Origin of the sequence: Desulfatiglans anilini DSM 4660, from assembly GCF_000422285.1 — a bacterium.
Lineage (GTDB): Bacteria > Desulfobacterota > DSM-4660 > Desulfatiglandales > Desulfatiglandaceae > Desulfatiglans > Desulfatiglans anilini.
The window spans coordinates 1-57,471 of the sequence record NZ_AULM01000018.1 but is presented as its reverse complement, the minus strand read 5'-3'; the positions used below and the strand labels follow the sequence as shown (position 1 = coordinate 57,471).

Here is a 57,471-nt window from a genome sequence, read left to right as displayed (position 1 = left end):
ACGGGGAGGGCCGGCAAATAGGCGTCCTCATCGTCCTGAACGATGTGACCCGGCTGCGTCAACTGGAGAATGTGCGCCGGGATTTCGTCGCCAATGTCTCCCATGAGCTCAGAACCCCCTTGACGGCGATCAAGGGATTCGTGGAAACCCTGAAGGAAGGCGCCCTCACGGAGCCGGAAAACGCACAGAGGTTCCTCGGGATTATCGAGAAGCACGTGGCCCGCCTCGAAGCCATCATCAAGGACCTGCTGAGCCTGTCGCGGATCGAAAAAGAGACGGAAAGCGGGGAGGTTCGTCTGACCAGAGGGCGGCTGCTCGACGTCATTCAGACGGCGGTGCAGGTCTGTGCAGAACCCGCCCGGCTGAAGGACATCCGGTTGGACATCCGCTGCCCGGCGGATCTCGAGGTCGGCATGGACCCCCTGAGGCTCGAGCAGGCCATCGTCAACCTCCTGGACAATGCCATCAAGTACAGCGACCCGGGCAAAGAGGTGCGGATCGAGGGCCACACAACACCCGAGGGCGCCGAACTCCGAATCAGCGACCAAGGCTACGGCATCCCGAAGGAACACCTCTCGCGCATCTTCGAGCGCTTCTACCGCGTCGACAAGGCACGCAGCAGGCAGGAGGGGGGGACGGGACTGGGCCTGGCCATCGTGAAGCACATCGTCCAGGCCCACGGCGGCCGATTGGAGGTCGAAAGCACGTTGGGCAAAGGCAGCACCTTCAACATCGTCCTCAAAGAACCCCCGCCCGCCCGCGCCGGGTGACTTGCGGAGGCGCCCCGGAGCTCCCCCGGACCCACCCCCATCCGGGGATCAACCGATGATCTCATAGCTGGAGGCATCCTGCACCCATGGATTTGGAACGGAAGACCATTCTGTTCGTCTGTACGCACAACTCCGCCCGATCGCAAATGGCCGAGGCGCTCGTCAACCATCTCTACGGCGACCGCTATCAGGCCTTCAGCGCCGGCACCGAACCGACAGAGGTCCACCCGATCGCCCGCCGGGCGATGTCAGAGCTCGGGATGGATCTCAGCCGGCAGCAGTCGAAATCGATCGACCGTTTCCTGGGCCGGGATTTCGACTGGGTCGTCACCCTTTGCGACCATGCGCGCGAGTCGTGCCCGGTCTTCCCGGCCGGATACAAGCGGGTCCACATGGGCTTCAGGGACCCGGCCGCCGCCCAAGGGGATGACGAGGAAACGCTCGAGGCCTTCCGAACGGTGCGGGACGAGATCAAGGAATGGTTCGAAAAGACGGTCCTGCGGACGGATGAATGATCGGCGGCAGCCGGATCCCCGTCATTACAAAAGCCTGTCGAGGATCTCGAAAAACCGCGCCGCATCGGCTTCGTCGTTGTAGAAATGGGGTGAGAGGCGGATCAGGCCGCCCCGCTCCGAGACGAGCACACGCTCTTTCAGCATGGCCTTGAAGAGGAGCAGCGCCTCCCCGCGCGGGCGGAAGGTCAGGATGCCCGAACGCTCGGCGGGAGACATCGGCGTCACGGTTTCGAGGCCCCTTTCCGAAAGCCCCGCGGCCAGAAGATCGTTCAGCTGGAAAATGCGGCGCCGGACCGTGTCGATCCCCGCCTCCAGGAGGAGCTCGACGGCAGCGCCCAGTGCGTAGATGCCGGAGACATTCGGCGTACCGGGTTCGAGTTTGGCGGCGCCGGACTTGAGTTGGTAACGGATGTTGAAAAAATCCTCTTCATTCTCGACGCTCCTCCAGCCGATCTGCGTCGGGTGGAGCCGGCGGAGCGTCTCCCGGTCCACATAGAGCATCCCGCATCCCAGGGGACCCAGGAGCCACTTGTGCCCCCCCGCCGCGAGGAAATGAATCCCTGATGACCGCACATCGATCGGCAGCACCCCGAGGCTCTGGATCGCATCGACGCAGAAAAGGAGGCCCTCCTCCCGGCAAAGCCCGCCGAGGGCCTGCAAGTCGGAGGCGCCACCGGTCAAAAAATCCACCGAACTGACCGCCAGAAGCCGCGCCCCTTTCCTGAGCGCCCTGCGGACATCGCCCGGGTCCACGATCCCCTCTCGGCGCTCCACGAAGATCACCTGGACCCCCTTTCTCTCGAGATCGAGCCAGGGGTAGATGTTGGACGGGAAGTCAGGGCGTGACACCAGGACCGCGTCGCCCGGCCGCCAGTCGATCCCTCCCGCGACCGCGCTCAGCCCCTCGGATGTGTTGCCGACAAAGGCGATTTCCTGATACTCCGCGCCGATCAGCCGCGCCAGGAGCCCGCGGACCTCGCCGATCCGCTTCATCCACTCCGGGAACATGACAATCCCGTGGTGCACCCTGTCTTCGTTCAGACGGGCCAGCTCCGCCGCCACGCGCCGCGGCATCGGCGAGACGGCTGCGTGGTTCAGGTAGGTATAGGAGCGGGTGACCGGAAATTCTTCTCTGATCGTCATCTGATCTCTCATATCGATTCCCCTTCGTCCCGATCGAGCACCGGACGTGAGATCGCGGCCGAGGCCGGATTGGACACAGCCATTCGCATCTGGTATGCTGCCAGGGTTGACGGACCTTTGAAAAACGCCCATCTGCTGCACTGGGCTCATCCCGCGCCACGGCGGCGCACCTGTGTGTGCGCCTCATTCCGAGGCGTTCCGCAAGCCCTGCATCCGGCCATTTTTCCGCCGCTTGTACACAAGGGATTTTTCAACAGGCTGCTAAAGGTCCCGATGAAATGGAAACCCTCAGGGTAGAGGCGCCCCGTTCCCAATCAACCACAATCGGTCCTGATCCGCAAGGGCTCTTTCCCTGCGGCGCCGGCGCCTTGCGCGCCGTAGCCACGCGGGATCCGGCCGTGATGCGGGCAGAGGAGGCCGGATGAACCCCATCTTCGAACGGCTTGCGGAAAACCCGCGGATCTTCCGCCGGCTCTTGAACCTGTGGTTTCCCTATCTCGGCGCCGGGATACACGTCGAAAGGATCCGTCCGGACTGGCGCCGGATCGACGTACGCATGCGGCTGCGCTGGTACAACCGCAACTATATGGGGACCCACTTCGGGGGGAGCCTCTTTGCCATGACCGATCCGTTCTTTGTCCTCATGCTGATCAAGAACCTCGGCAAGGGCTACTGGGTGTGGGACATCGATGCCCGGGTGCGCTTCATCGCACCGGGCCGCGGGACCGTCCGCGCCCGTTTCGCGCTTTCGGAGGCGGTCGTCGAACAGACCCGGCTCGCAGCCGCCGGCGGAGAGAAGGTCCTGCAGACGTTTACGGCCCGGGTGTTCGACGAAAAGGGCGACTGTGTAGCCGAGGTCGAAAAAACCATTTATATCCGCCGGAAAAAGCACCGATCACGCTGAGCCGCTCAGGGGCGAGGCGCTCCTCGTAAACATCTGCCATTTGTTCAAATAGGGGATAGCACCTCAAGGGGAATCGAGCACCCTGCAGACGGGCTCCCTCCGGAATGCCGGCCGGACTGTATTTCCAGGGCCTGATCGGACGGTCATCCAACCGGCCGCCTGAGGTCCCGGGTGTCGCGTGAAAAGCAGTACAACAGGGTGACAGCCGTCAGACACCCGCTGCAGAGCAGGAGCGCCGCGCTGAAGGCGGCCGGCCCTTGCGAATCCCCGGGAAAGATCCTCTGCATGAAGGCCCCGAGGCCATGCAGAAACGCCGCCGGGCCGATCATGGTGAAAAAGTTGATGCCCGTCATGGCCATGCCCGCCATCTCGGACGGCATCCGCTCCTTGATATGGGTGTACATGAGCTGACCCGAGGCCCGGAACATCCCGAGGGTCGTGATCAGCAGGGCCAACCAGACGAAGGCCATACCGGCGGGCAGGATGGCGAGGATTCCGGTCATCGCCGCAAAGGTCACCAAGCCGAGCACGATGATCCATTTGCGCGTGCGGACGAGACGGTCCGAAACTCCCCCCCAGAACGGGCTGCCCAGGATCATGCCGACGTTCAGGAGAAAAATCAGGTTGCCCGTCTGCACCGGCGTGAGGCGCATCACCTCCATCAGATACGGACCCGCCCAAAGGGTCTGGAAGGAGGCGAAGATGCCGTACCCGACGAAGCTCCCCATCGATATGATCCAGTAGTCGCGGTTTTTCAGCAGCACGGCAAGACGGGCGATGGAATGCCCGCCCCCGCCCGCTGCACCCTTTTCAGCCCTGTCTTTCCCCTCATTCGGGGCGTCCCGGACGACGGCGTACAGGCCGGCGACAAGGACCAGGTTCACCGCAGCCACCGTCAGAAAGGCCCAGCGCCACCCCACGAGATCGACCAGAAGGACCAGGGGGGTCGTGGCCGCCATGTTGCCGATCGTCCCGATAGCGAAAACGATCCCCGATAGGGTGGCGAAGTAGACGGGGCTGAACCAGCTTGTCATGAGCTTGAGCGTCCCCATCAGGTTGCAGGCCATCCCGATCCCCAGGAGAAGACGCCCGAACACCCCCATCGAAAGGGAATGCGCCGAGGCGAAGACCACCGCCCCGACGACCCCTGCAATGGAGAGCCCGGTCATCATCCTGCGGGCGCCGACCCGGTCGAGGAAGATGCTGATAGGGATCTGCGTCAGGGCGAAGGCATAGAAAAACGCCGCCGAAAGGAAGCCGAGCTCGGCCGTGTCGAGACCTAGATCGGCCGTCAAATCCGGTGCGATGACCGCATTGGTCGCCCGATAGAATTGGGACAGAAAAAAGTTGGCCGCTGTGATGGCGAATATCGCCCAGCGGCGCTGCTGGTCGTTTAAAGTCGGCAAAGCGTGCGAGCCCTCCCTTACGGTTATTCCGGCCACCCGGGAGCATATATCCAACCGGAGCCGATTTGCAATGATCATCCGGGAGGCCGCATGCCCAGGCATGAATTTTCCCAAACATCTGCAAGAATACCGTATAATTTTAGTGGTATTTTCGAATAACCGCGGTTTTTTCCCTTCGGATCCGGCGCCACGCCCCGAGGGTCCCGAAAACGGGGACCCCGGCCGCAGCGGAAGAAGGCCGTAGCGGACGGCCTCGGTCGTGGGCGGAACAGGGCAGGCTTCCGGGCCTGTAAGCGCCCCGTCGACAGGGGTCGCTCTTTCATCAATCGCCGCGAGCGATGGCTTCGAGACGGAGTGAAGCCCGTGAAGAACACCTTTCCAGAATCCCCAGACAGAACGGCCGAAATGCACAGGCCGGATGTCTCCGTCGAAAACACCCTTCGCTCTTCCGAGGCCTTCGCAGCGCCGAATCGGAAGGATTACATCCAAACGCAGAAGGCCTCGCACGGCCGAAAGATCTTCGGGGTCTTCCCCGGCCACTACCCGCGCGAACTCCTCTGGGCCTTCGACATCCTGCCCGTCGAGATATGGGATCCGCCGATCGAAACCAGCCGGGCGGACGCGCATCTGCAGTCCTACATCTGCCCGGTCGCAAAGCGCGGGCTCGAACTGATCCTCGACAGCCGCGCGCGGGGCCTCGACGGCGTCCTTTTCCCGCACCTCTGCGATACGCTCCAGAACCTGGCATCTCTCACCGCCCATTACCTCCAGCCGGATCTTCCGGTCTACTTCTTCTACACGCCCAAATCGACGTGCCCGGCCCCGTCCTGGAAGTATTACATCCAACAGACCAGGGGGCTGGCCGAACGGCTCGCCGAGCGCTTCGGCCCCCTCGACCCGGCGCAGTGGGCGGCGCGTTCGGCGCAGGCGCTCGAGCTGGACCGGGCGCTCGAGGCGCTCTACGCCCTCAGGGCAGGCGGCCGTCTCGTCTGCTCGAACGCGGCGTTCTACAGCTTCATCCGCCAGGCCGAATACCTGCATCCGGACGATTTCCTTCCGCGGATCGAGCGCTTCCGGGCGGTCTGCGAAGGGAAGGCCACGGGCGGCAAAAGGGTGCTCCTGAGCGGCATCCTTCCGAACCCGCCGGAGACCCTCGAAGCCCTGGACGACCTCGGGGTCCGGGTGGCGGATGACGACCTCCTCGATGCCGGCCGCCGCATACCGGCCCACGCGCCCCGCTCGGCCGACCCCTGGGAGCGCGCGGCCGAGCGCTTCTTCGCCCTCCCCCCCTGCAGCACGGGCTCGTCCCCTCTGAAGGCGCGCCTCGAGCGGCTGGCCGCCATGGTCCGGTCGGCCTCGGCCGGCGGCGTCATTTTCTGGACCGTCAAATTCTGCGAACCGGAGGCCTTCGATCTGCCGGAGCTCCGTTCGGGCCTCAAGCGCCTCGGCATTCCCTCGCTCGTGATCGAAAGCGCCCTCGACGAAGGGCTGACCGGCCAGACGGCCACGCGGCTCGAGGCCTTTCTGGAGATGCTTCCCTGAATGGAGAGACCATGACCCTTCTGCCTGCCATCCGATACCGCTTCATGAAGGACATCGGCGCACCGGCCGCCATGCGCTTCGCAAAAATGGGGAAGAAACGGCCTGCGCGCCCGCCCGACCCCCTGTTCGCACCCCCCTTGGCTGCCACCCGGCGCCTCAAGGAGCTCATCAGCCGCCATTATTTTCTCTCCCGGTACACCCGGGGGGCGATGCCCGTCGCCTGGGTCACGAGCGGCGCGCCGGTCGAGATCCTGCGCCCTTTCGGCTATTACACCCTCTACCCCGAAAACCACAGCGCCCTGTGCGGCGCCCAGAAGGTCGGCGGGCGCATGTGCGCCCATGCCGAAGAGCACGGCTACAGCCCCGATCTCTGCTCCTACGCGCGCATCGACCTCGGGCACGCGCTCACCGGAAACACCCCCGTCGGGCGGCTCCCCCGGCCGGACCTTCTCTTCGCTTCGAACAACATCTGCCAGACCGTGCTTTACTGGTACAAGATCCTGGCGGCGCGTTACGGCATCCCGCTCATTCTTTTCGACACCCCTTATCGCTTCGCGGACGCGGAGGGCGGGCCGGACCTCGAATACATGGTGGGGCAGATGGAGGCCATCATCCAGCAGCTCGAGGGCATCAGCGGACGGCGCTTCGACCGGGAGGCCTTTTCGCGGACCATCGACCTCGCAAAAGAAACCTCGCTTCTCTGGGGGCGGGTGCTCGCCACGATGAAGGCCCGACCGGCCCCCATGACCATCTTCGACGCCTTCGCCCACATGCTGCCGATCGTGTCCCTCCGCGGCCTGGAATCGGCCCGGGGCTACTACCGCCTGCTCCTGGAAGAACTCGAGGAGCGCGCAGAGCGGGGCGTTGGCGCCATCCGCGAGGAGCGCAAGCGCCTCATGTGGGACAATATCGCCATCTGGCCCCGGATGCGGGAGCACGCGAATCTCTTCGCCTCGCACGGGATGGCCTTCGTCACCGCCACCTACACGAACGCCTGGGCGGAGACCACCCCCCTGCTCGACCCGGGACGCCCCCTGGAGTCCTTGGCGAAGGCTTACAGCTGTGTTATCCTGAATCATCATCTAGAGCACCGGCTGAAGCTCATGGAGCGTCTGATCCGCGAATACCGGGTCGACGGGCTGGTGATCCACTCGGCCCGGAGTTGCAAGCCGTACTCCGTCGGCCAGTACGATATCAAACGCCTCCTCCTCGAACGCCTATCGATCCCCTCGGTGGTCATCGAGGCCGACATCGCCGATGAGCGGGCATACGCCGAGGAGCAGACCCGCACGCGCCTCGAGGCCTTTTTCGAGGCGCTCGAAGAGGAATAAAGGAAAGAACGATGCACTATGCCGCCGGCATCGACGTCGGATCCCTCAGCACAGAGGCCGTCATTCTGGACTCAGAGGCCCGCATCGTCGGGGAAAGCATCCTGGAGACCGGATTCCACAGCACCCGGGCGGCCGAAAAAGCCTTCGAAGCCGCCCTCGCCCATGCCGGCCTGCCGGCTGAGGCCATCGAGACCGCCGTGGCGACGGGCTACGGGAGGATATCGGTCCCCTTTGCCGCCAAACGCATCACGGAGATCTCCTGCCATGCCCTGGGGGCGTGGCGTCTTTTTCCGGACACAGGGACCGTGATCGACATCGGCGGGCAGGACTCGAAGGTGATTCAGGTGGGGACAGAGGGGAGGGTCCTCGATTTCACCATGAACGACAAGTGTGCAGCCGGAACCGGCCGCTTCCTGGACGTAATGGCCGCCAAGCTGGAGGTCCCGCTCGAGGACCTCGGACGCCTCTCCCTCGAGGCGCGCGGTGAAGCCACAATCAGCAGTGTGTGCACCGTCTTCGCGGAGAGCGAGGTGGTCTCGCTCGTAGCGCGGAACCACCCCAGGGAGGAGATCATCCGCGGCATCCACCGCTCCATCGTGCACCGCGTCGTCAGCATGGTAAGGGTCGTCGGCGTCCAGGGCCAGGTCACGATGACCGGGGGCGTGGCCCTCAACCAAGGGGTGGTCGCCCTGCTTTCGGAGGAACTGGGCCGCCCCGTCCGGGTGCCCGCCGAACCGCGCACCGTGGGGGCCTTCGGGGCCGCTCTGCACGCCCTCAAAGGCGGCGCCTGAGGCGGCCCGGGGTCCTATCGCCCCTGCGGGCCGGAACCGAGTTCACTCCCACTCGATGGTCGCCGGGGGCTTGGAGGAGATGTCGTAGACGACGCGGTTCACCCCCTTGACGCTGTTGATGACCCGATTGGAGATGCGGCCCATCACCTGATAGGGGATCCGCGACCAGTCGGCGGTCATGGCATCCAGGCTGTCCACGACGCGCACGGCGATCACATGCTCGTAGGTGCGCTCATCCCCCATCACGCCGACGGTCCGGACGGGCAGCAGCACGGCGAAGGACTGCCACACCTTTTCATAAAGCCCGGCGTTGCGGATCTCTTCGATCACGATCGCGTCGGCCGCGCGCACAATCTCCAACCGTTCGCGGGTCACCTCGCCGAGGATCCGCACGGCAAGGCCCGGGCCGGGGAAAGGCTGGCGCATGACCATCTCCCGGGGGAGGCCGAGTTCGACCCCCACCTGGCGCCCCTCGTCCTTGAACAGTTCGCGCAGGGGCTCGATCAACTCGAGATTCATCTGTTCAGGCAGCCCCCCCACGTTGTGATGGCTCTTGATCGTCGCCGAAGGCCCTTTGAAGGAGACGCTCTCGATCACGTCGGGGTACAGGGTTCCCTGGGCGAGATAGCGCGCGTCGCCCAACTCCTTGGCCTTCTGCTCGAAGACGGCGATGAACTCCCGGCCGATGATCTTGCGCTTCCGCTCGGGGTCGGTGACCCCCTCCAGACAGGCAAGGAAGTGGTCCGAGGCATCCACCAGATGGATGTCCATCCCGTAGTGCTCGCCGAAAAGCTCCATCACCTCCCGGGCCTCGTTGAGGCGCAGAAGACCGTTGTCCACGAAGATGCAGCTCAGCTGCGGCCCGATGGCCTTGTGGAGCAGGACGGCCGTCACCGAGGAGTCGACCCCCCCGGACAGTCCGCAGATGACCCGGTCGTCTTGGATCCGTTCACGCAGGCTGCGGATGGTCCGGCGCGCAAAGGACGCCATGGTCCAGGTGGGTTCGCACCCGCAGATCGTGTAGAGGAAATTCTTGAGGAGCCGGGTGCCGTCCGGGGTGTGGACCACCTCCGGGTGGAACTGCACCCCGAAGATGCGCCGGGAGGGGTCCGCCATCGCCGCCACCGGGCTGTTGCGGCTCCCGGCCAGTGCGGTGAACCCGGCGGGCATGGCCTCGATCCGGTCCCCGTGGCTCATCCAGACCATCATCCGGCCTTCCTGTTCACCGAGCCCGTGAAACAAGTCCGTGTCGTCCTGGATATCGATCGTCGCATGGCCGTATTCCCGATCCTCGGCCCGCGTCACCTGGCCCCCGAGCAGGAAGGTGATGGACTGCATCCCATAGCAGATGCCCAGGATCGGTACGCGCATCTCCAGGATCTCACGCCGCAGCATCGGCGCATCGGCGTCATAGATGCTCGCAGGCCCCCCCGAAAGGATGATCCCCTTCGGGGCATACGCCTCGATCTTTTCAAGCGCCAGGTTGAAAGGGTGAATTTCGCAGTAGACCTGCGCCTCCCGTACGCGGCGCGCGATGAGCTGGGTGTACTGCGACCCGAAGTCCAGGATCAGGATCTTTTGCTTGTAAAGTTGACTGCTCATGAATCCATCCGTCTCCGTCTGTTCCGCAAGGGTCTTGACCCGTTCGGGCCCCGGCGGGTTTCAGGGCCCTCCATCGCCTACTCGATCCGGTAATTGGGCGCCTCTTTGATGATGATGACATCATGGACATGGCTCTCTCTCAAGCCCGCCGGGGTGATCTGGACAAACTCCGCACGCTCCTGGAGGGTCCGGATGTCGGGGCACCCGAGGTAGCCCATCCCGGCCCTCAGTCCACCGACCAGCTGATAGATCGTGTCGGCCAATGGCCCACGATACGGGACCCGGCCGACGATCCCTTCCGGGACCAGCTTCTTGTCGGATTCGGCCTTTTCCTGGAAATAGCGGTCTTTGCTCCCCTCCTTCATGGCCTCGAGGGATCCCATGCCGCGATAGACCTTGTAGCTCCGGCCCTGATAAAGGATCGTCTCGCCGGGGCTCTCCTCCGTCCCGGCGAAGAGGCTCCCGATCATGACCGAATCGGCGCCGCCTGCCAGGGCCTTGGTCAAATCCCCGGAAAACTTGATGCCGCCGTCCCCGATGAGCGGCACACCGGCCTTGCGGCAGGCCTCGGAGCAATCCATGATGGCCGTCATCTGTGGAACGCCGACCCCGGCAACGACCCGGGTCGTGCAGATCGAACCCGGCCCGACTCCGACCTTGACCGCGTCCGCGCCCGCATCGATCAGGGCCCGCGCGCCGTCGGCCGTCGCGATATTGCCGGCCAGCAACTCCAGATCTCCGTAGCGCTTCTTGATCATCGCGACCGCCTCGATCACCATGGCCGAGTGCCCGTGCGCGGTGTCCACCACCAGCACGTCCACATTGGCCCCGATGAGTGCAGCCACCCGCTCCATCATGTCGCCCCCGATGCCGACGGCCGCCCCGACCCGTAGCCGCCCGAGCGTATCCTTGCAGGAATTGGGGTACTTCTTGATCTTCTCGATGTCTTTGATCGTGATCAGGCCTCTGAGCTTCCCCTCCTCGTCCACGACCAGCAGTTTCTCGATGCGGCGGGCATGCAGGATGGCCTTCGATTCCTCCAGCGTGATCCCCATCCGGGCCGTGGCGAGATTGTCTTTCGTCATGACGGCCTGGACTTCCTGGTCGAGGTTGGTCTCGAAGCGCAGGTCACGGTTGGTGATGATGCCGACCAGGTTGCCGTCCTTGACGACCGGTACCCCGGAAATCCGGTACTTTTCCATGATGGCGACGACATCGTGAAGCCGGCTCTCCGGCTCGATGGTGATTGGATCGATGATCATCCCGCTTTCGGACTTCTTGACCTGTTCGACCTCCAGGACCTGCCGCTCGATCGGCATATTCTTGTGGATGAACCCGAGGCCCCCCTGCCTGGCCATCGTGATGGCGGTGTCCGCCTCGGTCACCGTATCCATCGCCGCGCTCACGATCGGGATATTCAGGGCGATATTCCGCGAAAGCCGGGTCGTGACATCCACCTCCGCAGGCAGAACCTTGGACTGGGCCGGCACGAGAATGAGGTCATCGAATGTGTAACCGAATGCAATGTCCTTATGATGCATGTTTTTCCCCCTTCAACTGATCCATCAGAATCCCTTCGAGCAAATCGGACAGACTGACCGTCATAACCGAGGCGTCGAGGTGCTCCATCACCTGCATGATGCAAAGCGTCCCCGCCAGGATGACCGGGGCGCGTCCGGCGTCCAGGCCGGTCATGCGCGCCCTCTCGGAGACCTTCAGACGCCTCATCTCTTCGAACAACGCCGTGAGCGCGGGCTTTTCGACACGCAGTCCGTTGACCGTCGAGGCATCGATCCGCTCGACCGGCAGGCCGTGCAGCATCGCAGCCAGGGTCACGGCGGTCCCCCCCGTTCCGGCAAGCCGCGGGGAGGCGCCGCGGGCGGGCTTGAGAATCGGTTCGGTAGCCCGGTCAACCGCGCGCCGCAGCATCTCGATCTCGTGCTCGAGAGGCGGGTCGGCAGCGAAATGCGCCTCGGTCAGCACCGCTGCACCGATTGGAACCGAAAAAACCTCCGTACCCGCCTCCCCGCCGATCATGAACTCGGTGCTGCCGCCGCCGAGGTCAAAAACAACAAAGGGCCCCTTTCCCATGCCAAGGGCCCATAACACCCCGCTCGCCGTGAAGCGGGCCTCTTCTTCCCCCGAAAGCAGCCGGAGGCGGAAACCCGTCGCGCCGGCCAGCCGCCGCAGGAAATCCTGCCCGTTGGACGCCTCTCTCAGAACGCCGGTGCCGATCACGACAAACCGCTCGACGCCTGAGGCGCCGGCCCGGTCCCGAAAACCCCTGAGCGCGGCCACGGCCCTGTCGAGGGCTTCGCCGCTCAGCCTTCCGCCGTTCGATCGCATCCCCTCGGCAAGGCGCACATACACGCGGTCCCGAAGCGTCTCACGCAGCACTCCGGGCGCCGCCCCCCAACCCCCCACCAGCATACGGGCGGTGTGGGTCCCGAGTTCGATGACGGCCAACCTTCCGCTCATGAACAAACGGCCAAACGATCCTGCAACCTCGCCGGCGCAAGGGCTCGATGCCTTTCGTGAAGGCCGCTTATCGTGTAAAATTCGAATCGCATTTTTTCACGTATTTTAACATGCTTCTTTGGCGTTGAACACCGGGAAGTTTCAGCATGTGAGGGTTCCCCCATCACGGCGGAGTTTCTCCCTTAAAAACGGCGATTTCCCAACGATAGGCAGAAAATCAAGCGGTTGCGCGGAGGCGTACGCATAGTACGCCGCACAAGCAAGCGCGCAGATTGACGCCGAGATTGGGCAAAAACACAATTTCCGGCTGGAAATTAGCAAACACGCTGCCTATTTGCAAGAAACAAAACCCTCCCTCTCTCGCCCGGGCCCCTGGTCTCATTCGGTGACGGCCCCCCGGCACCCGGGGACGCTGGCACCGGCTCCCGCGAAATTCGCGCCGATCAAGCATCGGCGGGATTTCCGCACCTCCACCAAACCCAAAAACTGCTTGACAAAACGCGACCATTTCCGCTAGAAATGCCCCTGTGAAATTTCCGATGGTTTTGTAAGTATTTACAAGCCTGATGAAACCCCAATGCGATCACAAGGCTGTGCCTTTATGTATCTTGACCTTTCACAGGGTGCTGTCAGTCGACCGGTTTTGCCGTGTTCGGCTCACAGCCCGCCGTCGGATGAACCATTCCGGATGGCGACCCCGTCGCTCGCTGTGCGGCGGAGGCGCCCCCTCCCTTATTATTCCTGTCTCGCAATCCAGGGAGATCCGGTCCTGCGCCGGTGCTGTTGCCGGTAAGAGCGGAAGCGGATGCGCCCGATCTGCCGGGGAGGGAGATTTTTGCAGTCAGGAAGAGGCGCATCGGGGACAGCGGACTATGGCTGCAGGCGGAACGCGGATGTCTAAAGGATTTGTATCGTTTTCACTCCATGGCGGTGCAGGATTTCGCCGCCCACGGGGTGCGTTATCGACAATGAAAGCGATTCCTGTGTTCGTCACGAGAAAAATGATTTCCGGGCAGAACTCCGTTTTTGATCCGGAAATGACCATTTTCTGTCAATATCAAGGAAATCGAACCGTTGCGCGGAGGCGATCTGCAAGCCGCCGCACAAGCAAGCGTGCAGATTGACGCAGAGACCGGCAAAGAAATCCATTCCCGGATGGGGACGTTTGTTGGGAGAGGCGGAGAATTTTACCCCTGGAACCACTCGCTTGATGAAGGGATACTGGTATGGGATCCAAATCTGAGAAAATGATCGCTTACTGCCTTGCAGCGGTACTGCTGGTCGTCGGTGTCGTTTCCTACGTCGCATCGGCGCACCAGAAACCGGATGAACTCGTGAGGATCATGCTGCAGAACAGCGCCGGCGGCGTTCTCTTCACCCACATGAACCACGCCTCGGAAGATGAATACGGGATCGCCTGCACCGACTGCCATCATGCCTGGGATGAAGACCCGGAGACCTCCCCGGGCCGTTGCAGCGAATGCCACGAGCCTGAGAGTGAGGATCCCATGAAGTCGTCCGATGCGTTTCACATGTTGTGCCAAGGGTGCCATGAGGACGGGGGCAGCGGCCCTGTTGAATGTGGTGAATGCCATGTGTTTCAGTAGCGATTCGAGCTGCGGGCACTGCGAACCCTTGCTGCCCGTCGATTGGGTGAGGAGGTGTTTATGTTGAAGAGATCCTTTCTCAGCCTGACAAAGCCCAGGCTGAAATCCCCGGTTTTGTGGACCGAGGCGTCCACCGCGCCGCTGGAGATGCCCACCCCGCAGACCGGAACTTTCTTTTTCCCGCAGCAGGGCCCCCTCAAGGATACCCTCGGCCTGCGCCCTGGAGACACCATCAGGACGGGGCAAAAACTCTCATCGATCCTTGACGACAAGCGTTTTCTGGTTTCCCCGCTCACGGGGGCGATCCGTGCGATCGACGAATACACCGGATACATGGGCCAAAAATACACCTCGTTCGCGGTGGACATCAAACCGGAAGACGAATGGGACCCCGGTTTCGGCGAAAAGGTCGACCGGGGCGATTTCGAGGGCGCCGTAGCCCATTTGAGCAATCTCCCGGGGGGCGATATCTTTGAACCCCTCGCTGCCGTCAATGACCGGACGGCGACGATTCTCATCAGCGCCCTCGAGAATGACCTGTTCGTCGCAAACAACCGCCATGCCTTGACCGGCGCTGCCGATGCCCTTAAAAACGGCATTGCACAGCTCAAGGGGGCGGCGCCCTCCGCCAGGGTTCTCCTTGCAGCCCCCTCCGATCTCGGCGGCGCGGCGAACCGCGCCGGGGCAGAGGTCCACCTGATCGATCCGATTTACCCGGAGACGCTCAAGCCCCTGCTTATACGAAGACTCCTCGGCAAGACCGGCGGGGGCGAGCGGGCAGGGTCGGGCGCCGTCTTCGTCACGGCTGATGCCGTGGCCCTCTTGGGGGAGGCGTTCAGCCTGAAGCGCATCCCGGTTTACAAGGTCTTCAGCGTCTTCGATAAGACCATGAGACCTCATCAAGTCAAGGCCCGGGTCGGCGCACCGATCCGCAATGTCCTCGAGGTGCTTCAACTCTCGACGGAACACGGAGACAGGCTGATCAGCGGCGGTCTGATGCGGGGGCAGGCGCTTTTTTCCGAGGATTTTCCAATCCTCCTGAGCACAACCGGTCTTCTCCTGCAGGACAAACTGCAGGTCAAGAGTGCAGATGACACGCATTGTGTGAACTGCGGGGAATGTGTTCGTGTCTGCCCTGCAAGAATACCAGTGAACATGCTGGTCCGTTTTCTCGAAAACAGACTCTACGATGAGGCCGAACGGGACTGGGACCTCTTCTCCTGCATCGAGTGCGGCCTTTGCAGCTATGTCTGCATCGCTCATATCCCGCTCTTTCACTACATCATGCTCGGCAAATACGAGATTGCCCAGATGAGGGGCGAGGAGGAAGCCCATGCTTAACCAGAAACTCTTAGTCGGCTCGCATGCCCCCTTCTGGCACAACGGCAGCAGCCTCTCCAACAAGAATGCCAACATCTTGCTGGCTGCCTTGCCTGCGGTCGCCATGGGCGTTTACCAGTACGGGATCCCCGCCCTGGCCGTGCTGGCGCTGAGCGTCGCCTCAGCTATGATCTGGGAGTGGCTCTTCAACCTCGCAGCCCGCCGCCCTGTGAGTATCGGAGATCTGGATGCCGCCGTGATCGGGATGATCCTCGGCATGTTGTTGCCTGCCGGGGTCACGTGGTGGGTTGTCATCGTCGGGTCATTCGCGGCCGTTGTCATCGGTAAAATGATCTTTGGCGGCGTAGGCTGCAACCCCCTCAATCCGCCCCTGGTCGGGTTGGCCATCCTGATGCTCTCCTGGAAATCCCTGGTCGAATTCAACGCCGCCCTGGTTGACTACAATCTCGGTTTCAACATGATCTATCCCCTGAGCGCCGTCAAATTCCTTGGGGCGGGCGCCGCTGCGGACTACGATGTCACGGGGTTTCTCATGGCAGGCCAATCCGGTGCGATCGGGGCCACATTCGGCCTCGGGTTGATCATCGGAGGCATCTATCTGATCCTGCGCGGATTCATCCGCTGGGAAATCGCTGTTTCGTTCCTCGTGGGCGTTTTCCTGGCGGCCCTTTTGTTCAACCTGAGCGACGCGGAGAAGTACGCCCCGCCCCTCTTCCACCTGCTTACCGGCTACACGCTGATCGGGGCCTTCTTCCTTGCGACCGAAGATTCCTCATCTCCAATCAATTTCGTACCCATGCTCATATACGGCCTGGCCGGCGGTGTCATGACCGTCCTGATCCGCAACATCGGGGCCTTCGTCGACGGAGTGGTCTTCGCCGTTCTCCTCTTGAATGCCGCAAACCCGCTGCTCGACAAGATCAGACCCAAAGCGATGGGGAGGGATATTCAAAATGCGTGAAATGCTGAGGCTTTTCCTTTCGGTTGTGATATTCAGCGCCCTTGCCGGCGGCCTCCTGACCGCCTTGCAGAACAGCACCAAAGACCGGATCGAGTACCAGCAACTGCTGTTCGTCAAGGGACCGGCCATCATGGAGATCCTCGACGGTTGCACCAACGATCCCCTCATCGACCGCTTCAAACTCCAGGACGGCGAAACGGAAAGAAGCTTCTTTATCGGCAAGTTCGATGGGAAGCCTGACACGGTCGCCTTCGAAACCTACGGCGGCGGCTTCGGCGGCGACATCGGCGTGATGGTGGCCGTCAATGTTGAAACCGACAAGATCGTCGGCATCGGGGTGACCACTCACAGTGAAACGCCCGGTATCGGCTCACGGGCAAAAACCGACAAGGCCTTCAGCCGGCAGTTCCAGGGTCTGGACATCGCCCAGACCTTCAAGGTCAAGTCTGACGGCGGGAAGGTGGACGCCATCAGCGGTGCAACCGTCTCGTCCAAAGGCGTTGCAACCGCTGTCGATGCGGCTGGTCAAATCTATCAGCGTTTGAAATCCGAAATCGTGAAGAAGATGCAGGCGTAAGCCGGGGAGACTAGGCAAATGGCAAAAACAGTTGTCCAGGAATTTACCAAAGGGCTTTGGGCTGAGATTCCGCCCTTCCGGCTGGTCCTCGGCCTTTGTCCCACACTGGCTGTAACCAAGTCCGTAGACGGCGGCATCGGCATGGGCATCGCCACGACCTTCGTGCTCGTGTGCTCCAATATCCTCGTGTCCCTTCTTCGAAACGTCATCCCGAAGCAGGTTCGAATCGCCTGTTTTATCGTCGTTATCGCCACCTTCGTCACCGTCGTCGAGTTGCTCATGCAGGCTTTCACTTATCCCCTGTTCCTGCAGTTGGGCATCTTTATCCCCCTGATCGTGGTGAACTGCATCGTTCTCGGTCGTGCAGAGGCCTTTGCCTTCAAAAACAAGCTCCTCCCTTCTCTCGCCGACGGACTCGGGATCGGTATCGGCTTTACCCTTTCCCTCGCCGCCCTCGCTGCTCTCAGGGAGATACTCGGGAACGGGACCTTTTACAATATCCCGCTTTTCGGCCCCTCTTTCCAGCCCTTCACCTTTATGGTGCAAGCTCCCGGGGCCTTTGTGTGCCTCGGCCTCATGCTTGCGGGAATGAACATGCTGGGCAAAAAATAGGAACCGCGGCGCATTCTTCCCGCGGCGTTAGGAGAGACTCATATGGGCGACTACATCCTGCTGGCGATCAGCTGCATTTTTGTGAACAACATCCTGCTGGCGCAGTACCTGGGCAACTGCCCCTTTCTGGGGACATCCAAGAAGATGGAGACCGCCGTCGGCATGGCCATGGCCGTTATCTTCGTCCTTGTCATGGCTGGCGCCATCACCTGGGTGGTCGAATACTTCCTTTTGAGACCCTACGGCTTCGGATTTCTGAGGACCATCGCTTTCATCCTGGTGATTGCCTCCCTGGTCCAATTCGTCGAGATGTTCCTGAGGAAAAGCATCCCTGCCCTTTACGCCGGGCTCGGCATCTTTCTGCCCTTGATCACGACAAACTGCGCCGTGATGGGTGCCTGTCTCATCAACATCAAAGAGGAATACACCTTCATGCAGACGCTGGTGTCTTCCTTCTCCTACGCGGCGGGTTTCGGCCTGGCCCTCGTCCTTTTTGCGGGGCTGCGTGAACGAATCCTGCTCGCCCGCGTTCCCCGGCCCCTGCAAGACACCTCGATCGGGCTCGTGACAGCCGGACTTCTGTCCCTGGCTTTTCTGGCCTTCAAGGGGATGGTTTAGGTCGGTTCTTATCATCGTCGGCCCCAGGAGCACGACTTCGGTCTTGGAGCCATCACGCCTGCTCGAGCAATTCGATCCGGGGGGTTCCCGTGGATCCGCGAGCAGGCTTTAGAGGAGGCATGTTATGCTTGGCGGTCTATTACTCTTGGGCGGATTGGGCTTGCTCTGCGGCGCCGGCCTTGCCGCTGCATCCAAGATTTTTTACGTCTACGTAGACCCGAAGGTCGAGGCTGTCAGTGAAGCCCTGCCCGGCGCGAACTGCGGCGGCTGCGGCTACCCGGGATGCGGTGCGAACGCTGCTGCCATCGTTGCGGGTGAATCGTCGCCCAGTTCCTGCGTCGCCGGCGGTGAGGAGCTGGCCCAGGAGATCGCCCGGATCCTCGGCGTCTCCGTGACCGCCCGCGAACCGGACCTGGCCAAGCCCGGGTGCACCTACGGGTGGGACAAGGCCGATCTCAAATATCTTTACGACGGCATCCAGGACTGCCGGGCCGCGGTTCTCCTGAACGGAGGTTCGAAGATCTGCCCGGTCGGCTGCCTCGGTCTCGGCACCTGCGTCCGGGCCTGTCCCTTCAACGCCCTCTCCATGGGCGAAGACAATCTTCCCGTCGTCGACCTGACGCGCTGCACGGGGTGCGGAACCTGCGAGCGCGTATGCCCCAAAGGGATCATCACGCTCAGTTCCAACACCCGCCGAATCCTCCACGAATACATCACCGATGAATGCACGGCCCCGTGCCAACGCGCCTGCCCGGCCGGCATCGATATTCCGGTCTATATCCGTCAGATCCGCGACGGGGAATACCTCGAAGCGGTCCGGACCATCAAGAGGACCAATCCTTTCCCTGCGGTCTGCGGGCGGATCTGCGTGCATCCCTGTGAATTCGAATGCCGGAGGAATCTGGTCGACGAACCGGTGGCCATCAACCACCTCAAGCGCTTTGCCTCCGATTACGAGAGACGTTCCGGTGAAAGGGTCCATGTGCCAAGGGCGCCCGAAACCGGCCATCGCATTGCGGTCATCGGCGGCGGAGCCGAAGGCCTGACAGCGGCCTATCTCATCAACCGCCTCGGACACGACGCCGCCGTTTTCGAATCGAAAGATGTGCTCGGCGGTCTCTTGAGGATCGGTCTGCCCGAGAACCGCCTCCCGAGAGACGTCCTGGACTGGGAAATCGACGGCATCCTCGACGCCGGGATTGCGGCCCATACGGGGGAACGCCTAGGCTCCGACTTTACCGTTTCCTCCCTCATGGCGGAGGGGTATGAAGCCGTCGTCATCGCCACCGGCGGATGGGACACCCAGTTGACGGAGCGCCGCCCGGAAGCGCCGCTCACGCCTCTTCCGGGCGTACGGCTCCTGATCGATCTGGCGCTGCGTGCCCAAGCCGGGGAGCCGTTCCAATGCGGCAATCGCGTCATGATCCTCGGCGGGGGCCGCGCCGCGATACAGATGGCCCTCACATGCAAAGAACAGGGGACCGACGAGGTCTATCTCGTGGTCCGCACCACCCAGGAGAACACCCATTACCCGGCTGATCTGCTGAACAAGGCCCGGGAGCAGGGTGTCAGGTTCTATCATGGGAGCGCGCTGACTCGCATGATCGGTGAGGGAGACCGTCTGACGCAGGCCGAGATCACCCCGAACATGGACGGCGCCGAGGGCGTCAGCGAGCCCATCATGCTTCAGATCGACACGATCATCGTCGGTGCCGGCCGTTTCCCGGAACTGATATACGTCAAGCAGCCCTCCGAGGGAGAGGCCTCAACGAGCGCATCCACCGCGGTCAAGTGGGAAACCCTTTTCCCTTACGCCAGTCCGTTTGCGAAGGAAGACATCGGCATATTCCGGCCCGGGGAAGTGACGAGCGACTACAAGGCCGTTGTAGAGGCCATCGGCGCTGGGCGGCGCGCTGCTTCATCCCTTCACCACTTCCTGAATGCCGAGCAGGTCATCGCCCCTGCCCATATGATCCGCCAGGATACGCGGGTGCTGAGCCTCGACCAGTTGGAACCCGTAAGTTCAGCCCCGCGTGAGAGGATGCCCGAGAGACCGCCCCAGGAACTCGTGAACGATCCGTCGGCTGAAATCGCCCTCGGTTACAGCGAGGAGCAGGCGCGGACGGAGGCCGGCCGCTGTCTGCAGTGCGGGCTTATCTGTTATCGGCGGGAGGCGTCACTGGGCAGTCGATAGCCGGCTGGCCAGGCAGGATACGGGTCATTTTGGGGAGGAACCGCCCTTTTGCCTTCGCGGCTCGATCGTAGCGCTTGAGGCCGATGAAGGCCGCAGTCAACGCAATGATCCCTCCAAGGATCGAGGCTGGAGTGGGCTCGGCGCCCAGCGCTTCTGCCCAGGTCTGCCCCACATAGGCCCCAGCTATCATCGCCAGGATCGGACCGCAGTAAACCAGCACTGACAGCCGCAACAGCGATCCTGTGGGCATGCTGACCTCCACGCGGTCCCCTACCTTGGCCTTCAGTGTATTGTCGATTTCGACGAGCAGATCTTCATTCGAATCGCTGTAGCACATGTGCCGCGAACCGCAGCTTGCGCAAGCCGGGCTCCGCTGCATCCGGATATGGGCCTGCGCATCCGAAACCTGCTCGACGACCCCTTGTTCAATCGCCATAACTTACCCGTTCATGGTCTGTCCGGAAATGCCTGACGTTGGACATTCCATGCCATCTTTACAGACGTTATCGACCATCTGCGAATTTAGAGTTTGGAGTTTTCCAGGATAACCCAATTGTTTCAAAATACGGATCTCGAGCTTCGTATGGTTCCTTCCATGAGTGAGCTTGAGGATTTGGATTTCATATTCCTTGCCTTTTTATTATAATATAAGCTTTATTGGCAGTTCCTCCAGAAGCATCACCATGAAACTTACTGAAAGATTATATATATTTTTTGAAACAAAATTCAATGTCCAATACAAATCCAGTCTGCATAGACTATCGGGAATTCAAATCAGGACCTTGAACTGTAGAACAGCGTCTGTCCGGAAGTAAAACTTTGCAAAGGCAATAGCTTCCAGGCCGGAAACGAGGATTCTTAGCTGGTATCCATCCGGAAATGATTTCCCGGTAGAACCCAGTTTCCAATCCGGAAATGAGGATTTTTGGCCAATAACTAGGATAGAGCTTGGCCCCTCAGTGCGCCGCCTGCGGCGTGGAACCCAAAAAAACAGATTTTTAAGTCAGAAAAATGAATTTTTCCGAAGGCACATCGAATCGTTCCGAAAATATATCGCCGTCTTCCGTATTTCCGATCCCCGCCGACGAGATCTTCGCCCGCATCCGGAAAATCCAGGCCAAACTCGCTGGTGCCCATCTCGACGGACTGCTTGTGGTGCAAAGAGCCGATCTGTTCTACTTCACAGGCACCGCCCAAAACGGCGTGCTCTTCGTCCCCGTCGGGGGAGACCCCCTCCTCATGGTCAAACGCTACCTGCCGCGCGCCAGGCAGGAATCAGCCATCCGCCGGATCGTGCCGCTGCCTTCGGTCAAGAACATTCCGGACCTCATTGCCGCCCACACGCAGCCCTACCCTGCCAAGATGGGCATGGAACTCGACGTCATGCCCGTCAACGAGTTCCGCTTCTACCGGGGATTGCTCGGCTGCAGGGAATGCCTGGACGCCTCGCCGTTGATCCTCGAAACCCGCATGATCAAATCGGCCTGGGAGATGGACCGGATAAGCGATGCGGCCGACCTCTCCTATCGATGCTTCCAATTCATGCAGGCCCATCTGCGCCCCGGCCTGTCGGAGATCGCTTTTGCCAGCATGGTCGAGGGCTATGCGCGGGAACTCGGGCACGCTGGCAAACTCCGGGTCCGCGACTATCAGACGGAGGGGTATTCCTGGCACATCCTCAGCGGGCCGAACGGCGGCAAGTTGGGCCTGCTCGACTCCCCCATGAGCGGCGAAGGCTCTTCGCCCGCCTTTCCCTGCGGGGCCGGCCCCCGGAAGATTCAGCCGCACGATCCGATCATGGCCGATCTGAGCTACGTCCTGAACGGTTACCATTTCGACGAAACACGCATGCTCGTCCTGGGCGACATGCCTTACAAGGCGCGCGAGGCGTACAAGGCGATCACGGAGGTCCATGACTGCGTCCTCGATGCCGTTCGCCCCGGTGTCAGCATGAATGAGCTTTTCGACTGCGCCAGCCGGAAGGCCTCCGCGCTCGGTTATGAAGACGCCTTTCTCGGACCGCCCGGCGAAAAGGTGCGTTTCATCGGCCACGGGATCGGAGTCGAACTGATCGAGCCGCCCATCATCGCCCTTGGCAAACAAGAGGTCCTGCAGGAGGGCATGGTATTCGCGCTGGAGCCCAAACTCAACTTCCAGGATGCCTTCGCCGCGGGCATCGAGAGCGTCTTCCAGGTCACCGCCGAAGGCCACCGTCTGATGAGCCGGACACCGCGCGATATTCTCACCTGTCCCCTCTAGCGGCCAAGCAGGCGCCGGACAACAATCGGAGCCCGGCCGGACCCCGTTCTTCCGATGCAAGGCCCCGAACCACTCAGGCATGCCACCCGCTTGGCAGGCCCTGCGGGGCTCACCGGTCAGCCCTCACCGGCCGTCCTCTTCACTTGAACCGGAGGGGTTTGTCGGGGCCAGGAGGTCCTGCCCACAGCCGAGCGCCCTCAGGCGGATCCCGCCCCATTCCTCGGGCGGGTTCATAAGGGCTTCGATCTCCCGCAGGTCAAGCAGGCGGAAGCGCTTGAGCGCGGGCTCGGAGACCTTCGTCAAAACGGTGTCGATGGTCGGGTCCGCCTCCACCCCCAAGCCCGCCGAGACGCGGTTCAGATGGCATGCCTCGCAGGGCCGGCCGACCGGCCCGACCGTGTGCGGGACGTAGGGCATGAACGCCCATCCTCTGCCCGACCCGTCCCCTCTTCGTGGAATGACACTGTCAAGCTGCACATTCCCGCTTCGATCCACATAACTCACCAGGTACTGATGGCGCGGCCGCATCACGCAGATGCGCCCCTCGTGATCCACGCCCAGGGGCAGCCATTCCCATCGTCTGAAACGCCACCCCGTCAACCAGATCCCAGGGCGGACCCGCCCGCTCAGCCGGTCGAGGGATTCCGGATGAGTCGTTCCGCCCCGCTGTGCGAGGTGGGCCTCCAGCACGTCCTGCAGATCCGGATCTCCCTGTGCCGTCAGCCTGCGCCAGTCCTCTCCGGAAAGGAGATCCAGCCGAACCACGCTCAAGCCGTAGTCCTGAAAAGACCACTGCGCATGGCACGCACTGCAACGCACCCGCCGGTGCCCCGAAACTTCGTGGGCAGGCACCGTTCGGTCGAACAGGGGAAGATTTCGTCTGCCGCCTCCTCCCTTGCTGTTGAAGACGCTGCGTTTATCCGGTTCCGCCGTTCCTTGGTTTTCATGGGCAGGAGTCGCTCGATCCTCCTTCTCATGAATGCCCCCCGAAACCTCGAACCGCTTTACGCCCGCTGGGATGTCACCCCGGGTTGCGGCCTTCTCCCAGCCGCCGTGGCAGTCCTCACACCCGCGGCCGGGAGACACCCTTTGAGAGGCATAGACTCCGCCGTCGCCCATGACTTCCCCGCTCCCGTGACAATCCACACAGAGCATCCCTCTTTCGGCATGCACATCCTTCGCAAGTTGATGATATCCCGGCTCGGCAGGATTCACCGCCAACGGCTCGCCAAAGCCATGCGGCCGGTAGACCCGGCTCAGATCCCGCTCGAAAAGCCCCTCGTAATCCGCCCCTGTATGATTGCGTCGATGACAGCGCAGACACCTCTCGTTTGGGATCGGGCGCTCGAAGACGTGTCTGGCTGCATATCCTGTACGACCGCGGTCCAGGACAGGGTCATTTCCTTTGTACCGTCCGGAGGCGTCATGAGGGACATGGCACGCGGCGCAGCCCGTTCCGCGGTGCAGGCCGTAGCCCGAAGGCCCCTGTGTGCCGATATGACAGCCGAGGCAGCGCCGGCGCAGAAAATCATCTACCAGAACGGACTGGTCATCGCCTCCGGCGTACCCGCCCTCCTGCGGCTCGGGGATCGGCCGGAGGCCCCCTCCCATGCCGTAAACCGGCGGTTCGGCGGCACTCTGCGCGCCCCAGAGAAAGCGGGTCTGGTTGATGATCCCGGCGAGGGTCCCGTGCAGCGATTGCCGCAGCCGCGCGATCTCCTCCCGGTGGCATCCCCCGCAGGAAGCATCGGCATGGGACGGGTCGGACGGATTGCGGATCACGGCCTCGTGGGAGGCAAGCGGGGCGGCCGCACGGTCCTCCGCATGCAGATGGCAAACGCCGCACTCGAAGTCGTGGCGCTCGTCGAGCCGTTCGATCCCGGAATGGCATTCAAGGCAGCGGCGAAAGCCGTCCGGGGCGCCGACGGCCCCCTTGGCCGCAGCGGGGATGCAGAAAACCACCGCCACAGCCAGCCGCAGAACCAAAGCTACCTGCATGCTCGGCCCCCCGGAGCCCCGCCTCTGCACGGCAGCCCTTCCTCCCGGCCGAAGCGCTCCTTCGACTGCTTGAAATCGCCGTAAATCGGGTCCTCGTAGGTCCGATGGCAGCCTAAACAAAGGCCGACCGCGAGGATGCGCTCCAGTTCCACGCCGTTGAAAGGCCGCGTGCCGCCCCGATAGGGTGCGGCATCCGCGCCCCCAAGGGTCGTAAACCCGTCGAGCGGGAGCGGGGCTGTCAAAGAGCCCGGACCGCCGCCGGATATCGCCCTGAAGGCCCATCGCCCCTCCCGCCGGTAGATCACCCCCTCCCCCAGGCCCAGGGCCTTCGGGTCCGCGTGGCACGCAATGCAGTCGCGCGCCGCCGCGGCGGTCGTATGCGGATCGAAGCCGCTCAGACTCAGGCTCCGCAAATACCCGGCCTCTTCCCCTTCCGCACGCGGACCGAACAAGGCGAACACCTGGCACGGCGTTGCGGGGTAGATGCGTCCGGAATCCTTCACGACTCCGAGAGTCGGTTTGGAGAACCGCATGTAGGACCGGCTCTCGTACCAACCGCCGTCGCTCTCCTTCCCCGTCAGCCAATCCCTCTGGCGTTCGGAGGGGATGTATTCGAGGTGGCAGCCGTAGCACTGCGGCATCCAGGCGCTGTGGCAGGCCTGGCAGGAGAGCCTTTCGTGGCCCTTCAGCGTGTGGTAGGCCTTCCTGTCTTCAAAGGCCTTCATCTCCACCGGCACGCCATCCATCTTGCGATACAGGACCTGCCGCCCGTCCCCGGCCTGGAGGTTATAAAGCGGGCTCCCCCGCGCGGTCAGCCCGATGCGCCGCCCCTCGAACGAAGGCACCCGGCGGTTCAAATCGAGGAGCCGCCGCGCCAGGTCATCCGAGGCGGCGCCATCGATCAGGTTCGGGCGATGGCAGTCCCGGCAGGAGATGTCCACCTGGTCCCGCATCCGGTCGTAGATCTTTCCGTCCCCCATCAGCCCCGCCGCGGTGTGGCAGTCGATGCAGACCATCCCTGCCTTGCTCAGATGAATGTCCGGAGCCGTCTCCATGAAGTACCGCCCGCCGGACAGGGTGCGGCTGCCGAGGCGCCCCCCTTGGTGCGGGGTGCCGTAGCCCTCCGACTCGAATCGTCCGGCGTAGGACAATCCGATCCGAGCTGAACGGTTGTGGCACTTGATGCAGTTCTCGCTCGGAATCCGCGTGGTGATGGAAGGGTGCTCATACTTACCCTCCGCCGATTCGAGGCGGACCCTCGCGGCATCCCGGACATGGCAGTCGCTGCAGCCGCCGCCCCGCAGCCCGGCTTCACCCGGCCGGTCCCATTTCGGCTTCCAGAGATGACAGCCGGCGCACATCTTCCGGTAGTGGTCGACTGCCAGATTCGGGGCGGCGCCGGCCTCCATCAGGTCCGGAACAGAAAGGCCGTCCACAGGATTGCCGAGCATCGCACTCGTCGGCAGGGCCGGCACGGCTTCGCCCGTCTTCAGCCAGTGGGATTGAATGGTCTTCAGGATCCCCCGGTTCGTAGCCATCAGGCTGTTCTGCACCCTGAGGGCGATGTCCCCATGGCATTTCTCCCTTCCGCAGGTCTTCGGGACCACCGAAAGATCGCCGGGATTCCGCACCATGGTGAAGTGGGCCCGGTCTTTGTCAAGCGCATAGGGATTGCCGAGATGGCAGACCGCACATCCAAAAGCGGCCGGTGGGTGGGAGGGGTCCGGATCCGTCACTTCGCCGTGGCAGCTCATGCAGCCGTCAGGCCCTGTGACGCGGCTCGCTTCCTTCGCAAAGCCTTTCCAGATGATGATCGCAAACAGGGTTAAAACGAGGGGCGTCCAGGCGGTGCGCCAAAGACGGCTGCCGCCTTGGAGGGGCCGGGCCGGTGCGCGGGAGCTGCCGCCGGCCGCGTTGGACGGGTCATTCATGTGCTGAGGATTTTGATGATCAGACGAAGCTCCTCCTGAAGCTCGGCGAGGAAGCCCTCGTCAAGGGCCTTCGGAGGGCGGGGGCCCTCGACCAGCCGCTTGCGGGCCCCTTCTATGGTGAGCTTGTCTTCGTAGAGCAGCTTCTTGATCTCGAGCAGGACCTCGAGATCCTTTCTTTGATAGGTCCTTTGTCTGGAGTCGGCCCGCCGGGGCCGAAGCTGCGGGAATTCACCCTCCCAATAGCGCAGGACGTGAGGCTCCACACCGATGATACGACTGGCTTCGCCGATGCGAAAATAGCGCTTATCATCAGGGATCAGCTCCATCCCGCTAGCCCTCCTTGAGTCTTCCCCCCGTCCCCTGGCCGATGGCCGCAATCACCTTTTCGTGCAAGGCATTCACGGCGGCGCCGTCCAGCGTCTTCTTACCGGAGCGGTAGCAGACCCTGACAGCCAGGGCCTTCTTGCCGGGCGGCATCTTCTCCCCCTCGTACAGGTCGAAGATCCTGACGGACTCGACCCATTTTCCCCCGGATGCGCGAATGATGTCAAGCACCCGTGCACTCTCCACATCGGAGTCGAAGATCATCGAGATGTCCCGGTAGACAGCCGGGAACTTGGCGAGCGGCTGAAAGAGCCGGCGGCGGTCCGCCTGCCTCGCAAGGGCCTCCGCATCCAGATCGAAGCAATAGGCCACTTCACGTTCGATGTCCAGCGCCGCCATGGCGCGTTTGTCCACCTTGCCAACGACCCCAAGCCTGTCTTCGCCGCAGGTGACGACAGCGCAGACCCGGGGGTCGAACCCTGGAAAGGCATCATCCGCACGGTCGAAGCGGCAGGACCCCAGCCCGAACCCGCGCAAAAACGCCTCCAGCACGCCCTTGATGTCATAAAAATCGACGGGCGTCTCCTCGCCGTACCAGGTCTTTTCGTGGAGCGGCCCCGTCATGACGGCAGCCAACCGCAGACGCTCGAGCGGCAGAGGCTCGCCTTCCCTGGCGGTAAAGACCTTGCCCCACTCAAAGAGCCGGAGCCCTCTTTCCTGCTGAAAGACATTGGTTTGAACGGCGCCCAGCAGCCCGGGGATCAGGGAGGTCCTCAAAACCGACTGCTCGGTTGTCAGGGGGTTGAGAAGCGGAACAAAGGCCCTGAGCGGGCTGTCTGCCGAAGCGCCCAGCAGGTCGGCCGAGGTCGGCGCCACAAAACTGTAGGTGATGACTTCGCTGAAGCCGAGCCCGATCATGATGCGGCGCACCTCGGCCCCCAGAGGCATCTCCGGGGCATCGCGCTCCGCGGAGGGGCGGACATGGGGAACGGTCACCGGGATCCGGTCATAGCCGTCGGCGCGCGCCACCTCCTCCATCAGGTCGACCTCCCTTGAGATATCCACGCGGAAGGCCGGCGGCAGCACACGCAAACGGTCACCGTCCATCGTCTCGACCCGCATCTCCAGGTTCCGGAGATAACGTGCCATACTCTCGCCCGACAGCGCCGAGCCTAAAAACCGGTTGGTCCGTTCCACCCGCAGCACGATCTCGGGGGCCTGGTAAGGCCGGGGGTAGACGTCCAGGGATCCGGATGCCATTTCGCCTCCGCCGAGGTCTTTCATGAGCCCCAGGGCACGCCAGAGCGCATCGGGGGCGCCTTCGATATCCGTCCCCCGCTCGAAGCGGTAAGATGCCTCGGTCGACAGCCCCAGGAACTTGGACCCGCGCCGGATGGTGACCGGATCGAAGCAGGCGCTTTCGATGAGGACGTCCTGCGTCTCGGAGACGATTTCAGAATTCAGTCCGCCCATGATGCCCGCGATGGCCACCGGCCCGTCTCCGTCGCAGATCATCAGCGTCTCCCCGCTCAGCGTGCGGGATTCGCCGTCGAGCGTAACGAAGCGCTCCCCCTCCAGGCTTCGCCGGACGACGATGCGGCGGCCGCCGAGCCTGTGGTAATCGAAGGCGTGCAGGGGCTGCCCCATCTCGAGCAGAACATAATTGGTCACATCGACGACGTTGTTGATGGCGCGCATTCCGCAAAGCAACAGCCGATAGCGCATCCAGAAAGGCGACTTGCAGACAGCCACCCCCCGGATCATCCCGGCGACGTACCGTGGGCAGCCTATCGCGTCCTGCACCTCAACCTGCGCCAGGGACTCGATCCCCGGGCCTTTGCCGCCTGCACGCAGCACGGGTTTCCGAACCGTAGTCCCCAGGGCGGCCGCGATCTCGCGGGCGATTCCAATGATGCAGGCGCAGTCCGGACGATTCGGCGTGATGCTGATATCCAGAACATGATCGACGATCGGCACGACATCGATCAACCGGCTGCCAGGCTTACAGGGATCCAGTTCCATGATCCCGGTGTGGTCTTCCGTCAGGCCCAGTTCGTCCTCGGCCAGCAGCACGCCCTCCGACAGTTCGCCGCGGATCTTGCCCGCCTTGATCTTCATACCGCCCGGCAGTCGAACACCCGGCAAGGCCACGGGCGCAAACACGCCCTCGGCTGCATTCGGGGCGCCACAGACGATGTGCAGCTCACGGCCCCCCACGTCCACCCGGCAAAGGGAGAGCCGGTCCGCTCCTGGATGCGGCCAGACGGCAAGGATGCGCCCGACGACGATTTCGTCCAGTCCTGCGCCGTGGGGCTCCAATCCCTCGACCTCCAGGCCGACCATCGTCAGGATTTGGGCCAGCTCTTCGGGGCTCTGAGAGATATCAACGTATTCTTTCAACCAGTTCAGGCTTGCTTTCATTGAATTGACCGATCGTTTCCATGCCTGGGATCTAAGGTAGGACAGGATGGACAGGAAATCAGAACTGCCGCAGAAAACGCGTGTCGTTCCTGAAAAACAGCTGAATGTCGTCTATGCCGTATTTGAGCATCGCGATCCGCTCGATGCCCATTCCGAATGCGAAGCCGCTGTAAACCTCCGGGTCATAGCCGACAAAACCGTACACGTTTGGATCCACCATGCCCGACCCCAGGATCTCCAGCCATCCGGTTTGGGAACACGTGCGGCATCCGGCCCCGCCGCAGATCACGCAGCGGATGTCCACCTCGGCGCTCGGCTCGGTGAAGGGGAAAAAGCTCGGCCGGAAACGCAGCCCGGTGCCGGAGCCGAACATCTGGTGGACAAAGGTGGTCAGCGTGCCCTTCAGGTCCCCGAACGTGACGTCCCGGTCCACGAGCAGGCCTTCCACCTGATGGAACATCGGGGTATGGGTCACATCCGAATCCCGCCGGTACACCTTCCCCGGAGCGATGACGCTGACGGGCGGCGCCTGGCTTTCCATGACCCTGACCTGCATCGGAGAGGTATGGGTCCTCAACACGACGTTGTCGGTCACGTAGAAGGTATCCTGCATGTCCCGCGCCGGGTGGTCCCTGGGGATGTTGAGGGCCTCGAAATTGTAGTAATCGAGCTCCACATTCGGGCCCTTGACCACCCGATATCCCATGCGCGCAAAGATCTGGCAGACCTCTTCGACCACCAGGCTGATGGGGTGATAATGGCCGCACGGCGGCTCCCTTCCCGGCAGGGTGACATCCACGAAACGCTCCGACCCGCCGGCCGACGCTGCAATCGCCTCACGCTTTTCTTCGTAGGCCTGCGTGATACGCTGCTTCAGCTCGTTGGCCAGTTTACCCAGCAAGGGCCGCTCCTCGGGCGCGACCGCACCGAGCCCCTTCATGAGCGCCGTGATCAGGCCCTTTTTACCTAAATAGGCGATCCTGAAGGCCTCGAGGGCCCCTGCATCGGCCGCGCGTGCAAGCGCCTCGCGGGCCTCCTTTTCCAGGACTGGAAGTTTTTCTCTCATCGTGCATCCGGGGGATCGGTTCTCTTATTGAATGGCACCGACCAGGCGCGTGAACCCGGCGGGGTCGTTGACCGCCATGTCGGCAAGCACCTTTCGATCCAGCTCTATCCCGGCCTTCTGCAACCCGCCCATGAGCCGGCTGTAAGAAATACCGTTCTGCCGCGCCGCCGCATTGATCCGCACGATCCAGAGCGAGCGGAACTCCCGTTTCCTGACCTTGCGATCCCTGTATGCATAGGCGCGCGCCCGGTTGACAGCGGCCTTGGCCGTCCGCAGCTGTCTGGACGCCCCGCCGCGGTAGCCTTTTGCGGCCTTGAGGAGCTTGTTTCTTCGTTGTCTGGCCTTGAAGCCTCTTTTTACCCTTGGCATCGTTAACCTCGTTTTCTAAAAAGCAACTTTCCGCCTTCGGCATTTCCGGCAGCTCTCCATGCGCCTTTTATGGACCTCCTCAAAAAAAGGAGGCGGCCGACGAGCCGCCAAACGCCTTAGAGATAAGGCAGAAGCCTCTGCAATTGTTTACGGTTGGTGGCGTCGACCAATGCGGATTTGCGCAGGTTCCTTTTCCGCTTCGTGCTCTTCTTCGTCAGAATATGGCTCGCATAAGCCCTGTTTCTGGCCAGCTTGCCCGTTCCCGTGGTCTTGAAACGCTTGGCAGCGCCACGGTTGGTTTTTATCTTCGGCATTCCGTCATCCTCCATCAAAACATATTGGGTAAAATCACATCTAACGCCGCCTGTCCCGCGGAACCGCCGCGGCCTGGGGCGGAAGCCCCGCGCCGCTCCGGCTTGCAGGCGTGTTCACCGGCCCCGGGAGCGGGCACGAAAATCACTTTGCCCCGCAAAGCTCCTGCTCGGGCTTTCGGGCCAATGACTGAAGAAAAAAGTGCTTCCGGATCGAAACCGCATTCAGGTCCACTCGGAAGCGGGTGCCGCGCCCCAGCATCCAGTCATGTTTGAAACAAGGCTTCAGCCCTGAGACAAATAGAGAACAGCCCCCCCCAGGGTCCCCTCGACCGTCGGACCGGTAAAGGCACCCACTGAGGCCCAGATCGGGCCGCAGGCCCTGTCCGGATGAAGCTACTTTGGAGCGATCACCAGGCACATCCGGTTGCGCGCCTCCCGCTTCGGCTCCTCCTCTACGGTCCCGAACTCGGCGACCGCCTCAGCCACCCGCTTCAGAACCTCGACGCCCGCATCGATGTAGGCCATCTCCCGCCCCCGGAAGGTTACGGTGACCTTGACACGGTTCTTCTTCTCAAGAAACTTGATCAGGTTCTTGACCTTGACATCCAGATCGTGCTCTTCCGTATTGGGCCTGACCTTGATTTCCTTGACCTGAAGGCCACGACTCTTCTTCCGCGTCTCCTGGACCTTCTTGCTGGTCTGATACTTGAACTTCCCGTAGTCCATGATCCGGCACACGGGCGGATCCGAATTGGGTGCCACTTCCACCAGGTCCAGACCTTCTTCCTTGGCCGTTCTGAGCGCGTCCCGCACGGGCAGAATGCCTAACTGGGTGCCGTCGGAAGAAATCAACCTGACGCTCTTGGCAAAGATCCGGTCATTCACCCTTACCTCATCAGCTTGTTTACTTATGGCCGCTACCCCCTTCTTCGAGTTTCATCCTGTACACGTCGAACGAGATCTTCCACCTTCATGAACGGAAGATTCTCACCACTGCGAAGGCGGGGCGTCACCCCTTCCTCTTCGCATTCCTTGTCCCCTATGATCAGCATATAGGGGATCTTTTCCATCTGGGCTTCTCTGATCTTGAAGCCCAGTTTCTCGTTCCTGAAATCCCCTTTCGCACGCACCCCGGCGGCGTTCAAACCGCTGAGGACAGCCTCCGCATAGGGGGTGTTCCTGTCGGTCACTGTCAATACGACGGCCTGAACCGGAGCAAGCCACACCGGGAATGCGCCGGCGTAGTGTTCGATCAGAATACCGATGAACCGTTCGATGGCGCCGAGAATCACACGATGGATCATCACCGGACGCTTGCGCTGTCCATCCTGATCGATATAAACCAAATCGAACCTTTCAGGCAATGTAAAATCACACTGGATCGTGGCACACTGCCATTTTCTTCCCAGGGCGTCCTTCAGTTTGACATCGATCTTGGGGCCGTAAAAGGCGCCGTCCCCCTCGTTGATCTCATATGGCAGGCCGTTGTCGTCCATGGCCCGCTTGAGGGCGTTCGTCGCCAATTCCCAATCCTCGTCGCTGCCGATGGATTTTTCAGGCCGCGTGCTGATTTCGAGCTCGTATTCGAACCCGAAGATCCCCATCACATCCTTGACGAAAGCCAGGACCCCTTTGATCTCGTCATTCAGTTGATCCGGCATGCAGATGATGTGCGCGTCGTCCTGGGTGAACTCCCTCACCCGCAGGAGTCCGTGCAGCACGCCGGAGCGTTCGTGGCGATGGACGCACCCCAGCTCGAAATAACGCTTCGGCAGTTCGCGGTAGCTTCGAATGCGGGACCGGTAGATGAGCATGTGAGAGAGGCAGTTCATGGGCTTGATCCCATAGGACTGTTCATCCACCGTCGTAAAATACATGTTTTCCCGATAGTTATCGAAGTGCCCGGACTTCTGCCACAGTTCGGTCTTCAGGATCTCCGGCCCTTTGACCATCTCGTACCCGCGCTTCAGGTGCTCCTTGATCTCGAAATCCTCGAGGAGATAGCGAAGCATCATACCCCTCGGATGCCAGACGACGAGCCCTGCCCCGATCTCCTCATAGGTGTTGAACAGTCCGAGCTGCGGTCCAAGCTTGACATGATTGCGTTTCCGGGCCTCTTCGACCCGGCGCAGATACTCCTTGAGCGCCTTGGGGTCGGCGAACGCGGTTCCGTAGATCCGGCTCAACATGGCGCGTTTTTCGTCCCCACGCCAATAAGCCCCGGCCACTTTGATCAACTTGAAGGCCTTGATCATCCCCGTCGAAGGGATATGCGGCCCGCGGCACAGATCCGTGAAATCCCCCTGGGTGTAAAGGGACACACGCTCTTCGCCCAGATCTTCGATCAGTTCGACCTTGTAGGCCTCCCCTTCTCCTCCGAAGAGCCGAATCGCCTCTTCAGCCGACGTCTCCTTGCGCGAAAACGGGAGATCCTCCCGGATGATCTCCTTCATCCGCTCTTCGATGGCCGGCAGGTCCTCTTCCTTGAAGGGCCGCTCGTAATCGAAATCATAGTAGAAACCATCTTCGATCGCGGGCCCGATCGTCACTTTCACGCCGGGGAAAAGGCTCCGCACCGCCATGGCCATCACGTGCGCCGCACTGTGCCGAAGGATGTCGAGACCTTCCTCTGAATTCAGATAGACGGGCGCCACGTCCTCCGCCGAGCCGACGGGGCAGGAAACGTCCCGCAGCACTCCGTCGACCCTGACCGCAACGATCCGCTCCGGGGACTTCACCCCCGAGGCTCGCAGAACCTCTATCGCCGTCCGTCCTTCCTGTTTTTCGGGCGCCTCATCAGCCGGTTTGGATACACTTTCCATACGGTGGCTCATCTGTTCCTTCTGTCCGCATCAGGCCGTCGAGCCCTCACCGGTCAAAAAATACGGGCTATGAAAAGAAAATAAGGCATCGGAGGTCAAAACTGCATCAATCCGTATGCCCCATCATCAATACGAACAATTAAAATATTCTGTCCGAGAACCTCTTCCGCAACACCTCGGTGCACTCTCCTCAACATCCCGCCCGCGCGCGGTTTGCGATCCGCCCCCCAGCCGCCCGCCATGCGCGGTCCTTCGAAGTCAAAAAGGCCTTCCTCTAAAGCGCTCAAGGCATCATTATCGGGGAAAATTTTTATATATATAGAAAATAAGCTAAAGATATGCAAGCAAAAAGTAAACGATCCGCTGCGACACCCCGGGACGGGGCTGCGTTACGGGGCAGGTTCGACCATGCCGCCTTCCCCGATTTTTAGCTTGAAAACCTCCGGCGCCTGTGTTTTATAAACATTATCAAATCAAACATTTAGCAGCGCCTTGAAAACCCTGCTGTCTCCAGCCCGAGGAAAAGCGGCCGGATGCGGGGCCTGCGTAATCCCTGGCAAATTTCCATGCGGCGGGCGCCGGCAGCGACGATCTTCAGGAACGGCCACGCAGCGGGGCATCAGACCCCCGCAAGGCTGAAACAACCATCGACGGGTAAACCGATGCCCCAGCGACCGGATCCTCACGAATCCAAACCCCAAGACCTGACAGCCCAGGATCGAGCGGGGGACCGGCCCTCCCCGGAAGCGGCCCTGCGCGCAAAGACCCGCGAGCTCGAGGAGCGCCTCAAAGAGCTCGACTGCCTCTACGGCATCTCCAGGCTCATAGAGAAAACCGGCGCTTCGATCCGGGAAATACTCGAGGGCGCCGCAGCCATCCTGCCCTCCGCATGGCAGTATCCGGAGATCGCCTGCGCCCGTGTCGCAGTGGATTCGATGACCGCGACATCGAGCCGCTTCAAGGAGACCCCCTGGGTCCAAAGCCAGCCGATCAAGGTCGGCGGCCGCTTTGTCGGCCATGTGGCTGTCTTTTACTGCGAAAAGACGCCCCCGGAGTTCGAGGGCCCTTTCCTGCGCGAAGAACGTAATCTCCTGAACGAGGTGGCCGAGACCCTTGGACGTGTCATCGAGAGGCTCAAAACCGAAGAAACGCTCCGGCATCGTGAAAGAGAACTCGCCGTCAAGAACCAGGAACTCCAGGAGGTCAACACCGCGCTGAAGGTCCTCCTGCGTCAGAGAGAGAAGGATCGGGCCGAACTGGAGGAAAACATCGCAAGAAACATCAAGGAATTGATCTTTCCGTATCTGAATCAGTTCAGATCAGCAGGGCTGTCCGAAGGGCGGGAAGAGGTCCTCGAGTTCATCGAGGAAAGTCTCAAAAACGTCGCTTCGGGATTTCAAAGACGGCTCACGGATATCTGCCTCGGCATCACGCCCACGGAGCTGCGCGTGGCCGAACTCATCCGCCAGGGAAAGACCACAAAGGAAATCGCGGACCTTCTCAACAGTTCGACGCGCGCGGTGGATTTTCACCGGTCCAACCTGCGGCGGAAGCTGCAGCTGAAGGACCGAAAGACCAACCTGCGGTCCTTCCTGATGTCCACCCTCTGAATCGCAGGTTTTGCCTGGTATCTTCCCGTCAATTTTTTGCCGTTTACAGCCGGCCGCCAATCCATCACAATCTTGCCAAGTGGCCTGAGCTTCGTGAAGACCCGGGCGACGGACAGCTTTTTGTTTCGCTTCACCTGCACCGGCGAGAAAACCGTCCGTCCGCCGACCATCGCTTCACGGGGGTGGGCCCTTTGCGTCAGAGGCGGCCGGATCCGTTGTTTCCCGGCCGCCAGGATCCGGAACAGCCTGCCGGGTGGACAGCTGGAGGCGGTTTCCATCCCCTGAATACTGATGAAACGGAACCCGGCCATTTTGACGGCCGCGCGAACACGGGGCCGATATCCCACAGTCGACCGGCGAGTGGAAACCAGCCCCGCAAGGAGACAAACCATGAGCATGAGAACGATCTACATCACCCAGTATGACCTCGAACGTCTGAATCAGCTGATCGATGAGGCCGAGGAATCCATTTCCCAGGACCGGCATTACCTGGAAAAGCTGGAGGAAGAGTTGTCTCATGCTGAAGTCGTCCCGCCGAACCAAATCCCCGACAACGTCGTCACCATGAATTCGAAGGTTTGTCTCGTAGATCAGGAAAACCAGGAGGAAAAGATTCTGACTCTGGTCTTTCCCAAGGATGCGGACATATCGCAGGGCAAGATATCCGTCCTGGCTCCGATCGGCACGGCCATGCTCGGATACAGAACCGGTTCGATTTTTCAATGGGACGTCCCCGCCGGGAAAAAACATTTCAAGGTGTCGAAAATCCTGTATCAGCCGGAGGCGGCCGGGGACTATCATCTTTGAGCAAGCTTGAGTCCCGCCCATTGCATGACACGAGGAACTATCCTTCGAACCTGCTGCGCCGCTCCCGCCCCGGCGGACGCGCCGGCATTTCGCTCCACGAGAAGAATCCGCCATGCCCTCGAAATATTCGCTCGCACTCTCCTCGAACGATCTCGCCATTGACCTTGGGACGACCAACACCTCTGTCTACGTCCAGGGAAAAGGCATCGTCCTCCACGAACCGTCTGTAATCGCCATCTCCCGCAACGGCGGGAGGGATCATAAGGTCCTCGCCGTCGGAAACGCCGCCAAGCAGATGATCGGCCGCACGCCCCAGAAGATTTCGGCCGTCCGTCCTATCCGGGACGGCGTCATCGCCGATTTCGAGATAGTCGAGTCCATGCTCCGGGGCTTCATCGCCCTGATCGACCGCCGCCGGGGGCTTGTCAAACCGAGGGTCGTCATGTCGATCCCGACAGGCATCACACCGGTCGAAAAAAGGGCCGTTCGGGAGACCGCGCTCTCAGCCGGCGCCCGGGAAGTCCACCTGATCGAAGAATCGCTAGCCGCCGCAATGGGGGCCGGGCTGCCTTTCATCGAACCTACGGGGAGCATGATCGTCGATATCGGCGGGGGCCGAACGGAGGTCTCCGTCATTTCGCTCGGCGGAATCGTTCTCAGCCGCTCCATCCGGATCGGCGGAGACAAAATGGACGAGGCGATCCTGCAATACATCAAGAGAAAATACAATTTCCTCATCGGAAGCAGCGCGGCCGAAGCGATCAAACTGGCCATCGGCAATGCCCATCCGTCCGCTTCCCCCCAATCCTTCGAGATCAGGGGAAGGGACCTGGTCAGCGGCATCCCGGGCACGCTGACCATCGATTCGAGCGATGTCCGCGGCGCGCTCTCGGAGGAGATCGGCGCCATCGTCGAGATGGTCCGCGTCACCCTGGAGCGGACCCCTCCCGAGCTCTCGGCGGACCTCATCGAAAGGGGCATCGTTCTGACGGGCGGCGGGGCCCTTCTCAAAGACCTCAACCTGCTTCTGGTAGAAGCGACGGGCCTTCCCGTAATCCTAGCCCCCGACCCCTTTTCGACCGTCATTCTCGGCTGCGGCAAGGTGCTGGACGACCTCGACATCCTCCGCCGCATCGGATACAAGCCCGCACCGGCATCCGCCTGAGTGGCCGTTGACAAAAAGGCTGCTTTTTCGCATCGAACCGACTGCCAGCCATCGCGCAGCCCGGCGGGAGAAGCATCGCTTCACATGAGGCGCCGGGCAACCGCTTGCCTAGAGAGGCTCCATCCCTTTCAAACCCTTGACCGCCTCGGCAGCCCCGATGACGACCAGACCGTCTCCGGGCTGCAGCCGCTCTGTGGTGCGCAAGGCGGTGATCCGCTGACCACCCCGGATGATGCCGATCACGGTCGCCTCATACTTCTGGCGGAACTGCAGTTCGGCCAAGGTCCTGCCGCCCAGCTCGGAGTTTTCACCGATCCGGATCTCATTGATCTCGAACCGGTCGGTCCGCTCCCCATCGAGATCCTCCACGGGTTGATCGAGCATGGCTTCAGCCTCCTGCAGCTCATCGGGCGGCCCCATGACAACCAGCCGATCACCGGGATAGACCTGAAAATCAGGCCCAGGCTCGTATAGCACCCGCCCGGCCCGGCTCACCGCCAGCACGGAAACACCGGTCTGCGAGCGCAGGGGGATATCCTTGATCGTCTTTCCGGCTGCAGACGCCCCGGAGCGGATGCGAATCTCCTGAAACGCGATCGGCCAATCGATGTTTTTCGGCAGCATTTCCATGGATCTGGTCAGGGCATCGGCGGCCTGCTCCGCGGCATCCGCGAAAGGCCGAAAGACCACGTGTGCGCCTTCTTGCTTGAACAGATCCGCTTCCGCTTCGTTCGCCGCGCTCACCGCCACTTTGGCCTCGACCCCCCTGTCTCTCAGATGGTGCAGCAGTTCGAGGTCCAGGTGCCTCGAACGGACCGTGCTGACCACCCATCGCGCCTTGTTGAGGGGCAGATGTTCATGCAGCTCCGGGTCCGTCATATCGCCGTAGAGCACCGGCACTCCCCTGGACCGCCAGGTCCTGAGGACCTGCGGATCGAAATCGACGCCCAGGAGCGTCTTGCGTCTCCGCAAAAGGCATTCCGCAATCCCCCTCCCATACGTGCCGAGACCCACAAGGATCACATCCAACTGCGGGGCTCCTTCAAGGGAGTCGACGGCGCATTCCCTGAAAGGCGTTCTTCTTTCGAACACCTTCAGGGGCTTGGACAACAAATGATAAAGGGAACCCGAATACAGGATCATATACGTCGAAACGAAAATGGTCACCACCCCCACCAGGGTGATCAGGCCCATGGTTTCCGGAGCGATGTGGCCGATGCTGAGCCCCAGCGCCGCCACGATGAGAGAGAACTCGCTGATCTGGGCCACCGTCAGCCCCGCAAGGAAGGCCGTACGCCGCCGGTAACCCATGAAGCCCATGATCGCCAGGACGATCAGCGGGTTCCCGACAAGGACGAAGACCGAAAAAAGGCCCGCTGCACCCACTTGAGAGCCGACCATCGTCCATTCGAGGCGTGCCCCGAGATCAATGAAAAAGAAAAGCAGCAGAAAATCCCTCAGGCTGGTCAATCGCGCCCCGATTGCATCCCGGTAATCCGTGGATGCCAGGGAGACTCCCGCCAGAAACGCCCCCACCTCCTTGCTGAACCCGAGCCACTCTCCCCCCGCCCCGAGGCACACAGCCCAGGCAATGGCAAACAGGATCAGAAGCTCCTGGGAATAGGCCAACCGCAGCGCCAGGCCTGGAAGGACATACCTGGTCATGAGGGCCGCAAAGGCGAGCAGGCCCAGACCCTTGGCTGCGATCAGGAGCGAACCCGTCCAAGCCGATTGGCCGGCCGCAATCGGCGAACCGAACGTGGTCAATGCGACCAGCGCCAGGATGGCGGCGATGTCCTGAACGATCAGGAAGCCGATGGCGATCTGGCCGTGCAGCGAATCGATCTCCTTCTTATCCGACAGGAGCTTGACGATGATGATCGTGCTCGAAAAGGTCAAGGCGACAGCCACGTAGGCAGCATCGACGGGCGGGATGTCCAGAGCCAGCGCGATCAGGAAGCCGATCGCAGAAGTGAAAACGATCTGCCCCAGACCCGTCGCCAAAGCGACCGGGCCCGTTGTGCGGATCAGACCGAGGTCGAGTTTCAGCCCGACGATGAACAGCAGGAGGGCGATGCCCATATGCGCAAGCAGCTCGATCTCGTGGTAGCTCTGGATGATCCCCAGCCACGAAGGCCCTGCAAGGATGCCCGTCGCCAGGAACATGATCAGCAAGGGCTGTCGGAGCCTCTGGCCGACGATGCCGAGCAGTGTTGCAAGACTCAGAACAGCCGCGATTTCAAGAAAAGAATTGCCGTCGAGCATAGGGTCGGTCTCCTTTTTTGCGGGGTGGATCTTCAACCCATGTTTTCAGCCTTGTCCTCAAGGGGTCCAGCCTCTTTCGCCCACAGAATTTTACCATAATGAACCTTTTGAATGAAGATGCTTATACGACCGATCCCACATCAAATACTGCAAGGTGCCGGAATCGGATAGATGCGACCCTGATGATTGGCAGTGCGTGCATCACGCGCTTTGGATAACCCGTAAGGAGAGAACCGCTATAAGCCCTCATAAAGGCAATGATAAACACACTACATGCATAATGAGAAGCGTGAAGACCATGGAATGCTGTCTTACAGCTCCCTGAATACACCGATTGCGGCCGGTGCGCCATCTCAGAACAGCGGAAGCGATGGAAAGGGCGTGGTCAGGCGGGCATCGTGAACAATCCTAAGTCATTGAGAATCGCAAATGTTTTAACAGAGGTCGATAAGCATCGGTTTGCTTTGCTGACCAGCCAATACCACGGCCAACGAACACGTGCGCCTAAGCAGAGAACCGCGTGGCTCACATTTGCCGTCACATCTTGCCCATATATGCGTAATTATCATTATTTTCAACAGCTTGCTTGCCACTTCAGGGAAAAGACAAAAAGCCTCGCCTTTAGGTGAAGACTTTAGTATGCTTATTGGATATAAGGACTATCGCCGTTCAAGCCATGCTGTATATGACCTATATATAATTTTTCGATGGATCACCATGCAACGCAAACCCGTCCTACGAAGACCGACAGCAGCCAGGCTGCGAGGACAAATTTTCGCATGTGAATTTGAGGACATCGATATATTTAAAGGAAATGTTCGCAAGGATCACGAGCACCCGACAGGCTATCAATGGCAAATTCAAATCCAGTACTGAAGATCCTGAATCGGCGGATAGCTGGCCGGCTTTAAACCATATAGATAATTCATTACAAACCTGAGAATGTTGTTTCCGGACTATTTGGAAACCCGAAGAGGTATCTGCTTAATGGCTGTCCATTCTAAACGGTAATTTTAGACATGGAGGAAAAAGAATGACATCACTACAATACAAAAATATAAGGCATAACCTGGCAGGCGATTATCCACACATCGATCCCACGGCGCTGATTGACCCTTCTGCCCAGATCATCGGTAACGTCAGAATTGACAAAGATGTTTTCATAGGACCATTGGCCGTTATTCGGGCCGACCAGCGCGGAAAGGACGGAAAAGTCGCCCCCATCCAGATCGATAGGGAGGTCATTATTCAGGATGGCGTCATCATACACGCCGATCCGGGGGCTTCAGTGATCATAGGCTCCAAGACTACCGTAGCCCATGGAGCTATCCTCCATGGACCGTGCACCATCGGGCAAGAGTGTTTTATTGCTATGAGAGCCTCTTTATACAAGGCCACTCTAGAAGATCATGTATGGCTTGGCATTGGAGCTATTGCCAAACGGGTTACCTTCCATTCCTTTACAAAGGTGCCTGCAGGTGCCGTTATCCGTGATCGCCCCGAAGTACTGGCACTTCGACTGATTACAGAGAAAGAAAGAAACTATATGGAAGAGGTTTGGGCCGCTAACTCCCGATTAAGGACGGACTACCTGGAACTCCGTGAAAAAGCGGAGTCGATTCGATCCGCCGCCAAGAAAGATGGCTGATATTGCAAATGAATGTTTTTAATTGTATACTCAAAACTGCGCTGTGATTCTCACCTACTTGAGTATAGGATTCAACACAGTTGTGTTTCTGAGGTGGAGTCAGTTTAAAAAAAAATAGAAACCCCTGCTCTTAGGGGGCCGGTTTCTCCCTTGTTCAAAAGAGGCTGCGACGTAAAATAAATTGACTTTTGGGCAGGACCGCGCTAGCGTCGCGGATGCATCCGTGATGATCTGCCTCCTTAAGTCTTTTCGGCTCCATGAATTAATCCTAACTTGAGCTTTTGGTATTGTGCCGGTAACTTTCCGGCGGAATGCTTCTTATCTTTGAATCTCTGGATCGTGAAGAAAATGCCGCTGATAAGTCTAATTGAACCTTGGTTTTACTGCTTCGACTCACCGTTTTAACGAAGATCAAAACCGGTTCGAATTCAGAGAGAGGAATCTTTTTGTCGTTCACGTAGGGTTTGCGAAGTCGGTCGGCCTTCAAAAAAGAAATAGAGTCCGCCCGGAAATGGTCCCCCGGTACAGCCGAGTTTCCGATCCCAATGGGAGGGGCTTCCGGTATCGGTTGGGAAGTTGGTTCAATTTATTCATGGGTTAAGTGAAAAGGGGGGAATTATGCGAAGACGTTGCAAAGTTATTATTCCGAATGTGCTGGCTGCTGCGATCCTTTTGATCACCTTTTTCGGCCCTTCGGGGACATCTTATGGTTTAGACATCACGATTGAAGTGGCGCCGCGGACGCTGAATCTCCAGAACAGCGGAGAGGTGGTCACCGTTCATACGAATATCGTCTATTCGAATGTCGTTGCGACAACGGTTTCCCTCAACGACATTGAAATCGCCTCCTGGAAGGCGGACAACAGAGGAAATTTTGTCGCCAAATTCCTGATGGAGGAGGTTAAAGCTCTCGCGGAAATTGGCTCTCTGACGGTCCCCGGTGAAAATGAACTTACCCTGGTGGGTTTTACTACAGAAGACGAGAAATTCACAGGGACCCAGACTATCACGGTGATCGACGTCTCGGGGAGGCGACTCAAGTAGACCGAAGCGCGGACGGACAATCCGGTCTTCCGCCAAACAGGAAACTGGTTGTCCATGAGGGTCCGGGGGGGCGGCTTGAGGTCGGCGAAGTAGTTTTCACGCCCGGACCACAAGTCTCTTCCGGTCATGCATTCCGGCAAAGCTCGGTCGCGGTTGACCGGCCAAATCTGGAGTTTCGGACTGGTCACGTAAACGGCATGACGCTGATCTACGTCAAAAGGCACAGCTCATACACGCACTCTGCCCTTCCATGCTCCATTGCCTCTTACCAAACGAGTCTCCCGTCTTCTTGGGTTTAAACACGTTATTATTTTACGTATGTTTAATTCCTATATCCACACACACCCGTTTTTGCATAAGCATTTTCGTCAGGCAAAGACTCCTGGGCGGCAGGCTGCGGCAACAGTTTATACAAATGGAATTTTATTTCCTAAAGCAGATCATCTCAAATTTGAACCTTAAATCCCGTCACGGACGGCTAATTCCACATATCAGCCGCCTAAATCCGATAGGCAGCTAAATCGAAGGTTTTCGCGGCTTTAATTGAGACGTCGAAGATAGTAAAGTTCGGCTACAAAATTTTTCCATGCGAGCATTGCCAGAATTTAGATTAGTTTAATAATATACGAAAGGCAAATCACCATGAAAAATGGTTTTTTACTAATAATGTTGTTTGCTATCACTGGTTGTGCAGGTTATCCTCTTACGCAAACAGATATAAACCGGGAAGTTAATAATAATGCAGCAACCATTATTTTAGGTGCAAATTTAGGGGATGGTAATATTGACGGAATGGCATTTGCTTTGTACATTGATGGAGAAAAAATATTACCAAAAGGTATCGTGAGAAATGGCATTTATAAAGGGTCCATCCCGAGAAAACCCATTTTAAACCCTGATCCATGGGACGGTATAACTTATACAGAAGCTGACAGAGACAATCATGGGTATATAATTTGGAATATTGATATCGAAAAATTCAAAAATGAACGCGAAAGCTTGATTTACCTTACAAGTGCAAGATCAAGTGAAACGCGCATTGCTCCTTATATGGAACAATTCTTTTCAAGTGGTTACTTACTTCCTATTGAAGCCTCCATCCAAAGCTTCCATGCAAACTATTTAAAGTCATTACAGAAAATATTCAGATCGGACAAGGATTGGTATTTTTTGGGTTGTGCGTTTCAGCTGTCTAAACCAGGCATCTATTATTTGGGAGAATATACATTTATCAATGCGAATTTGACTCAAACAGAAGGATTTGATTTTATAGAAAAACTTCTAACTTATAAAAATAGAAGAATCGATACTGACAATGAAAATGTAAAAAATATTCTTACTAATGCCCAAATTTCAAATAGAGAACTGTACAACTTCAGCTCTTCATGGAAGGAGCATGATAAATCAGAGTGGTTTTCGCTTTTGGTCTTAGAGCAATAAATAGGCTGTACTAGACTTTATCATAAATTGAAAGCCTTAGTCGAAACTGGCGATTTACTTGACGCCGTGAACGTCCCGTATGCGAATGAAACACAAGCACGAAATAAGAAAAATTCAGCCGACGCAGAAAATTGGATAGCTGATTAGCGTTTTAGGCGACCCAGGCGTACCATAGGGCAATGCACACATTCATTGCGAAGGAAAGGAGGATAATTGATGTATGCACTTCTACTATTATTCCCTCTTGGACCAGGGATGCGTTCGACTGCTGAGAAACTGGGCGATCAGTTTTCCCCCGTGCACAGAACAGCAAAGGGGTTTAAGGACGAAATATTTCTCGCTGACGACTTAACTGGAGAGTATGGGTCCCTTACCCTTTGGGATTCGAGGGAGGATATTGAGGCTTTTCGACAAGCTGCGGCCTCCCAGCTACAAAAAGACCTGGCAGGCATTGCCAAAGTGCCACCAACTACCAGGGTGTTCGAAGTTTATGAACCAAAACCTTGATTGCCAAAAGGTTTTCAGATACATGCGGGTCGCCTGACAACTTCCTCCGAAAGAAGAATCAGCTTTGACGTAAACAGCGCGGAAATAACCGCCACGCACCTGTTCCCCGCCCGTAAGCAAAAATCCAAAACGCCCAGCCGTATATCAGCGAGGAAATGGTTTATTTTGATGACTTGATTTATTGAACATAGAATTTTAACTCGAGTTTACAAATAAGAAACTAAAAAAAAGAAGCAAGCCTTTGTTATCACAGTACAAAATAGCTACTGCTTTTGTAGTACCCTACCGTCCTGGATCACGAAGCCGAGAGCATCGAGAACCGCTATTGGCTGAGATGTGGGGTCTTCCAACCTCCGTCCGGGTTTCTTCGGGCCTGGAAGCCAGAAAGGGGCCGTCCCCAATCACGGAGATGGCGCACTATAGCTGACGGTTGAGTTCTACAACCCCGAGACTTAATTGTCTTGTATTTACAGTATATTGGAACTTCCTTCAACTTCAAACTCTGAAAGTCCTGTTTGAACACTTCGGGCTCGATTTGGGAAAAAACTACTGGGATTCGACGGAACGATGAGAACCGCAAGTGAGAGAAGTCCATTAGCCAAGCCGTATTGGAACTTGTAATAGTCACGGTATAAAGCTGAACTATTACCAAACTGAATTTCAACAAAAACAAGTTTTTTACGAAAATCCCCAATCAGCTTCGGATCACTCCGTAATATAGGTTGTGTTTCCCTGCCACGATTAATAAAATTTTCAGCAAACGCCTTATTGTAACCAGATTGATGTTCGTAAATCATGCCATTTTTAAAATACTTGAACGAGTTGGACCATGCGATCGAATCAACGATTGCCATCACCTTTTGGATTTCGCAATTCAGAACCCGTAGCAATTGATCTCCGCAATGGAAATATTCAACCTCGGATTTCATTTCTTCAATCTCTATATTCTCTTTCTGCAAAATAACAAATATCGCGCTGTGAGCAATCAGTTAGAAACTTTTACGGCTCACTAGCCTTCCAGAACTTAAGATTTTCACGGCGTCCATCACTGTGGGATATTTCCCCAGGCATCCAGAAAATCATGCCGTGCGAGTATTTTATAGTTTATTCCAGGACTGAACTTGCCATATGGCTTGCCGCGTTTTTCCTCCAACTCTCTCGATACCTGCTCTTGCTCAGTAACAACCTGCCTGAACTGCTGATTATCAAGAACGAAATACTCCGGCCGCTGGTCCACGGCATCGGGTATCAAGACGAACACAAAAAATCGGCTGGCATCTGGCTCCACCAAGGCAGACTGATATAAAAAGTACGTTTTGGAACTTAGCGACTTAACCTGGACAGAGAATACTTTACCGGATGGACTCTCGCACAACAGGTCTGCCGCAGGGGCATTCCCAATCGTAAACGTCACGAGATACCCGCGCCGCGTCAGTTCATGCGCAACCCCGAATTGTCCTGACCATTGCGTCTTGTATTTTTTACTCATGATCTCACCTAAACTTAATCCGTCAGTTTCACGGGTTTTGATCCACATCCGATTGGACATGTTCACTTCGATCCGGAAATAGTCTTTTTGCCCAATCTCGGCGTCTATCTACACCTTTGCTTGTGCGGCGATCTATAGGTCGCCTCCGCACAAAAGCTTTATTTCATAGATATTGACCAAAAATCTTCCTTTCCAGATTGGAAACCGGGTTCTACCGGAGAGTCATTTCCGATCAGATACTACCTAAAAAGGTATTCTTCATTCCCGCACACCCACCCAATATGGAGATGAACCCCAGCACGCTTTCCCGCATAGACTATACGATTGACAGACACTTCAGCGCGTAGCAACAATGCAAACGCCTCGTAGTCCTGAAACCATTCACGCGACCGACTGAATGAGTGCACGATCATAACAGCATGCGGCGCTCCGAAACGCTTAGCCTCAATCACAGCAGCCCCAGTCCGATGGATGAGTTGATATCGTATCGTGCCAGCGAGCGTCTCATTCAGATTAAGTTCTCGCCTAAGGAAGGCAAGTCGAGAAGCCTTTCCTTTCGATCCTTCAGCCAACCAATCCGACAATGTTGGACCAAACGGCTCAGAAACTTTTCCCTCTACAGCGATTGACACTAAGCCCGTGCTTGCCCTCGCAAGCGCCCATATATCATTTTGGGATGGTCTAGATCCTCCGACCAAAGGGACCTGATGCTCTGGAATGGCAAGCAATAATTGAATGTCGGCAAGCAGCTCGTTTGTCGAGAATGCTGTCTGGATCTCAGAAGGGAAACCGTCTGCATTTTGCCAAGAATAGGCAAGTGTTCGCGCCGAATATCCGGTCCGCCAATGTTTTAAAGGATCAGCAAGTAGCACTGCCCAGTCATCGGCATTTTTCGCTGGTATGTAGATATATTTCAAAAAGGATCTCCATATACAGGATAAAGCCGAACGCCAGCTGCACGCTTTTCGGCGACGGCTTAAAGCGTCTACCTCAGTCTTACACCTTCTTGGCTAAATTGCGATTCAAACCCATTTCCTGGCTTTGGAGCTTCCGCTGCCATCGCCCTTCCATCATTAAGATGTCATCAGATGTTGCAGACGATCCTGCAACCTCAAGGATCGAGACCTGGTAATCACTTGGGTCCCGACTTTTAAGTCCTATATTGCCGCCGTGCCCCGTCTCCACATAATTTTGCCACCTACCCCAAAAACCTTCTTCACCTCTCGCCGAACCGACGTACTGTTCTTTCGTCTTCGGGCACGTTAACAAATAAACTCCACGAGAAGATTCAAGTGGCGAAACCCAACTCTTGGGGAGAGTATCGAGTTTTGAAAGTGGCTGGATAAACTCCAAAAAACCGGGGAAATCAGGTGTTCGAAATTCTCGCCGCAGTTCGGTGATAGCCTTATCATTTCTAGAAGCGTATTGAACCCATGCAAGGGCTCCCGGCCCCCAATCAATATAAAGTCTCCCGACAAGATCAAGCAGTTTGTCTTGTAACTTGAGATCATATACATCGCAACTACCTGCCTTATCTATACCATCCATGTGAGGCATAGGAGTGTCTACCTCCAATCGCCCCCGATAATGCACTTCGTAAAGTCCAGCAAACATCGTTTCTTCACTAAAGTCAACGACAAACACTGCCCAATAAAGGGCATTCAGCTTAGTCTTATTTCGAATACGTTGCGTAGATTGATAATTTTCAAATTGAGAACGGTCATCGCGCCAGAGCTCATAAGGAGTAAAGCCACGCTTTGCATTCTTATCTTTATGCCTAATTAATCGTATATTTTCCAGTGGTAGCCCAGCTTCACGAAGGATGGTATTGAACATTATAGGCATTGCGTTCCTACTCCTTCTACAATGTTGACACATTGTATAATTTTATAACGATTCGATATATTCGCTATAGATTTTTGTCTATCTTATTTAATGTTATTTAAAGATTATATTCGTAAAGTTCAACATTGTTCATTTCAGAACATGCCAGCAAAAGATCATCAGAAATCTCACGGGCGATTATTATACCACGCACTTTTCTACCTTCTTCAGCGTGGTGTTTTCTGATCCACGCCATATAACGGAGGATTTGTCCGACAACTCGATCGTACCCGCGCGATACTTTTAGCTCTATTACCACATAATTTTTGTTATTATCGATTGCCAAAAAATCGATAAACCGGTTCCCTACCGGAAATTCAATACCGCTAATTTCCTCTTCCAAGTATAACGATAACCCAGGCTCGATAAGGGAAAGATTCTTTGCCAGAAAATTCTGAAGATCCTTTTCGTAGGCGAATTCATTTCCATTTTCTTCTTCTGAATCCTGATGTTTTGCCGCCAGTTTCTCATCTTCCTTCTGTCTAAAATAAATAGGAGTTGGATCAGAGGCTTGCTCGTAAAGACGAAATTTTTTGTTGTCAATTTGGAAAAAAAGATCATCTTTGCCGTTTGGATCGACATTTAAATGTATTCGACTGGAAGAACTTATTGATAGCTTGTGCAAGTGAGCTGAAATAGTGGCCTGCTTTATGAGTAGATACTTTGTCTTAAACCAAAAAATCATTTTTTCTTTCTCTAATATATCTCCTTTCTTTATAGTAATATTTTTTAGCATATCTGTAAAGATCCGCACCCTTAGGGTGCGGCTTTAATTAAGCCCCCCATAGGGGGGCATATGCCCTACCCCATGAGGGGGCGGGCAAAAAAGTTGTGCCGCTATCATGATACCCATTAAAATAATTGCATTTGTTCCAACTGGTTTTCCTTTTCCTCTTGCTACCGGACATACTTGCGTATCATGTCCGCATCGAGATCCACCGTAACCACGCAGTATCCCTTGGACCAGAAGTGGTTCCCCCAATACGGTTTCTTTTTCAAATGCCGAAACTGGTGAAACAGCCTTATCGATGTCTGCCCCTTCAATCGCCCAAGCAACTGGCTTATCCCCACTTTTGCAGGAATCATTGCCACAAGATGAACATGGTCGGGCTGTACGTTCAGCTCAACAACCTCACAGCCCGCAAACCCGCAGATCGATCGAATGGCCACCTCGCATGCCTCCCGTATCGATCCCGTCAATATCCGAAACCGATATTTTGGCAGCCAAACAACATGATACTGACAGTGCCATATCGTATGTGATAACTTACGAAATCTGCTCACTGATGCTCCCTCCTTACGTTATCCGTTGCGGCAACAACTTTTCGTAAGGATAGCACAGTGAGCGGCCTTCAAGGCCATTCCCATCCGGGACCGGCATAGCCAATTCCTATGACCCCACCCTTAGGGTGGGGGTTTCTACTTTGTTCTAAAACCAAGATCGGCTACGAGATCAATTTCAATCGCTATTTTTACAAGTATACGCCGCCCAGACCGTTGGAGGAGATCGAAACCGACCTCAAGAAGATCGAGAAGGAAATCGCCGACATGCTCGCGGAGGTGACGGAATGAGTGATAACCTGCCCGCTCCCGTTGATTCCAAGATACTGATATATCAATCCGATTCCGGGGAAACCCGCCTTGAGGTGCGGCTCCAGGATGAGTCCGTCTGGCTGACGCAAAAAATGATGGCGGAGTTGTTTCAAAAGGATATTCGCACGATCAATGAACATATCAAGAACGTCTATGAGGAAGGCGAGTTAGAGCCGGAATCAACTATCCGGAAATTCCGGATAGTTCAAACCGAGGGAAACAGACAGGTCGGTCGCCTGATGGATTTTTACAATCTCGATATGATCATCTCGGTGGGATATCGGGTAAAATCCGTTATCGCAACCCGCTTCCGCCAGTGGGCCACGGCACGGTTGCGCGAATACATTGTCAAAGGTTTCACCCTCGACGATGAGCGGCTTAAGGGCGGCAAGGGCCTGGTGGACTATTTCGATGAACTGCTGGCTCGCATCCGCGAGATTCGTGCCAGTGAGGCCCGGGTTTACCAGCGGATTCGCGAGATTTTCGCCTTGGCCCGTGACTACCGGGAGGGTGAGAAAGAAACGCAGGTCTTCTTTGCCACCCTGCAGAACAAGATGCACTACGCCGCCACCGGCATGACGGCTGCCGAGATTGTCCGCAAGCGCGCCGACGCGGCCAAGGCAAACATGGGATTGACAACGTGGAAGGGCGGCCGGGTGCTCAAACGCGACGTGGGAACAGCGAAAAACTATCTGGACGCGGAGGAAATCGAAACGCTCAACCGGATTACGGTGATGTTCCTGGATCAAGCCGAGTTCCGCGCTCAACGGCGGCAGGATATCCGCATGCTGGACTGGGAAGCGTTTCTCGACAAGTTCCTGATGAACACCGAATTGCCGGTGCTGGCCAATGCCGGATCGGTCAGCCGCGATGCGGCTATCGAATGGGCGGAGGGGCAATTTGACGCCTTTGCCGAGCGGCGGCGGTTGGAAGCTGAATCCGAAGCCGAAACGCGGTACGTGGAAGACCTGCGAACCTCCGCTCGCTTCCTTGATCAGGAGCGCAAGAAGACGCCCCCGAAGCAACAGGAGGCAAAGGTGAAGAAGAAAGGGGGAAAGAAATGATGAATGGAAGCATGAAATCCCCCCTTTTGCCTGCGGTTCCCGTTCGATTGCTCGGCGATATCCGGAAAATGATTTAGAAAACACGCGCCGGTGTCGCCGCAACGGTGAATGCCGGGTTGATGATACTCTACCGGCGCATCGGAAGCCGAATCCACTAGGAAATATTGAGAGGCAAGCGCGCCGACTATGGAGCGGAAATTGTCCCCACGCTGTCGAGACAGTTACGTTGGCCGTATTTCCAGGAGATTCTGGTCCTCGCTGATTGTTGCATAAATTCGAGCATTGAGGACGCCGAATGAGCAGGGGTGATTTGCATACGGGGTACGGACCGCCCGGAGCGGCGGGCCTGCCCATCCGGTTGAAAGGATACGATTATGTAGGTGCCGGGGCGTATTTTGTGACGATTTGCGCGCAGAACCGGGAATGCCTGTTCGAGGAAATCATGAGCGGAAAAATGGTGTTGAACGGTGCGGGGCGAATGGTGGAAACGGTTTGGGATCAATTGCCGATTCGATTCCACCATTTGGAATTGGATGAATTCATTGTAATGCCGAATCACATTCACGGCATTTTGTGGTCACACCGTAGGGGCGAACCTTGTGTTCGCCCGGATCGTGCTCGCCCTACACCTGTCCACCGCCGTGCCTGCCGACAGGCAGGAACAGACCCATCGGAGGGACGAAGATGAAACATCGTGCCTATTCTGCGTACAAACCGTCGGGGATGGAGTGGGTCGGCGATATTCCCGAGCACTGGGATGTTCGTCGCATCAAACACGTTGCGTCAATCCAGTTCAGCAGCGTAGACAAGCACACCATTGAGGGCGAAAAGCCCGTACGCCTCTGTAATTATATGGACGTGTATTACAACGACTTCATCAAAGAGGGTATCGAATTCTTGTCGGCGACTGCTACGCGGAGCGAGATCACCAAATTCCAACTACGTCACGGAGACGTGCTCGTAACGAAGGACTCTGAGTCTTGGGACGATATCGCTGTCCCGGCGTATGTTGCTTAAGAAGTCGAGGGTGTTCTGTGCGGCTACCACCTGGCTCACATTCGTCCCGATCTGCGCAAACTCATTGGCGAGTACCTGTTTCGAGCATTTCGGACCAGTGGGATCAACGACCAGTTCAGGGTTGCCGCCAATGGAATTACGCGGTTCGGTTTGGGTAAATATTGGTTAGACAACGGGCTGTTCCCCGTTCCCCCATTGGAGGAACAGCAAGCCATCGCATCCTTTCTTGACCGCGAAACAGCGCGGATCGATGCGCTCATCGAGAAAAAGCAGCGGCAGATCGAGTTGCTCAAGGAGAAGCGATCCGCCCTCATCAACCACGCCGTTACCAAAGGGCTCGATCCCGATGCCAAGATGAAGGATTCCGGGATTGAGTGGTTGGGCGAGATTCCGGCGCATTGGGACATCCCACCGCTTTACGCCAGGTACAGCGTTGAATTAGGAAAAATGCTCGATGCCAAGCGATTCACCGGCAATTATCTGTTGCCTTACTTGCGGAACATAGACGTTCAATGGGATCGGGTGAATGTCGAGAACCTTCCAGAGATGGATATTGAGCCGGACGAATATAGCCGTTTTACCTTGGCAGACGGAGACCTACTTGTCTGCGAGGGTGGTGAAGTCGGGCGAACAGCAATGTGGAGTGGTGAACTGCCAGTCTGTGCGTTTCAGAAAGCGATTCACCGCGTGCGACCTCGAAGTACCCAAGACGTGCGTCGCTTCTACTACTACATCATGCGAGCCGCAGCCTGGAGTGGTGTGTTTCTAGCATACGGCAATCCTAACACTATTCCACATTTGACGGCTGAAAAATTGCGCGTTTACCGGTTTCCATTCCCCCCGCACGATGAGCAAGAGATGATCCTACATCACTTAGATTTCGAGACCCAGCGGATTGATGTCCTGGTTGCCAAGGTGAAAACAAGCATCGATAAACTCCGCGAATACCGCACCGCCCTCATTTCCGCAGCGGTAACAGGCAAAATCGACGTTCGCACCATGCCTGCCGGCAGGCAGGAGGAGGTTTCCTGATGCGGGTGGATGTCAAACCCGATTTATTTTTATGGGCCTGTGCACGCGCCGGGCGAAACATCGATGCGTTGGCGCAACAGCAGTCCTTTCGCAAGTTGCCCGCCTGGGTGAGCGGCGAGGAGCGTCCGACCTTCAAACAGCTCGAGAAATTCGCCCAGGCGACCTATACGCCGTTCGGCTATTTTTTCCTCCCGGAGCCTCCCGAAGAGTCCATTCCGATTCCCGACCTTCGCACGCTCGGCAGCCAATATTTAGGACATCCGAGCCCTGACCTTCTCGACACCATGTACATATGCCAGCAACGGCAGGAATGGTATCGCGATTTTGCGCGCTCCATGGGTGAAAAACCCCTGCCGTTTGCCGGGTCCGCAAATCTTGAGAGCGATACGGCGGAGGTCGCGCGGAATATCAGGCAAACCCTTGGTTTCAATATCGATGAACGCCGTCATATGCCAACCTGGACGGAAGCGCTGCGCCACTTCATCCAACAGGCGGATTCTTTCGGCATCATGGTCATGGTGAGCGGCATCGTGGGCAGCAATACGCATCGCTCTCTTGATCCTCAGGAATTCCGTGGATTTGCGCTCGCCGATCCGCTTGCGCCGTTGGTTTTCATCAATGGCAAGGATACCAAGGCAGCGCAGATGTTCACGCTGGCTCATGAACTGGCGCATATATGGCTCGGCGAAACGGCGCTGTCCGATGTGGGGCCGGTAACGATGCCGTCCAATAAAATAGAGCTGTGGTGCAACCATGTCGCGGCTGAATTGCTCGTTCCCCTGCCCGCTTTGCGCGAAGCCTATGAAGGCGGCAGATCGTTGCGGGAAGAACTAGACCACCTAGCCCGATGGTTCAAAGTCAGCACGTTGGTCATTCTAAGACGACTCCATGATGCAGGAAAACTGACCCGCGATGAACTCTGGCAGGCATACGATAAAGAGTTGGACCGGCTGGGAGCGATGTCCAAAGGAAGCGGCGGCAATTTTTATCTGACGCTTCCGGCCAGGGTCAGCAAGCGATTTGCCCGGGCGCTGGTCATCAGCACGCTCGAGGGGCAGACCCTGCATCGCGACGCCTTCCGCTTGTTGGGTTTTCGCAAACACGCCACATTTCGTGAGCTTGCCTATCAATTGGAGGTTACCTTCTGATGACCTACCTGCTCGATGCGAATGTGTTCATCCAGGCAAAAAACCTTCATTACGGCCTGGATTTCTGTCCGGCGTTCTGGGATTGGCTGATCACAAACAATCAGCAACAGAAGGTGTTCAGCATCGAAAAAGTCGGCGATGAAATCGAAGCGGGCAACGATGAGCTTGCAAAATGGGCAGATCAGCGGGGGCCTGGATTTTTTTTGAAACCGGATTCAGCCATGCTGTCGGCGTTGGGCAAGGTGAGCGCCTGGGCGACGGACCAAGGCTATGATCCTGCAGCGGTGAACACCTTCTTCCAGGTGGCCGATTATTATTTGATCGCCTTTGCGGTCGCGCACAATCACACCATTGTAACCCACGAAATCGCTTCCCCATCCACAAAGAAAATCAAAATTCCCAACGCCTGCATCGGTCTTGAGGTTAAGTGTGTCACGCCCTATGAGATGCTGCGTCGGGAAAGAGCACGCTTTATTTTGGAACCGATTGGAGGGCGTGCCTGATGCCGGGTCAATATTCGGAATACGCATTCGAAACCGGCATAGAACACCACTTGACCACAGCCGGTGGATTTGAAAAAGGCGACCGAGAGGGCTTCGACACCGAGCGGGGTCTATTCTTCGGCGACGTGATTGCGTTTATCCAGAAAACCCAGCCCAAGGAATGGGAGTACCTCGTCAACCTCCAAAAAGAAAAGGCCGAAGAAACGCTGATAGACGATCTGTGCCGCGCGCTCAACTCCAGCCATGAGGGGTGCCTCTCGGTCCTTCGACACGGGTTCAAGTGCTTCGGCAAGCTATTCCGGGTGGCCTATTTCGCCCCGGCCAGTGGCATGAACCCCGACACCCAGGCGCTCTACGCCGCCAACCGGCTCACCATTACGCGCCAGCTCCGCTATTCGGCCAAGCACAGCAACACCCTTGATGTGACCCTGGCTCTCAACGGTATCCCCCTCGCCACCCTGGAACTGAAAAACCCCATGACTGGCCAAAACTGGCGGTATGCGGTCACACAATACAAAAACGACCGCGATCCGTCGGACCTGATCTTTCAGTTCAAGAAGCGCACCCTTGTCCATTTTGCGGTGGACACCGACGAGGTCTACATGACCACGCGTCTTTCGGGAAAAGGCACGCGCTTTCTGCCCTTCAACAGGGGCTGCGGAGGCGGGGCAGGCAATCCTGAAAACCCCGGCGGCTACAAGACCGCGTATTTGTGGGAGGCGGTGCTTGAGCGTCACAGCTTCCTGGATATTCTGGCACGGTTCATTCATCTGCAGATCAAAGAGAAAAAGCTCGGTGGGAAGCGAGTCAAGAAGGAAACCATGATATTTCCGCGCTATCACCAGCTTGATTGTGTGAGGAAACTCGTCGCGGACGCTCGCGAGCGCGGCACCGGAACCAACTACCTGATTCAGCACTCAGCAGGAAGCGGGAAATCCAACTCCATTGCCTGGCTGGCCCATCGGCTTGCGAGTCTTTACACCGTAAATGACGAGAAGGTTTTCGACTCTATCATCGTGGTCACAGACAGGGTCGTCCTCGACCAGCAGCTGCAGAACACCATTTACCAATTCGAACATAAGCAGGGCGTGGTGCAGAAGATCGATATCAACTCGACACAGCTGGCCGACGCCCTCGCCTCGGGCGTTCCGATTGTGATCACCACGCTCCAGAAGTTTCCTTTCGTCACCGAGAAAATGGGCGCCCTGCCCATGCGCCGTTATGCGGTGGTTGTTGACGAAGCCCACAGCTCCCAAGGCGGCGAGACGGCGACCGAGCTCAAAGGCGTGCTCGCCGGCGCAGCCATCAAGGAAGAGGCCAGGGCAAAAGCCGAGGAGGAAGGGCTGCCCGATTATGAGGAGGAAATCCTCAAGACCATGGCAAAGCGCGGACAGCAACCCAACATCAGCTTCTTTGCCTTCACGGCAACGCCTAAATACAAAACCCTGGAGGTCTTCGGCACACCCGGCGCGGACGGCAAGCCGAATCCCTTCCATCTCTACAGCATGCGGCAGGCCATCGATGAGGGGTTCATCCTCGACGTGCTCCGGAATTACACGACCTACAAGACATATTACCGGCTGATCAAATCAATCGAGGATGATCCACAGGTGGACAAGCGCAAGGCCGCGCGGGCGCTGGCGCGATTCATGAGCCTGCATCCGCACAATATTGCCCAGAAGACCGAGGTCATGGTCGAGCATTTCCGGCACTTCACCATGCACAAGATCGGGGGTAAGGCCAAGGCCATGGTGGTGACCTCCAGCCGTCTTCACGCGGTCAGATACAAACAAACGTTCGACAAATACATTAAGGATAAAGGCTATGCGGGGATTAAAACGCTGGTGGCCTTTTCCGGAACTGTGATCGATCCGGCGCGAGCTCGTGAACGTGCAGGCGATCCTGAACTGGGCCGCCAGGCGCAGGCCCCCGCTGGTTCCATTCAATCCGGTCCGGGGATATTCCCTCCCGCGAGAAGATCTCGAAATCATCCTCCCTCCAACCCCCGATGAGGTGACCGCGATCCTCAAGCATGCCTCCGAGCACCTCCGCCGGGCGATCCTGCTCTCGTACTACCTCGGGCTGCGCCCTGGCGCGACGGAGCTCCTTGGCCTAACCTGGGACGATGTTAGACCAGACGGCACGATCCTCGTCCGGTCAGCTGCCAAGGGCGGCCCCGGGTTCCGGATCGTGCCGGTCCACAAAGATCTTGCCGCGCACCTCGAGTACTGGAAAGCTGACGGGGAACGATATATTATCCATTATACCGGTGCGCCGGTGGGGTCCCTCAAGAGAACGTGGCGGAACACGCTTCGGCGCGCCGGGATCACCAGGCGGCTGCGCATGTATGATCTCAGGCACCATTTCGTTACCGTGGCGCTCGAAAACGGCATGCCAATCAAGGCGGTCTCGGAGATCGTCGGCAGCCGGCCGGAGACCTTGATGCGCCACTACCAGCATGTATCGAGCGCGCTGCACCGCTCGGTAGTGGCATCGATCCCCACAGCCAAAACAGAAAGGCCGCAGAAATGAACAAAGCGCTGGGCACCATTATACTGCTGGGTTTAACGGTTGCCAGCTTAGCTGGATGCGCCAACCTCCAGCCTACCATCAAGGAACTCAAGCCTGTTCCGGATGAGGCGATATTTGCGCCAACCATTGACGGGCCGAGGGCCACCTTGACTATGCTCAGGACCAACGAGTTCGAGGGAGGGGCGGCGGCATATCACTTGTTTATTGACGGGGAAATGGCGGCAGAAATTTGCGTCGGGGAATATCTTTCGGTCCCGGTCCGCCCAGGAGAAAGGATCATCGAAGTCAGGCATGAGCGATCGTGGGGCGCGCCAGGGGATAGCGAAACGATAATGGCCGCCGCGGGGAAGCAGTATTGTTTCTGGATCACGTCCGGGAGCATGTCCATCCGCATGATCCGGACAACCCCGGAAGCGGTTGAGGTCGCGACGGGATTTTGATTTTTTTGGTCTAACCCAAGTTTGCCAAAAATCCCAGATTGGGGGTTATTTTGGCCCTAAAATCAACCTATCTACAGACATAAGTAGTTGATTTTTCAGTATTCAGGCCTTGTTTTTGGCGTCTGTAGTGACCCATCGCTGCATTTTCTGCTTTACAGGCGGCTCTATAAGTGGTATGCCTCTGAGCATGTATATTAAACGGGTACGTAAATCCAATCGCCACTCCAAGAAGGTCTACGAGTATTTGCATCTCGTCGAAAACGTTCGGACAAAGAACGGACCGAGACAGCGCTTGATACTCAACCTCGGAACCGTCGACCTCTCACCGGAACACTATAAAGACCTGGCCAACTGCATCGAGGCCATGCTGAGCGGCCAGCAGCATCT

Annotated in this window: 55 protein-coding genes (1 of these 55 only partly in view); 32 read left to right on the top strand and 23 right to left on the bottom strand. The window is 58.1% G+C overall.

Features of this window, described 5'->3' with window-relative positions:
- Both H567_RS0113140 and H567_RS0113135 read left to right on the top strand, forming a co-directional pair.
- Nucleotides 1-770, top strand: partial view of an ATP-binding protein gene (locus H567_RS0113140; RefSeq protein WP_028321754.1) — the 3' portion only. The gene continues 1,027 nt to the left of window position 1, outside the view; 770 of the gene's 1,797 nt are visible here — the last part of the coding sequence; its start codon lies off the left edge, out of view; it ends in the stop codon at nt 768-770.
- Between the two features lie 86 nt (nt 771-856).
- A complete protein-coding gene (locus H567_RS0113135; RefSeq protein ID WP_084517277.1) occupies nt 857-1,285 on the top strand; it encodes an arsenate reductase ArsC in 429 nt (142 codons plus the stop codon).
- A gap of 24 nt (nt 1,286-1,309) precedes the next feature.
- Here H567_RS0113135 and H567_RS0113130 read toward each other — a convergent pair whose 3' ends face one another.
- Nucleotides 1,310-2,428, bottom strand: coding sequence for an aminotransferase class V-fold PLP-dependent enzyme (locus H567_RS0113130; RefSeq protein WP_208598379.1), 1,119 nt, complete (start codon nt 2,426-2,428; stop codon nt 1,310-1,312).
- A gap of 421 nt (nt 2,429-2,849) precedes the next feature.
- On the opposite strand from H567_RS0113130, the gene H567_RS0113125 reads away from it, so the two are divergent.
- Nucleotides 2,850-3,332: a DUF4442 domain-containing protein gene (locus tag H567_RS0113125; protein WP_035254395.1), complete on the top strand. Its 483-nt coding sequence runs from the start codon at nt 2,850-2,852 to the stop codon at nt 3,330-3,332.
- 143 nt (nt 3,333-3,475) lie between these two features.
- Here the strand turns inward: H567_RS0113125 and H567_RS0113120 are convergent, their stop codons facing one another.
- Nucleotides 3,476-4,738: an MFS transporter gene (locus tag H567_RS0113120; protein WP_028321750.1), complete on the bottom strand. Its 1,263-nt coding sequence runs from the start codon at nt 4,736-4,738 to the stop codon at nt 3,476-3,478.
- Nucleotides 4,739-5,143: 405 nt separating this feature from the next.
- On the opposite strand from H567_RS0113120, the gene H567_RS0113115 reads away from it, so the two are divergent.
- From H567_RS0113115 to H567_RS0113105, 3 genes are read left to right on the top strand one after another with little or no spacing between them, the layout of a single operon-like run.
- Nucleotides 5,144-6,280, top strand: coding sequence for a 2-hydroxyacyl-CoA dehydratase subunit D (locus H567_RS0113115; protein ID WP_035254393.1), 1,137 nt, complete (start codon nt 5,144-5,146; stop codon nt 6,278-6,280).
- Nucleotides 6,281-6,291: 11 nt separating this feature from the next.
- The gene (locus H567_RS0113110; protein ID WP_051184827.1) at nt 6,292-7,611 is read left to right on the top strand and encodes a 2-hydroxyacyl-CoA dehydratase subunit D; all 1,320 of its coding nucleotides are present in this window, start codon (nt 6,292-6,294) and stop codon (nt 7,609-7,611) included.
- An 11-nt stretch (nt 7,612-7,622) separates the two neighbouring features.
- Nucleotides 7,623-8,402, top strand: coding sequence for an acyl-CoA dehydratase activase (locus H567_RS0113105; protein WP_028321747.1), 780 nt, complete (start codon nt 7,623-7,625; stop codon nt 8,400-8,402).
- Nucleotides 8,403-8,444: 42 nt separating this feature from the next.
- On the opposite strand, the gene guaA is transcribed toward H567_RS0113105, so the two are convergent.
- From guaA to H567_RS0113090, 3 genes are all read right to left on the bottom strand, one after another.
- Complete coding sequence (gene guaA / locus H567_RS0113100; protein WP_028321746.1) at nt 8,445-10,004, bottom strand: glutamine-hydrolyzing GMP synthase; 1,560 nt, start codon at nt 10,002-10,004, stop codon at nt 8,445-8,447.
- A gap of 77 nt (nt 10,005-10,081) precedes the next feature.
- Complete coding sequence (gene guaB / locus H567_RS0113095) at nt 10,082-11,545, bottom strand: IMP dehydrogenase (protein ID WP_028321745.1); 1,464 nt, start codon at nt 11,543-11,545, stop codon at nt 10,082-10,084.
- A complete protein-coding gene (locus H567_RS0113090) occupies nt 11,535-12,482 on the bottom strand; it encodes a Ppx/GppA phosphatase family protein (RefSeq protein WP_153306186.1) in 948 nt (315 codons plus the stop codon). The genes guaB and H567_RS0113090 overlap by 11 nt, the downstream gene beginning before the upstream one ends.
- An 893-nt stretch (nt 12,483-13,375) precedes the next feature.
- On the opposite strand from H567_RS0113090, the gene H567_RS29335 reads away from it, so the two are divergent.
- The 8 genes from H567_RS29335 (at nt 13,376) to H567_RS0113055 (ending at nt 20,392) form a co-directional block, all read left to right on the top strand.
- Complete coding sequence (locus H567_RS29335; RefSeq protein WP_153306185.1) at nt 13,376-13,606, top strand: hypothetical protein; 231 nt, start codon at nt 13,376-13,378, stop codon at nt 13,604-13,606.
- A gap of 102 nt (nt 13,607-13,708) precedes the next feature.
- On the top strand, nt 13,709-14,089 hold the full coding sequence (locus H567_RS0113085) for a cytochrome c3 family protein (protein ID WP_028321743.1): 381 nt from the start codon (nt 13,709-13,711) through the stop codon (nt 14,087-14,089).
- 60 nt (nt 14,090-14,149) lie between these two features.
- Nucleotides 14,150-15,430 carry a 4Fe-4S dicluster domain-containing protein gene (locus H567_RS27260; protein ID WP_051184825.1) on the top strand — a complete coding sequence of 427 codons (1,281 nt, stop codon included), beginning with the start codon at nt 14,150-14,152 and terminating at the stop codon, nt 15,428-15,430.
- The gene (locus tag H567_RS0113075) at nt 15,423-16,391 is read left to right on the top strand and encodes an RnfABCDGE type electron transport complex subunit D (RefSeq protein ID WP_028321742.1); all 969 of its coding nucleotides are present in this window, start codon (nt 15,423-15,425) and stop codon (nt 16,389-16,391) included. Before H567_RS27260 ends, H567_RS0113075 begins: the two co-directional genes overlap by 8 nt.
- Nucleotides 16,384-16,968, top strand: a complete 585-nt coding sequence (rnfG, locus tag H567_RS0113070) for an RnfABCDGE type electron transport complex subunit G (protein ID WP_028321741.1) — start codon at nt 16,384-16,386, stop codon at nt 16,966-16,968. Before H567_RS0113075 ends, rnfG begins: the two co-directional genes overlap by 8 nt.
- Before the next feature lie 18 nt (nt 16,969-16,986).
- Nucleotides 16,987-17,580 carry an electron transport complex subunit RsxE gene (gene rsxE, locus H567_RS0113065; protein ID WP_028321740.1) on the top strand — a complete coding sequence of 198 codons (594 nt, stop codon included), beginning with the start codon at nt 16,987-16,989 and terminating at the stop codon, nt 17,578-17,580.
- Nucleotides 17,581-17,622: 42 nt separating this feature from the next.
- Nucleotides 17,623-18,198 (top strand): electron transport complex protein RnfA, encoded by a 576-nt coding sequence (locus H567_RS0113060; protein WP_028321739.1) that lies wholly within the window; start codon nt 17,623-17,625, stop codon nt 18,196-18,198.
- Between the two features lie 124 nt (nt 18,199-18,322).
- On the top strand, nt 18,323-20,392 hold the full coding sequence (locus tag H567_RS0113055; protein WP_028321738.1) for an FAD-dependent oxidoreductase: 2,070 nt from the start codon (nt 18,323-18,325) through the stop codon (nt 20,390-20,392).
- Here the strand turns inward: H567_RS0113055 and H567_RS0113050 are convergent.
- Complete coding sequence (locus H567_RS0113050) at nt 20,352-20,828, bottom strand: SoxR reducing system RseC family protein (protein ID WP_028321737.1); 477 nt, start codon at nt 20,826-20,828, stop codon at nt 20,352-20,354. The two genes, H567_RS0113055 and H567_RS0113050, sit on opposite strands and share 41 nt — an antisense overlap.
- Before the next feature lie 575 nt (nt 20,829-21,403).
- Here H567_RS0113050 and H567_RS0113045 point away from each other — a divergent pair.
- A complete protein-coding gene (locus H567_RS0113045; RefSeq protein WP_051184823.1) occupies nt 21,404-22,651 on the top strand; it encodes a M24 family metallopeptidase in 1,248 nt (415 codons plus the stop codon).
- Nucleotides 22,652-22,774: 123 nt separating this feature from the next.
- Here the strand turns inward: H567_RS0113045 and H567_RS0113040 are convergent, their stop codons facing one another.
- The 10 genes from H567_RS0113040 to H567_RS28585 form a co-directional block, all read right to left on the bottom strand.
- Nucleotides 22,775-24,649, bottom strand: coding sequence for a hypothetical protein (locus H567_RS0113040; protein WP_153306184.1), 1,875 nt, complete (start codon nt 24,647-24,649; stop codon nt 22,775-22,777).
- Nucleotides 24,640-26,580, bottom strand: coding sequence for a hypothetical protein (locus H567_RS0113035; RefSeq protein WP_028321734.1), 1,941 nt, complete (start codon nt 26,578-26,580; stop codon nt 24,640-24,642). The genes H567_RS0113040 and H567_RS0113035 overlap by 10 nt, the downstream gene beginning before the upstream one ends.
- Nucleotides 26,577-26,906 (bottom strand): MerR family transcriptional regulator, encoded by a 330-nt coding sequence (locus tag H567_RS0113030; protein WP_028321733.1) that lies wholly within the window; start codon nt 26,904-26,906, stop codon nt 26,577-26,579. The genes H567_RS0113035 and H567_RS0113030 overlap by 4 nt, the downstream gene beginning before the upstream one ends.
- 4 nt (nt 26,907-26,910) lie before the next feature.
- Nucleotides 26,911-29,325, bottom strand: a complete 2,415-nt coding sequence (gene pheT, locus H567_RS0113025; RefSeq protein ID WP_028321732.1) for a phenylalanine--tRNA ligase subunit beta — start codon at nt 29,323-29,325, stop codon at nt 26,911-26,913.
- A gap of 58 nt (nt 29,326-29,383) precedes the next feature.
- Nucleotides 29,384-30,391, bottom strand: a complete 1,008-nt coding sequence (gene pheS / locus H567_RS0113020; protein WP_028321731.1) for a phenylalanine--tRNA ligase subunit alpha — start codon at nt 30,389-30,391, stop codon at nt 29,384-29,386.
- A gap of 24 nt (nt 30,392-30,415) precedes the next feature.
- Nucleotides 30,416-30,760, bottom strand: a complete 345-nt coding sequence (rplT, locus tag H567_RS0113015) for a 50S ribosomal protein L20 (RefSeq protein WP_028321730.1) — start codon at nt 30,758-30,760, stop codon at nt 30,416-30,418.
- Between the two features lie 116 nt (nt 30,761-30,876).
- Complete coding sequence (gene rpmI / locus H567_RS0113010) at nt 30,877-31,074, bottom strand: 50S ribosomal protein L35 (protein ID WP_028321729.1); 198 nt, start codon at nt 31,072-31,074, stop codon at nt 30,877-30,879.
- A gap of 393 nt (nt 31,075-31,467) precedes the next feature.
- Nucleotides 31,468-31,986 carry a translation initiation factor IF-3 gene (gene infC / locus H567_RS0113000; RefSeq protein WP_035254387.1) on the bottom strand — a complete coding sequence of 173 codons (519 nt, stop codon included), beginning with the start codon at nt 31,984-31,986 and terminating at the stop codon, nt 31,468-31,470.
- Nucleotides 31,987-31,991: 5 nt separating this feature from the next.
- A complete protein-coding gene (gene thrS / locus H567_RS0112995) occupies nt 31,992-33,908 on the bottom strand; it encodes a threonine--tRNA ligase (RefSeq protein WP_028321727.1) in 1,917 nt (638 codons plus the stop codon).
- Nucleotides 33,909-33,991: 83 nt separating this feature from the next.
- Nucleotides 33,992-34,240 carry a hypothetical protein gene (locus tag H567_RS28585; RefSeq protein WP_153306183.1) on the bottom strand — a complete coding sequence of 83 codons (249 nt, stop codon included), beginning with the start codon at nt 34,238-34,240 and terminating at the stop codon, nt 33,992-33,994.
- A 189-nt stretch (nt 34,241-34,429) separates the two neighbouring features.
- Here H567_RS28585 and H567_RS27255 point away from each other — a divergent pair, with 189 nt between their 5' ends.
- From H567_RS27255 to H567_RS0112970, 3 genes are all read left to right on the top strand, one after another.
- A complete protein-coding gene (locus H567_RS27255; RefSeq protein ID WP_084517273.1) occupies nt 34,430-35,506 on the top strand; it encodes a helix-turn-helix transcriptional regulator in 1,077 nt (358 codons plus the stop codon).
- Nucleotides 35,507-35,896: 390 nt separating this feature from the next.
- Entirely contained in the window at nt 35,897-36,313 is a 417-nt protein-coding gene (gene rnk / locus H567_RS0112975) for a nucleoside diphosphate kinase regulator (protein ID WP_028321725.1), read from the top strand.
- 112 nt (nt 36,314-36,425) lie between these two features.
- Entirely contained in the window at nt 36,426-37,478 is a 1,053-nt protein-coding gene (locus H567_RS0112970; RefSeq protein ID WP_028321724.1) for a rod shape-determining protein, read from the top strand.
- A gap of 108 nt (nt 37,479-37,586) precedes the next feature.
- On the opposite strand, the gene H567_RS24810 is transcribed toward H567_RS0112970, so the two are convergent.
- Nucleotides 37,587-39,743, bottom strand: coding sequence for a cation:proton antiporter domain-containing protein (locus H567_RS24810; RefSeq protein WP_051184817.1), 2,157 nt, complete (start codon nt 39,741-39,743; stop codon nt 37,587-37,589).
- A 1,033-nt stretch (nt 39,744-40,776) separates the two neighbouring features.
- Between H567_RS24810 and H567_RS27250 the strand changes: the two genes are divergently transcribed.
- The 4 genes from H567_RS27250 to H567_RS0112945 all read left to right on the top strand — a co-directional run bounded on the left by H567_RS27250 (nt 40,777) and on the right by H567_RS0112945 (nt 44,382).
- Complete coding sequence (locus H567_RS27250; RefSeq protein ID WP_051184815.1) at nt 40,777-41,391, top strand: LbetaH domain-containing protein; 615 nt, start codon at nt 40,777-40,779, stop codon at nt 41,389-41,391.
- Between the two features lie 576 nt (nt 41,392-41,967).
- The gene (locus tag H567_RS0112955) at nt 41,968-42,435 is read left to right on the top strand and encodes a hypothetical protein (protein WP_153306182.1); all 468 of its coding nucleotides are present in this window, start codon (nt 41,968-41,970) and stop codon (nt 42,433-42,435) included.
- A 642-nt stretch (nt 42,436-43,077) separates the two neighbouring features.
- Nucleotides 43,078-43,875, top strand: a complete 798-nt coding sequence (locus tag H567_RS0112950; RefSeq protein ID WP_028321722.1) for a hypothetical protein — start codon at nt 43,078-43,080, stop codon at nt 43,873-43,875.
- Nucleotides 43,876-44,091: 216 nt separating this feature from the next.
- Nucleotides 44,092-44,382 (top strand): antibiotic biosynthesis monooxygenase family protein, encoded by a 291-nt coding sequence (locus tag H567_RS0112945; protein WP_028321721.1) that lies wholly within the window; start codon nt 44,092-44,094, stop codon nt 44,380-44,382.
- A 467-nt stretch (nt 44,383-44,849) separates the two neighbouring features.
- On the opposite strand, the gene H567_RS0112940 is transcribed toward H567_RS0112945, so the two are convergent.
- The 6 genes from H567_RS0112940 to tnpA all read right to left on the bottom strand — a co-directional run bounded on the left by H567_RS0112940 (nt 44,850) and on the right by tnpA (nt 49,039).
- Nucleotides 44,850-45,341 carry a BglII/BstYI family type II restriction endonuclease gene (locus H567_RS0112940; protein WP_153306181.1) on the bottom strand — a complete coding sequence of 164 codons (492 nt, stop codon included), beginning with the start codon at nt 45,339-45,341 and terminating at the stop codon, nt 44,850-44,852.
- An 86-nt stretch (nt 45,342-45,427) separates the two neighbouring features.
- Nucleotides 45,428-45,931 carry a hypothetical protein gene (locus H567_RS0112935; protein WP_028321719.1) on the bottom strand — a complete coding sequence of 168 codons (504 nt, stop codon included), beginning with the start codon at nt 45,929-45,931 and terminating at the stop codon, nt 45,428-45,430.
- A 179-nt stretch (nt 45,932-46,110) separates the two neighbouring features.
- The gene (locus H567_RS27910; RefSeq protein WP_084517269.1) at nt 46,111-46,788 is read right to left on the bottom strand and encodes a DUF6946 family protein; all 678 of its coding nucleotides are present in this window, start codon (nt 46,786-46,788) and stop codon (nt 46,111-46,113) included.
- A 79-nt stretch (nt 46,789-46,867) separates the two neighbouring features.
- On the bottom strand, nt 46,868-47,707 hold the full coding sequence (locus H567_RS0112925; RefSeq protein ID WP_208598378.1) for a GIY-YIG nuclease family protein: 840 nt from the start codon (nt 47,705-47,707) through the stop codon (nt 46,868-46,870).
- Between the two features lie 106 nt (nt 47,708-47,813).
- Nucleotides 47,814-48,491 (bottom strand): endonuclease NucS domain-containing protein, encoded by a 678-nt coding sequence (locus H567_RS24800; protein ID WP_051184812.1) that lies wholly within the window; start codon nt 48,489-48,491, stop codon nt 47,814-47,816.
- Nucleotides 48,492-48,652: 161 nt separating this feature from the next.
- Complete coding sequence (gene tnpA, locus H567_RS0112915) at nt 48,653-49,039, bottom strand: IS200/IS605 family transposase (RefSeq protein ID WP_028321716.1); 387 nt, start codon at nt 49,037-49,039, stop codon at nt 48,653-48,655.
- A gap of 108 nt (nt 49,040-49,147) precedes the next feature.
- Here tnpA and H567_RS29190 point away from each other — a divergent pair, with 108 nt between their 5' ends.
- The 10 genes from H567_RS29190 to H567_RS27900 form a co-directional block, all read left to right on the top strand.
- Nucleotides 49,148-49,327, top strand: coding sequence for a hypothetical protein (locus H567_RS29190; RefSeq protein ID WP_028321715.1), 180 nt, complete (start codon nt 49,148-49,150; stop codon nt 49,325-49,327).
- Nucleotides 49,324-50,412, top strand: a complete 1,089-nt coding sequence (locus tag H567_RS0112905; protein ID WP_028321714.1) for a virulence RhuM family protein — start codon at nt 49,324-49,326, stop codon at nt 50,410-50,412. The genes H567_RS29190 and H567_RS0112905 overlap by 4 nt, the downstream gene beginning before the upstream one ends.
- Before the next feature lie 684 nt (nt 50,413-51,096).
- Nucleotides 51,097-51,429 (top strand): restriction endonuclease subunit S domain-containing protein, encoded by a 333-nt coding sequence (locus H567_RS27245; RefSeq protein ID WP_028321713.1) that lies wholly within the window; start codon nt 51,097-51,099, stop codon nt 51,427-51,429.
- Between the two features lie 15 nt (nt 51,430-51,444).
- Nucleotides 51,445-52,461 carry a restriction endonuclease subunit S gene (locus H567_RS27240; protein ID WP_315861786.1) on the top strand — a complete coding sequence of 339 codons (1,017 nt, stop codon included), beginning with the start codon at nt 51,445-51,447 and terminating at the stop codon, nt 52,459-52,461.
- Nucleotides 52,461-53,609, top strand: coding sequence for an ImmA/IrrE family metallo-endopeptidase (locus tag H567_RS0112885; RefSeq protein WP_028321712.1), 1,149 nt, complete (start codon nt 52,461-52,463; stop codon nt 53,607-53,609). Before H567_RS27240 ends, H567_RS0112885 begins: the two co-directional genes overlap by 1 nt.
- The gene (locus H567_RS0112880; RefSeq protein WP_028321711.1) at nt 53,609-54,112 is read left to right on the top strand and encodes a DUF4411 family protein; all 504 of its coding nucleotides are present in this window, start codon (nt 53,609-53,611) and stop codon (nt 54,110-54,112) included. Before H567_RS0112885 ends, H567_RS0112880 begins: the two co-directional genes overlap by 1 nt.
- Entirely contained in the window at nt 54,112-56,124 is a 2,013-nt protein-coding gene (locus tag H567_RS24790) for a type I restriction endonuclease subunit R (protein ID WP_051184810.1), read from the top strand. The genes H567_RS0112880 and H567_RS24790 overlap by 1 nt, the downstream gene beginning before the upstream one ends.
- Nucleotide 56,125: 1 nt before the next feature.
- Nucleotides 56,126-56,644, top strand: coding sequence for a tyrosine-type recombinase/integrase (locus tag H567_RS24785; protein ID WP_051184809.1), 519 nt, complete (start codon nt 56,126-56,128; stop codon nt 56,642-56,644).
- Nucleotides 56,641-57,084 (top strand): hypothetical protein, encoded by a 444-nt coding sequence (locus tag H567_RS0112865; RefSeq protein WP_028321710.1) that lies wholly within the window; start codon nt 56,641-56,643, stop codon nt 57,082-57,084. Before H567_RS24785 ends, H567_RS0112865 begins: the two co-directional genes overlap by 4 nt.
- Nucleotides 57,085-57,271: 187 nt before the next feature.
- Nucleotides 57,272-57,471 (top strand): IS1634 family transposase N-terminal domain-related protein (locus H567_RS27900; RefSeq protein ID WP_492211718.1); only part of this gene is annotated, 200 nt, incomplete at its 3' end.

Bases quoted from the DNA above. Each gene is read 5' to 3' on its own strand.
- H567_RS24810 (WP_051184817.1), bottom strand. From the start codon at position 39,743: ATGCTCGACGGCAATTCTTTTCTTGAAATCGCGGCTGTTCTGAGTCTT.
- thrS (WP_028321727.1), bottom strand. From the start codon at position 33,908: ATGAGCCACCGTATGGAAAGTGTATCCAAACCGGCTGATGAGGCGCCC.
- H567_RS0112950 (WP_028321722.1), top strand. From the start codon at position 43,078: ATGAAAAATGGTTTTTTACTAATAATGTTGTTTGCTATCACTGGTTGT.
- H567_RS0113130 (WP_208598379.1), bottom strand. From the start codon at position 2,428: ATGACGATCAGAGAAGAATTTCCGGTCACCCGCTCCTATACCTACCTG.
- H567_RS0113085 (WP_028321743.1), top strand. From the start codon at position 13,709: ATGGGATCCAAATCTGAGAAAATGATCGCTTACTGCCTTGCAGCGGTA.
- H567_RS0113060 (WP_028321739.1), top strand. From the start codon at position 17,623: ATGGGCGACTACATCCTGCTGGCGATCAGCTGCATTTTTGTGAACAAC.
- H567_RS0113075 (WP_028321742.1), top strand. From the start codon at position 15,423: ATGCTTAACCAGAAACTCTTAGTCGGCTCGCATGCCCCCTTCTGGCAC.
- rsxE (WP_028321740.1), top strand. From the start codon at position 16,987: ATGGCAAAAACAGTTGTCCAGGAATTTACCAAAGGGCTTTGGGCTGAG.
- H567_RS29335 (WP_153306185.1), top strand. From the start codon at position 13,376: ATGTCTAAAGGATTTGTATCGTTTTCACTCCATGGCGGTGCAGGATTT.
- rnk (WP_028321725.1), top strand. From the start codon at position 35,897: ATGAGCATGAGAACGATCTACATCACCCAGTATGACCTCGAACGTCTG.
- H567_RS0113030 (WP_028321733.1), bottom strand. From the start codon at position 26,906: ATGGAGCTGATCCCTGATGATAAGCGCTATTTTCGCATCGGCGAAGCC.
- H567_RS0113135 (WP_084517277.1), top strand. From the start codon at position 857: ATGGATTTGGAACGGAAGACCATTCTGTTCGTCTGTACGCACAACTCC.
- H567_RS0113040 (WP_153306184.1), bottom strand. From the start codon at position 24,649: ATGCAGGTAGCTTTGGTTCTGCGGCTGGCTGTGGCGGTGGTTTTCTGC.
- H567_RS0113110 (WP_051184827.1), top strand. From the start codon at position 6,292: ATGACCCTTCTGCCTGCCATCCGATACCGCTTCATGAAGGACATCGGC.
- H567_RS0112935 (WP_028321719.1), bottom strand. From the start codon at position 45,931: ATGTCCAATCGGATGTGGATCAAAACCCGTGAAACTGACGGATTAAGT.
- H567_RS0113035 (WP_028321734.1), bottom strand. From the start codon at position 26,580: ATGAATGACCCGTCCAACGCGGCCGGCGGCAGCTCCCGCGCACCGGCC.
- rnfG (WP_028321741.1), top strand. From the start codon at position 16,384: ATGCGTGAAATGCTGAGGCTTTTCCTTTCGGTTGTGATATTCAGCGCC.
- H567_RS29190 (WP_028321715.1), top strand. From the start codon at position 49,148: ATGACCCCACCCTTAGGGTGGGGGTTTCTACTTTGTTCTAAAACCAAG.
- H567_RS27245 (WP_028321713.1), top strand. From the start codon at position 51,097: ATGAAACATCGTGCCTATTCTGCGTACAAACCGTCGGGGATGGAGTGG.
- guaB (WP_028321745.1), bottom strand. From the start codon at position 11,545: ATGCATCATAAGGACATTGCATTCGGTTACACATTCGATGACCTCATT.
- H567_RS0112880 (WP_028321711.1), top strand. From the start codon at position 53,609: ATGACCTACCTGCTCGATGCGAATGTGTTCATCCAGGCAAAAAACCTT.
- H567_RS0113050 (WP_028321737.1), bottom strand. From the start codon at position 20,828: ATGGCGATTGAACAAGGGGTCGTCGAGCAGGTTTCGGATGCGCAGGCC.
- H567_RS27250 (WP_051184815.1), top strand. From the start codon at position 40,777: ATGACATCACTACAATACAAAAATATAAGGCATAACCTGGCAGGCGAT.
- guaA (WP_028321746.1), bottom strand. From the start codon at position 10,004: ATGAGCAGTCAACTTTACAAGCAAAAGATCCTGATCCTGGACTTCGGG.
- H567_RS0113125 (WP_035254395.1), top strand. From the start codon at position 2,850: ATGAACCCCATCTTCGAACGGCTTGCGGAAAACCCGCGGATCTTCCGC.
- H567_RS27260 (WP_051184825.1), top strand. From the start codon at position 14,150: ATGTTGAAGAGATCCTTTCTCAGCCTGACAAAGCCCAGGCTGAAATCC.
- H567_RS0113055 (WP_028321738.1), top strand. From the start codon at position 18,323: ATGCTTGGCGGTCTATTACTCTTGGGCGGATTGGGCTTGCTCTGCGGC.
- H567_RS0113115 (WP_035254393.1), top strand. From the start codon at position 5,144: ATGCACAGGCCGGATGTCTCCGTCGAAAACACCCTTCGCTCTTCCGAG.
- H567_RS0112905 (WP_028321714.1), top strand. From the start codon at position 49,324: ATGAGTGATAACCTGCCCGCTCCCGTTGATTCCAAGATACTGATATAT.
- H567_RS0112970 (WP_028321724.1), top strand. From the start codon at position 36,426: ATGCCCTCGAAATATTCGCTCGCACTCTCCTCGAACGATCTCGCCATT.
- H567_RS0112865 (WP_028321710.1), top strand. From the start codon at position 56,641: ATGAACAAAGCGCTGGGCACCATTATACTGCTGGGTTTAACGGTTGCC.
- H567_RS24800 (WP_051184812.1), bottom strand. From the start codon at position 48,491: ATGCTAAAAAATATTACTATAAAGAAAGGAGATATATTAGAGAAAGAA.
- rplT (WP_028321730.1), bottom strand. From the start codon at position 30,760: ATGCCAAGGGTAAAAAGAGGCTTCAAGGCCAGACAACGAAGAAACAAG.
- H567_RS0112925 (WP_208598378.1), bottom strand. From the start codon at position 47,707: ATGTTCAATACCATCCTTCGTGAAGCTGGGCTACCACTGGAAAATATA.
- rpmI (WP_028321729.1), bottom strand. From the start codon at position 31,074: ATGCCGAAGATAAAAACCAACCGTGGCGCTGCCAAGCGTTTCAAGACC.
- pheS (WP_028321731.1), bottom strand. From the start codon at position 30,391: ATGAGAGAAAAACTTCCAGTCCTGGAAAAGGAGGCCCGCGAGGCGCTT.
- H567_RS0112885 (WP_028321712.1), top strand. From the start codon at position 52,461: ATGCGGGTGGATGTCAAACCCGATTTATTTTTATGGGCCTGTGCACGC.
- H567_RS24790 (WP_051184810.1), top strand. From the start codon at position 54,112: ATGCCGGGTCAATATTCGGAATACGCATTCGAAACCGGCATAGAACAC.
- H567_RS0112945 (WP_028321721.1), top strand. From the start codon at position 44,092: ATGTATGCACTTCTACTATTATTCCCTCTTGGACCAGGGATGCGTTCG.
- H567_RS0113045 (WP_051184823.1), top strand. From the start codon at position 21,404: ATGAATTTTTCCGAAGGCACATCGAATCGTTCCGAAAATATATCGCCG.
- H567_RS27255 (WP_084517273.1), top strand. From the start codon at position 34,430: ATGCGGGGCCTGCGTAATCCCTGGCAAATTTCCATGCGGCGGGCGCCG.
- H567_RS0113090 (WP_153306186.1), bottom strand. From the start codon at position 12,482: ATGAGCGGAAGGTTGGCCGTCATCGAACTCGGGACCCACACCGCCCGT.
- pheT (WP_028321732.1), bottom strand. From the start codon at position 29,325: ATGAAAGCAAGCCTGAACTGGTTGAAAGAATACGTTGATATCTCTCAG.
- H567_RS0113105 (WP_028321747.1), top strand. From the start codon at position 7,623: ATGCACTATGCCGCCGGCATCGACGTCGGATCCCTCAGCACAGAGGCC.